The 57,671-nt window shown below is 62.5% G+C and carries 46 protein-coding genes (1 of these 46 cut by a window edge); 17 read left to right on the forward strand and 29 right to left on the reverse strand.

The window, feature by feature from the left end; genetic code table 11:
- The 3 genes in view from ACYVM5_RS03105 to ACYVM5_RS03115 are tightly spaced (each overlapping or abutting the next) and all read left to right on the forward strand, a layout consistent with a single transcriptional unit that may run on beyond the window.
- On the forward strand, positions 1–791 hold the 3' end of the coding sequence (locus ACYVM5_RS03105) for an urea transporter (protein WP_460616716.1). Its footprint begins 1,582 nt before the window's first position; only the last 791 of its 2,373 coding nucleotides appear in the window; its start codon lies beyond the left edge, outside the window; it ends in the stop codon at positions 789–791.
- The gene (locus tag ACYVM5_RS03110; protein ID WP_460616717.1) at positions 788–1,981 is read left to right on the forward strand and encodes a hypothetical protein; all 1,194 of its coding nucleotides are present in this window, start codon (positions 788–790) and stop codon (positions 1,979–1,981) included. The genes ACYVM5_RS03105 and ACYVM5_RS03110 overlap by 4 nt, the downstream gene beginning before the upstream one ends.
- Positions 1,969–2,577 (forward strand): tetratricopeptide repeat protein, encoded by a 609-nt coding sequence (locus ACYVM5_RS03115; protein WP_198067631.1) that lies wholly within the window; start codon positions 1,969–1,971, stop codon positions 2,575–2,577. Before ACYVM5_RS03110 ends, ACYVM5_RS03115 begins: the two co-directional genes overlap by 13 nt.
- Positions 2,578–2,593: 16 nt before the next feature.
- Here ACYVM5_RS03115 and ACYVM5_RS03120 read toward each other — a convergent pair whose 3' ends face one another.
- Positions 2,594–2,725 carry a hypothetical protein gene (locus ACYVM5_RS03120; protein ID WP_460616718.1) on the reverse strand — a complete coding sequence of 44 codons (132 nt, stop codon included), beginning with the start codon at positions 2,723–2,725 and terminating at the stop codon, positions 2,594–2,596.
- A 334-nt stretch (positions 2,726–3,059) separates the two neighbouring features.
- Between ACYVM5_RS03120 and ACYVM5_RS03125 the strand changes: the two genes are divergently transcribed.
- The 4 genes from ACYVM5_RS03125 to ACYVM5_RS03140 all read left to right on the forward strand — a co-directional run bounded on the left by ACYVM5_RS03125 (position 3,060) and on the right by ACYVM5_RS03140 (position 9,331).
- The gene (locus tag ACYVM5_RS03125; RefSeq protein ID WP_460616719.1) at positions 3,060–3,473 is read left to right on the forward strand and encodes a T9SS type A sorting domain-containing protein; all 414 of its coding nucleotides are present in this window, start codon (positions 3,060–3,062) and stop codon (positions 3,471–3,473) included.
- 224 nt (positions 3,474–3,697) lie between these two features.
- Entirely contained in the window at positions 3,698–4,783 is a 1,086-nt protein-coding gene (gene fbaA / locus ACYVM5_RS03130) for a class II fructose-bisphosphate aldolase (RefSeq protein WP_460616720.1), read from the forward strand.
- Positions 4,784–5,024: 241 nt separating this feature from the next.
- A complete protein-coding gene (gene mgrA / locus ACYVM5_RS03135) occupies positions 5,025–6,017 on the forward strand; it encodes an aldo-keto reductase family protein (RefSeq protein WP_460616721.1) in 993 nt (330 codons plus the stop codon).
- Positions 6,018–6,400: 383 nt separating this feature from the next.
- Positions 6,401–9,331 carry a beta strand repeat-containing protein gene (locus ACYVM5_RS03140; RefSeq protein WP_460616722.1) on the forward strand — a complete coding sequence of 977 codons (2,931 nt, stop codon included), beginning with the start codon at positions 6,401–6,403 and terminating at the stop codon, positions 9,329–9,331.
- Between the two features lie 11 nt (positions 9,332–9,342).
- Here the strand turns inward: ACYVM5_RS03140 and ACYVM5_RS03145 are convergent, their stop codons facing one another.
- The 7 genes from ACYVM5_RS03145 to ACYVM5_RS03175 all read right to left on the reverse strand — a co-directional run bounded on the left by ACYVM5_RS03145 (position 9,343) and on the right by ACYVM5_RS03175 (position 19,924).
- The gene (locus tag ACYVM5_RS03145; protein WP_460616723.1) at positions 9,343–10,002 is read right to left on the reverse strand and encodes a hypothetical protein; all 660 of its coding nucleotides are present in this window, start codon (positions 10,000–10,002) and stop codon (positions 9,343–9,345) included.
- Between the two features lie 147 nt (positions 10,003–10,149).
- Positions 10,150–11,643: a hypothetical protein gene (locus ACYVM5_RS03150; RefSeq protein WP_460616724.1), complete on the reverse strand. Its 1,494-nt coding sequence runs from the start codon at positions 11,641–11,643 to the stop codon at positions 10,150–10,152.
- Positions 11,644–11,829: 186 nt separating this feature from the next.
- On the reverse strand, positions 11,830–12,948 hold the full coding sequence (locus ACYVM5_RS03155; protein ID WP_460616725.1) for a hypothetical protein: 1,119 nt from the start codon (positions 12,946–12,948) through the stop codon (positions 11,830–11,832).
- Complete coding sequence (locus ACYVM5_RS03160) at positions 12,926–16,333, reverse strand: hypothetical protein (RefSeq protein WP_460616726.1); 3,408 nt, start codon at positions 16,331–16,333, stop codon at positions 12,926–12,928. The genes ACYVM5_RS03155 and ACYVM5_RS03160 overlap by 23 nt, the downstream gene beginning before the upstream one ends.
- 184 nt (positions 16,334–16,517) lie before the next feature.
- A complete protein-coding gene (locus ACYVM5_RS03165) occupies positions 16,518–17,996 on the reverse strand; it encodes a hypothetical protein (protein ID WP_460616727.1) in 1,479 nt (492 codons plus the stop codon).
- Positions 17,997–18,155: 159 nt separating this feature from the next.
- Positions 18,156–18,566, reverse strand: coding sequence for a hypothetical protein (locus tag ACYVM5_RS03170; protein ID WP_460616728.1), 411 nt, complete (start codon positions 18,564–18,566; stop codon positions 18,156–18,158).
- 20 nt (positions 18,567–18,586) lie between these two features.
- Positions 18,587–19,924: a hypothetical protein gene (locus ACYVM5_RS03175; protein WP_460616729.1), complete on the reverse strand. Its 1,338-nt coding sequence runs from the start codon at positions 19,922–19,924 to the stop codon at positions 18,587–18,589.
- A 235-nt stretch (positions 19,925–20,159) separates the two neighbouring features.
- Here ACYVM5_RS03175 and ACYVM5_RS03180 point away from each other — a divergent pair, with 235 nt between their 5' ends.
- From ACYVM5_RS03180 to ACYVM5_RS03190, 3 genes are all read left to right on the forward strand, one after another.
- Positions 20,160–20,558 (forward strand): hypothetical protein, encoded by a 399-nt coding sequence (locus ACYVM5_RS03180; RefSeq protein ID WP_460616730.1) that lies wholly within the window; start codon positions 20,160–20,162, stop codon positions 20,556–20,558.
- A gap of 158 nt (positions 20,559–20,716) precedes the next feature.
- Positions 20,717–21,733: an NAD(P)/FAD-dependent oxidoreductase gene (locus tag ACYVM5_RS03185; protein WP_460616731.1), complete on the forward strand. Its 1,017-nt coding sequence runs from the start codon at positions 20,717–20,719 to the stop codon at positions 21,731–21,733.
- Positions 21,734–21,876: 143 nt separating this feature from the next.
- Entirely contained in the window at positions 21,877–22,203 is a 327-nt protein-coding gene (locus ACYVM5_RS03190) for a 2Fe-2S iron-sulfur cluster-binding family protein (RefSeq protein ID WP_460616732.1), read from the forward strand.
- A 197-nt stretch (positions 22,204–22,400) separates the two neighbouring features.
- Here ACYVM5_RS03190 and ACYVM5_RS03195 read toward each other — a convergent pair whose 3' ends face one another.
- From ACYVM5_RS03195 to ACYVM5_RS03210, 4 genes are all read right to left on the reverse strand, one after another.
- Positions 22,401–22,655: an anti-sigma factor family protein gene (locus tag ACYVM5_RS03195; RefSeq protein WP_460616733.1), complete on the reverse strand. Its 255-nt coding sequence runs from the start codon at positions 22,653–22,655 to the stop codon at positions 22,401–22,403.
- A gap of 9 nt (positions 22,656–22,664) precedes the next feature.
- On the reverse strand, positions 22,665–23,243 hold the full coding sequence (locus ACYVM5_RS03200) for a sigma-70 family RNA polymerase sigma factor (protein ID WP_460616734.1): 579 nt from the start codon (positions 23,241–23,243) through the stop codon (positions 22,665–22,667).
- 90 nt (positions 23,244–23,333) lie between these two features.
- A complete protein-coding gene (locus tag ACYVM5_RS03205) occupies positions 23,334–24,101 on the reverse strand; it encodes a DUF1223 domain-containing protein (RefSeq protein WP_460616735.1) in 768 nt (255 codons plus the stop codon).
- A 192-nt stretch (positions 24,102–24,293) separates the two neighbouring features.
- On the reverse strand, positions 24,294–25,181 hold the full coding sequence (locus tag ACYVM5_RS03210) for a Cif family virulence factor (protein WP_460616736.1): 888 nt from the start codon (positions 25,179–25,181) through the stop codon (positions 24,294–24,296).
- Between the two features lie 220 nt (positions 25,182–25,401).
- Here ACYVM5_RS03210 and ACYVM5_RS03215 point away from each other — a divergent pair, with 220 nt between their 5' ends.
- Entirely contained in the window at positions 25,402–25,902 is a 501-nt protein-coding gene (locus tag ACYVM5_RS03215) for a KdsC family phosphatase (RefSeq protein ID WP_460616737.1), read from the forward strand.
- A gap of 87 nt (positions 25,903–25,989) precedes the next feature.
- Here ACYVM5_RS03215 and ACYVM5_RS03220 read toward each other — a convergent pair whose 3' ends face one another.
- On the reverse strand, positions 25,990–26,640 hold the full coding sequence (locus ACYVM5_RS03220) for a response regulator transcription factor (protein ID WP_460616738.1): 651 nt from the start codon (positions 26,638–26,640) through the stop codon (positions 25,990–25,992).
- Positions 26,641–26,905: 265 nt separating this feature from the next.
- On the opposite strand from ACYVM5_RS03220, the gene ACYVM5_RS03225 reads away from it, so the two are divergent.
- Positions 26,906–27,562: a response regulator transcription factor gene (locus ACYVM5_RS03225; RefSeq protein ID WP_460616739.1), complete on the forward strand. Its 657-nt coding sequence runs from the start codon at positions 26,906–26,908 to the stop codon at positions 27,560–27,562.
- A gap of 66 nt (positions 27,563–27,628) precedes the next feature.
- Here the strand turns inward: ACYVM5_RS03225 and ACYVM5_RS03230 are convergent, their stop codons facing one another.
- Positions 27,629–28,345: a DUF1345 domain-containing protein gene (locus ACYVM5_RS03230; protein WP_460616740.1), complete on the reverse strand. Its 717-nt coding sequence runs from the start codon at positions 28,343–28,345 to the stop codon at positions 27,629–27,631.
- 108 nt (positions 28,346–28,453) lie between these two features.
- On the opposite strand from ACYVM5_RS03230, the gene ACYVM5_RS03235 reads away from it, so the two are divergent.
- Both ACYVM5_RS03235 and ACYVM5_RS03240 read left to right on the forward strand, forming a co-directional pair.
- A complete protein-coding gene (locus ACYVM5_RS03235; protein WP_460616741.1) occupies positions 28,454–29,944 on the forward strand; it encodes a nicotinate phosphoribosyltransferase in 1,491 nt (496 codons plus the stop codon).
- Between the two features lie 274 nt (positions 29,945–30,218).
- Positions 30,219–33,443 (forward strand): fibronectin type III domain-containing protein, encoded by a 3,225-nt coding sequence (locus ACYVM5_RS03240; RefSeq protein WP_460616742.1) that lies wholly within the window; start codon positions 30,219–30,221, stop codon positions 33,441–33,443.
- Positions 33,444–33,541: 98 nt separating this feature from the next.
- On the opposite strand, the gene ACYVM5_RS03245 is transcribed toward ACYVM5_RS03240, so the two are convergent.
- The 15 genes from ACYVM5_RS03245 to ACYVM5_RS03315 all read right to left on the reverse strand — a co-directional run bounded on the left by ACYVM5_RS03245 (position 33,542) and on the right by ACYVM5_RS03315 (position 51,691).
- On the reverse strand, positions 33,542–34,309 hold the full coding sequence (locus ACYVM5_RS03245) for a DUF4262 domain-containing protein (RefSeq protein ID WP_460616743.1): 768 nt from the start codon (positions 34,307–34,309) through the stop codon (positions 33,542–33,544).
- 85 nt (positions 34,310–34,394) lie between these two features.
- Positions 34,395–35,486 carry an AIR synthase family protein gene (locus ACYVM5_RS03250; RefSeq protein WP_460616744.1) on the reverse strand — a complete coding sequence of 364 codons (1,092 nt, stop codon included), beginning with the start codon at positions 35,484–35,486 and terminating at the stop codon, positions 34,395–34,397.
- A 148-nt stretch (positions 35,487–35,634) separates the two neighbouring features.
- Positions 35,635–37,131 carry an amidophosphoribosyltransferase gene (gene purF, locus ACYVM5_RS03255; protein WP_460616745.1) on the reverse strand — a complete coding sequence of 499 codons (1,497 nt, stop codon included), beginning with the start codon at positions 37,129–37,131 and terminating at the stop codon, positions 35,635–35,637.
- Positions 37,132–37,170: 39 nt separating this feature from the next.
- Entirely contained in the window at positions 37,171–37,839 is a 669-nt protein-coding gene (purN, locus tag ACYVM5_RS03260; RefSeq protein ID WP_460616746.1) for a phosphoribosylglycinamide formyltransferase, read from the reverse strand.
- A gap of 23 nt (positions 37,840–37,862) precedes the next feature.
- Positions 37,863–39,152: a phosphoribosylamine--glycine ligase gene (purD, locus tag ACYVM5_RS03265; RefSeq protein ID WP_460616747.1), complete on the reverse strand. Its 1,290-nt coding sequence runs from the start codon at positions 39,150–39,152 to the stop codon at positions 37,863–37,865.
- Positions 39,153–39,182: 30 nt separating this feature from the next.
- Positions 39,183–39,566, reverse strand: coding sequence for a nuclear transport factor 2 family protein (locus ACYVM5_RS03270; RefSeq protein WP_460616748.1), 384 nt, complete (start codon positions 39,564–39,566; stop codon positions 39,183–39,185).
- 15 nt (positions 39,567–39,581) lie between these two features.
- Entirely contained in the window at positions 39,582–40,988 is a 1,407-nt protein-coding gene (locus ACYVM5_RS03275) for a phosphoribosylaminoimidazolesuccinocarboxamide synthase (protein WP_460616749.1), read from the reverse strand.
- A gap of 19 nt (positions 40,989–41,007) precedes the next feature.
- Positions 41,008–41,868 (reverse strand): phosphoribosylformylglycinamidine synthase subunit PurQ, encoded by an 861-nt coding sequence (locus tag ACYVM5_RS03280; protein ID WP_460616750.1) that lies wholly within the window; start codon positions 41,866–41,868, stop codon positions 41,008–41,010.
- Positions 41,869–41,872: 4 nt separating this feature from the next.
- Positions 41,873–44,923: a phosphoribosylformylglycinamidine synthase subunit PurL gene (locus ACYVM5_RS03285; RefSeq protein ID WP_460616751.1), complete on the reverse strand. Its 3,051-nt coding sequence runs from the start codon at positions 44,921–44,923 to the stop codon at positions 41,873–41,875.
- 158 nt (positions 44,924–45,081) lie between these two features.
- Complete coding sequence (gene pyrE, locus ACYVM5_RS03290) at positions 45,082–45,708, reverse strand: orotate phosphoribosyltransferase (protein WP_460616752.1); 627 nt, start codon at positions 45,706–45,708, stop codon at positions 45,082–45,084.
- Positions 45,709–45,760: 52 nt separating this feature from the next.
- The gene (gene pyrF, locus ACYVM5_RS03295; protein WP_460616753.1) at positions 45,761–46,540 is read right to left on the reverse strand and encodes a beta/alpha barrel domain-containing protein; all 780 of its coding nucleotides are present in this window, start codon (positions 46,538–46,540) and stop codon (positions 45,761–45,763) included.
- A 53-nt stretch (positions 46,541–46,593) separates the two neighbouring features.
- A complete protein-coding gene (locus tag ACYVM5_RS03300; RefSeq protein ID WP_460616754.1) occupies positions 46,594–47,442 on the reverse strand; it encodes a dihydroorotate dehydrogenase in 849 nt (282 codons plus the stop codon).
- Positions 47,443–47,675: 233 nt separating this feature from the next.
- Positions 47,676–47,885 (reverse strand): hypothetical protein, encoded by a 210-nt coding sequence (locus ACYVM5_RS03305; RefSeq protein WP_460616755.1) that lies wholly within the window; start codon positions 47,883–47,885, stop codon positions 47,676–47,678.
- A 345-nt stretch (positions 47,886–48,230) separates the two neighbouring features.
- Positions 48,231–49,118: a DNA/RNA non-specific endonuclease gene (locus ACYVM5_RS03310; protein WP_460616756.1), complete on the reverse strand. Its 888-nt coding sequence runs from the start codon at positions 49,116–49,118 to the stop codon at positions 48,231–48,233.
- 326 nt (positions 49,119–49,444) lie between these two features.
- Positions 49,445–51,691, reverse strand: coding sequence for a T9SS type A sorting domain-containing protein (locus tag ACYVM5_RS03315; RefSeq protein WP_460616757.1), 2,247 nt, complete (start codon positions 51,689–51,691; stop codon positions 49,445–49,447).
- A gap of 377 nt (positions 51,692–52,068) precedes the next feature.
- Between ACYVM5_RS03315 and ACYVM5_RS03320 the strand changes: the two genes are divergently transcribed.
- The 3 genes from ACYVM5_RS03320 to ACYVM5_RS03330 all read left to right on the forward strand — a co-directional run bounded on the left by ACYVM5_RS03320 (position 52,069) and on the right by ACYVM5_RS03330 (position 57,494).
- The gene (locus ACYVM5_RS03320) at positions 52,069–53,427 is read left to right on the forward strand and encodes a sigma-54-dependent transcriptional regulator (protein WP_460616758.1); all 1,359 of its coding nucleotides are present in this window, start codon (positions 52,069–52,071) and stop codon (positions 53,425–53,427) included.
- Positions 53,428–53,517: 90 nt separating this feature from the next.
- Positions 53,518–56,400, forward strand: coding sequence for an ATP-binding protein (locus ACYVM5_RS03325; protein ID WP_460616759.1), 2,883 nt, complete (start codon positions 53,518–53,520; stop codon positions 56,398–56,400).
- A 5-nt stretch (positions 56,401–56,405) separates the two neighbouring features.
- On the forward strand, positions 56,406–57,494 hold the full coding sequence (locus ACYVM5_RS03330) for a flavin-containing monooxygenase (RefSeq protein ID WP_460616760.1): 1,089 nt from the start codon (positions 56,406–56,408) through the stop codon (positions 57,492–57,494).
- Positions 57,495–57,671: the final 177 nt, after the last annotated feature.

A 57,671-nucleotide genomic window follows, 5' to 3' on the forward strand; every position in this document is an offset into this window, starting at 1 on the left:
CTTCCGGCGAAAGTATGCCTACCAGTGTTAGGGTGCCATTCGTCTCCGGCGAAAGCATGCCTAATACTGGTAGGGTACCTTTCTTCTCCGGCGAAAGCGTGCCTAACAACGGTAGGATAGCACCCGGGCTTGTCAGTACTGGCCCCACCTCCCAGCTCCGCCACTTCGCCGTGCCCATGGCGGGCGAAATCGTGAGCCCGCCCGCCATCAACCGCACCCTGAGCCAGGCCCTGCGCCTGCCCCCCGGCTACGCGCTGGACGTGCGCGATGCCGCCGTGCCCACCGCCCCGGTCCAGCGCTGGGAGGTGTTCACCGATGCTTATAATCTGGCCTACCTGCGCTGCCAGCGCACGGGAGCCGTGCTCTACTTCGCCGGCGATGAGTCGGTGTTCTACTGCACGGCCTTCTACGGCGATGAAAACTCGTGGCTCTACCTGCTCTACCAGGCCGCCTACCGGATTCCACTGGCCAGCCTGGCGGGCCAGACGGTGCACGACGAGTTTCCGCTGACCGTGGTGCGCAATCCCGTCCTGACGTGGGCGCAGGACGTGCTGGCCCCGTTCTACCGCTTCCTCCGCCCTACTTTCTGGGCCGAAGAGCTGCCCGCCACGGCCGGCCACTGGCCCGGCGGCCCGGTGCGGCTTCGCAGCCGGGTGGCCGTCGCCGGGTTCGGCCGCGCCCGCGAGGTGCAGGCGTCCGAGCTGCTTTTTGCCGAAGGGCGACTGGCCGAGCTGCGCGTGCGCCGGGCCACGGGCAACCTCACCCTCACCTGCACAGTGGCCGGCGCATGAGGAAATTATTCGTCTTACTGCTTCTGCTACTGGCCGGGGCCGGGGCCACCGCCGCCCGCGCCCAGGCCCCCGTGCCCGATTATCAGGCCACCGACAGCCTCATCCAGACCCTGGCCCGGCGATACCGCTGGGCCGCGCTCGACTCGGTGGGACGCGCCGTGCTGCGCCTGGGGCTCGACTACCCCGGGCTGCGCCGCCGACTAGGCCAGGCCGCCCTGGCCCGCGACCGGCCGGCGGTAGCAATCCGCCACTACGGCCACGCCCTGCGCGAAAACCCCGTCGATACCATCGCCCGCTACGGGCTGGCCCTCGCCTACCTCGGCCTGAACCAGCCCGGCCCCGCCGCCCTGGTGGCGCGCGGTCTGCCCGACTCGCTCCGCCGGCCGCTGCACCTCAACGGCTTCCAGCTCCTGAGCCGGGTAGAGGTGGAAGCCAGCGGGCAGTCGGTACGCCACGAGCACCGCGGTCCGGCCGGATTCCTGCGCCTGGGCTTGGGTACTCGCCTCAGCCCCCGCTTCAGCCTGAGCCAGAACTTCAGCTACTTCGGCCAGAACATTGAGCTGCCCGACCACCAGCGGCACGGCCACGGCGACGAATACCCCGTGCGCCAGCACGAGTACCACGCCCTGCTGGCCGGCCAGCTCAGCCCGCGCTGGCGGGCCCTGCTCGGCTACCACTACCTGAACAGCGACTTCGGCCGCCTCGAAGCGCCCGCCAGCCACCTTGGCTACGCCGCCCTGGCCTACGCCTGGCCCTACTTCGTAGTGCAGGCGGGCCAGTACCTGGGCACGCTCACCGACACGGCCCGTGCCCAAACCGACCTGCGCCTGACCGTGTACCCGCTCGGCAACCTGCGCCTCTACGGCTTCGGGCAGGCCAGCGTGGTGCGCTCCAACGGCCGCAGCTTTCCGCACGGGCTGCTGGGCGCGGGCGGGCGGTTGCACCGCCGCGTGTGGCTCGATGTGTACGGCGGCCTGGGCCAGGTGCCGGTGCTAGCCGAGCTCGACGGGCTTTACGTGTACAACCTTCTCGACCCCTTGCAGGCCCGCGCCGGGGCCGGCCTGCTTATTTTGCTGCCCGAGCGGCTCTCCCTGCGCCTGAGCTACGGCCTGGAGCGCCGCCGAGACGCCATCGACGCCTCCCGCTATAACTTGCAATCCCTTAGTACCGCCCTCGCATGGACCTGGTAAAGCTGACCTTCGCCACCGCTGCCCTCGTGTATGCTGTGCCGGCCGCCGCCCAGGCCCCGGACCAGTCTGCCGCCTTCGCCACCAGCTACGCCGCCGAGGCCAAGGCCGATTACGCCGAGGCCATCGCGCCCATCAAGGGCGTCTACACCGGCACCTACGAGCAGAACCTGCGTCTGGGCTGGCTCTATTTTCTGGCCAAAAACTACCCCGCCGCCGCCGCCCATTATCAGAAAGCCGTGGAGCAGCGCCCTTATGCCATCGAGCCCAAGCTCGGCCTCATCAAGCCCCTGAACGCGCTGGGCCAGATTGAGAAGATGCTGACCACCTACGAAGGCATCTTGAAAGTAGACCCCCAGAACACCCAGGCCAACTACTGGACCGGCGTCATCTACCTCAACCGCAAGGCCTACGGCCAAGCCGCACGCTACTTCGAGCACGTCGTAAACCTCTACCCGTTCGACTACGACTCCAACATCTCGCTGGCCTGGGCCTACCTCAACCTCGGCAAGAAAGCCGAGGCCCGCGCCCTCTACACCAAGGCCCTGCTCATCCGGCCCGGCGATGCCGCCGCCACCGCCGGCCTGCGCCGCCTTTAGCGCAGGCCGCCCCGCATCAGGCGCGAGGCCGGCGGCCGTGGCGGCGGGCCCGGCGCTGGGCGGCGCGCTGCGCTTGCAGCTTGGCGTATTCATCGGCTTTCAGGACCGACCGGAGCTGGGTGTCAAATTCGTCTTCGAAGCGCTGCATAGCAAAAGAAAATGGGTAAGGAAAAGCGCCGGCGGGCCGGGTTGCTGCGTCAAAGGTGCCGGGCCGTAGCCAGGGCTTCAAACCCAATCGGCCAGCCCCGCCCTCGCACCGACCACTGCCCGGTAGGAGCCATTCCGGGCCGCCACCAGGCAGCACTGGCTTGAAGCAAAACCATTGGGAGTGACGGAGCTAATGTTCATCGACTTTTTAAACTAAGCCGTCGATTATCAGTCATAATCACGCGCTTAGTCGCCCATCTTTGGTCTGTTGCTTGCTGCTACTCTATCCCCTACCATCATTATTGCCTATTTCTCACGCATTGCTTGTTTTTCCCATGACCGACGCCCCCGGCTACGTCACCCCTTATGACGTTGCCACTGCCCCCAGCAGCGGCTGCGCCATTTCGCCCGATGTCATGCCCTGGCACCACCGCACCGGCGATGGAACCGGTGCGCCGCGCGCCGCAGACAGCCCTTTTGTGCTGGGGCAGAATTACCCCAACCCCCACACCGGCGAAACCACCGTCCCCTTCACCCTGCCAACCCCGGCCGACGTTCATCTCGATTTGTTCGACCAGTTGGGCCGAAAAATGGCCGGGGTGGTGCGTAAAGGCCGTAGCGCCGGTGCCCAAAATATAAAGCTGAACCTGGAGGGCTTGGGATTGCCGGCTGGCGACTATATTTACAGACTACAGGTTAGCAACCGGTTCGGAATATTCCAACAGGCGAAGCAAATGACCCTTGTATAAAGACGACTGAAAGTGAGTGGGCTGATTTGTGCTGCCCGAGGCCGACCGCTGCAACGGTCGGCCTCTTTTTTTGGGCTACGGGGCCGGCGGTCGCATTCGTTTGGCCGAAACCTTTCAGGTTAGGCAGCGCCGCCCGTACTTTGCCGTTGGGCCGCCGCGGGCGACGGCTCGGTTGCTTACTTTGCTTCACCTCCCACCGCGGCCCCGCCGCATAGCTTTTTTTTATGGCTGACCAAACCCTTACCGGCCTGCGCGCCGGTGTGCTGCACAGCGACGAAGTGCAGGCCCTCTTCCAGCACGCCAAGGCCCACGGCTACGCTCTGCCCGCCGTGAACGTGACCGGCACCAACACCGTGAACGCCGTGCTCGAAACCGCCAAGGCGGTGAATTCGCCGGTTATCATCCAGTTCTCGAACGGCGGCGCGCAGTTCTTCGCCGGCAAGTCGGTGCCGAATGACAAGCAGCAGGCCAGCATCGCGGGCGGCATTTCGGGGGCCCAGCACGTGCACCTGATGGCCGAGCTCTACGATGTGCCCGTGATTTTGCACACCGACCACGCCGCCAAGAAGCTCCTGCCTTGGATTGACGGCCTGCTCACGGCCGGCGAAAAGCACTTCCAGCAGTATGGCCAGCCGCTCTACAGCTCGCACATGCTCGATTTGTCGGAAGAGCCGATTGAGGAGAACATCGAAATCTGCAAGCGCTACCTCGAGCGCATGGCCAAAATCGGCATGACGCTGGAGATTGAGCTCGGCGTGACCGGCGGCGAGGAAGACGGCGTGGACAACTCCGACGTGGATTCGAGCAAGCTCTACACCCAGCCCGAGGAAGTGGCCTACGCCTACGAGCAGCTGAGCGAAGTGAGCCCGCGCTTCACCATCGCGGCCGCGTTCGGCAACGTGCACGGCGTGTACAAGCCCGGCAACGTGAAGCTGCAGCCCAAGATTCTACACAACTCGCAGGAGTTCCTGCGCCAAAAGCACAACATCGCCGAGGCCCTGCCCATCGACTTCGTGTTCCACGGTGGCTCGGGCTCTTCGCAGGAAGAAATCCGCGAGGCCATCAGCTACGGCGCCATCAAAATGAACATTGACACCGACCTGCAGTGGGCGCTGTGGGAAGGCATCAAGGACTACTACGTGAAGAACGAAGGCTTCCTGCAGGGCCAGATTGGCAACCCCACCGGGGCCGACTCGCCCAACAAGAAGTACTACGACCCGCGCGTGTGGCTGCGCAAAGGCGAAGAGTCGTTCTCGGCCCGCCTGAAATCGGCGTTTGAGGATTTGAACGCCATCAACCGCCGCTACTAGTCTGATTGCCCGACCACTCCTCTGCTTACCAAGGAGGGGACGTTCAGCCGCCAGGCTGAACTGGGGTGGTTGAATCGTTGAACGACACCCGAACGAGGCCTTTGTGCTATGTTCGGGTGTCGTTTGCGTTTCGGGCCTTTCGCAAGTCGTTCAACGCCCTAACCACCCCCGTTTTCACTTCGTGAAAACATCCCCTGCTTGATAAGGAGGGGAGTTTATCGTTCACAACATCCCAACCGCCATGTCCTACCAGCCCAGCCCCACCCGCTACCAGGAAATGACCTACCGCCGCTGTGGCCGCAGCGGCCTGAAACTGCCGGCCCTCTCGCTGGGCCTGTGGCATAATTTCGGCGATGTGGACCTGCTGGCCAACTCCCGCGCCATCCTGCGCCGGGCGTTCGACCGGGGCATCACGCACTTCGACCTGGCCAACAACTACGGCCCGCCGCCTGGCTCGGCCGAGGAGAATTTTGGACGCATTCTGCGCGAAGATTTCCGGCCTTACCGCGACGAATTAATCATTTCGACCAAAGCCGGGTACCACATGTGGGAAGGCCCCTACGGCGAATGGGGCTCGAAGAAATACCTGGTTTCCAGCCTCGACCAAAGCCTGAAACGCATGGGCCTGGAGTACGTCGACATCTTCTACCACCACCGCCCCGACCCCGACACGCCCCTGGCCGAAACCATGGCCGCCCTCGACCTCATCGTGCGCCAGGGCAAGGCCCTGTACGTGGGCCTTTCGAATTATAAGCCCGCCGAGGCATCCGAAGCCTTCATGCTGCTGCGCGAAATGGGCACCCCCTGCCTCATCCACCAGCCCAAATATTCCATGTTTGAGCGCTGGGTCGAAGACGGCCTTCTCAACCTGCTGGGCGAAGAAGGCGTGGGCTGCATCCCGTTCTCGCCCCTTGCCCAGGGTTTATTGACGAACAAGTACCTGCACGGCATCCCTGACGATTCTCGCGTGGCCAAAGGCGTCGGCTTCCTCACCGAAACCAACCTCACGCCCGAGCGCCTCGACCAGGTCCGTCGCCTTAACGACCTCGCCCAAACCCGTAACCAAAGTCTCGCCCAAATGGCCCTCGCCTGGCTCCTGAAAGACGAGCGAATAACGTCCGTGCTCATCGGCGCCAGCAAGCCCGAGCAGCTCGATGACTCGTTGCGCTGCTTAGAGAATCTGACGTTCAGCACAGAGGAGCTGGCGACGATTGAGGCGGTTCTAAGGGACTAATCCGGTCTGCATACTTCCGGTCAGCTTGTGCTCCATTGGTTGCTATCGAGCATTCGGTGTGGTCCCGGCACCAAGCCCGGCTCATTGACCAGTGAGAGCACCAAAAAAGCCCCGGCACTGCGCAGTGCCGGGGCTTTTTTGGTGCTCAGAATTACTACTGGTTTTCCAACTGCCCGGGGCGAGCTAGCCCGTTGGCCAGTTGCCCATAATCATGCTCTATTGTTCAGAAACAAATGTTATTGCCACATAATGAGGATTTTTTACAAGGATTTTGCATAATTTTGTCTCATATATAGCTTATCCAAATAATAACAAAGCGCCTCTTTTGGGCGCTGTTTTTTTGGTACCCGAAGTTCATTTCTATGTACTGCAACTTTTATTCTTTGACTTCTTGTATTCCCGCCCGCCACCGCTGGGCGGCCCCGCTGGCGCTGGCACTTGTGGCCCTGGGCCAGCCCCAAATGGTCTGGGCCCAAAACGTGGGCATCGGTACTACCCAACCCACCCAAACCCTCGACGTGAACGGCTCGACCCGGGTGCGGGGCCTGAGCGGCACCGGGGTGCGGGTGGTCACGGCCGACGATAACGGCAACCTGAGCACGGCCCCCCTGGGTACGGGCGGCACCACCGGCAGCTACATCCAGAACCAGACCACCGTGCAGCCGGGCGCCAGCTTCAACATCGGCAACAACGGCGTCATCGGGGGGCGGCTGGGCATTGGGACCGATGCCCCTGCTACGGCGCTGGACCTGTACAATGGCGAGTTTCGCCTCACCCAAAACGGTGGAGCGCCCGCCCCGGCGCAGCTAAGCCAGCTTACCAGCAACGTGACCACCACCGCCACAGGCGTGGGGCCGGGCCAGACGTTTTCGCTGCCCCTCGGGGCGCGCATCACCCAGATTGACGTGTTTGTGGCGCCGGGTGCCACCACTTCCGGCACTTTTCGCCTGCAACAAGGCACGCCCTCGGCCGGAGCGCCCGCCATCTATTCGCAGACGGTGAACTACACGGCGGGCCCCATCACTACGGCTACGAGCATTGTGCTGCCCACCCCCACCGACCCGCTCATGAACCAGCAGTATTCCTTTAGTCTGGGAAGCAACGTGCTGGCGCACTACGCCAGTGGTGGCAACCCCTACGCGGGCGGCCAGGCCTTTGCCAACACGACGGCGCTGAACTCCGTTTCAGACCTCAAGTTCGTGGTGTACTACATCGACCCCGGCACGGCCGCGCTGTACGCCAACCCGGTCGGGCAGGTGGGCATCGGCACCTTGTTTCCCACCGCCAACCTGGATGTGGTGGGCACGGCGCGCTTCAGCAGCCTAGGTAGCAGCGGCACCCGCGCCGTATTTGCCGACAACTTTGGCCAGCTGAGTGCGCAGCCCGTGCCCGGCAGTCAGAACGAGTTCTGGAACACCACCGGTAACGTCGGCCTGCCGAATGGCCGCTTCCTGGGCACGACCGACAACGTGGAAGTGCCCTTCCGAGTCAACAACACCGAAGTTATGCGCCTGAAAGCCAACGGGGCCATCTGGGCCGGCCTGCGCACCAACGTGATGCTGGGCGTGAATGCCGGCGCGGCGCTCGACGTGGGTGCCACGGCCAACACCTTTGTGGGGCAGGGTGCGGGCGCGCAAGCCGTGGCCACGCCCGATAATACGCTGATTGGCAACCTGGCCGGAACCGATGCCGTGGGCAGCCGCAATACGGCGCTGGGCTCGCAGGCGGGTGCCGCGCTGGGCACCGGAACCGACAACACCCTGCTGGGCGCTTCGGCAGGCCGAAGCGCTACTGGCGCCCTGCACAACGTAGCGGTGGGCACCCAGGCCGGCGTGAATCTGGGCGCCGGCGTAAACAACGTCTGGGTGGGCTATCAGAGCGGCTTGGGCAGCGGCAGCAGCACGGGGGATGGAAACGTGGGGGTTGGCACGTTCTCGGGGCGGGGCATCAGCTCGGGCACGGGCAACACGTTTGTGGGACAAAGCGCGGGCGCGACCGTAGAAACCGGCTCCAATAACGTACTGCTGGGGGCTGGCGCTGATGTTGTTGCATCCACTTACGCCAACTTGCAGAACGCAGGCGCCATTGGCCACAATGCCAAGGTGGGCCGCAGCAATGCCCTTGTGCTTGGCGGTACCAATCTCGATGCCGTAAGCATTGGCATCAACAATCCGTATCCATTTTCGCGGGTGAGCCTGGGCGATAACGGCTTCCCGGCCTACAGCACGCCGGAAACCCGGCTTGCGTTACGCGAGGGGGTCAACGGCGAGAATTTTGTGGGTATCGGGATGGTGAAAGGCACCGTGGGCGTCAGCGTAGATGGCGGACTGGGCCTGTGGGGTGGCTCGGGCGGCAGCACGCCCCCCTACGATGGCAGCACCGGCCAGAAAGCCGCTCTGACCGTTTACAGCTCCACCACGCCCCGCGTGGGGGTGGGCACCTACGACCCCATCAGCCTGCTCTCAAACACCGACAACGCCCAGCTGCTGTTGCCTTCCGATAACGTGCTGCCCGGTAGCAGCGCCCTAGCTTGGCTGACCGAACAAAACAACAGCTACGCCGCCGTACTGGCCAACAACGGTACTGGCAACGGGGCCAATGGCTTGGCCGTGAAAGTAGACGGCACGCGCGGGGCCAGCACCACGGCCCTGCTGGTGAGCAAAGCGCCGTCTGGCGGTAGCACCGCGCCCCTGCTGGTGGTGAAGGCCAGCGGGAACGTGGGCGTGGGCGTGGCCGCGCCGCAAGCCGCGCTGGACGTAAATGGCAACGCCCAGTTCTCGGGTACGGTGCAAGCGACCGGTAGTGTGCAGACTGGCGGCAACTACAACTACTCCACCCTGCAAACCAGAGCGGTGGCCGTGGGCGCATCGGCTTTCCAGCCCACGGCCGCGGCCAGCTGGCAGCTCAATGCTTTCGGCCCTTCGGCGGTGCTCTCCGGGGCCATTGCCAACGGCACGGCCGGCACGACGCGCTCGGTGTATGCCGATGTCTACCTGCCCGACGGCGCCACCGTCAATGGGCTCTCCGCTTTGGTCTACGATGCCGATGCGACCAACAGCGTCCAAGTGTTTCTGGAAACCATTTCTCTAGCCGATGGCACTTTCGCTACGGCGGTTCCTCCCCTGATTGCCACCGACCAGTCTGCCGGAAGCGCCGCGTCGTACCAAACGCTGAACCTGGCTTCGGGAGCGCCGGTGATTACCACCAACACGGCCCAGTACCGGTACCGGCTGCGGTTCGACACCCGCGATAACAACGCCAACCTGCGTCTGGCGCATGTGAAAGTAACCTATACCGTAGTCAAAGCCGATTAAGTCATGCCCTGTTACTTCCCAATCGAGCCAATCTTAGGCTGAATCTGAATGATAAACCGCTTGTTCAGCGCCTCCTGGCTGCCGGTGTAGCGGCCGGCCCCGCGGAAACCGCTGCCCGCCGCCACCACCTCCAAGTTGCTGGGGAAGCGCAGCCCGGCCTGCTCCCAGAGCCGAATTACGCTCAGCGCCCGGCTGTAGCTGAGCTGGCGCACGGCCGGGCCGTCGAGGTTGTGTGGGTCGTTGGCGGGGTAGCGCAGGTCTTTGGCCGCGCGGCCCTCTACCACAATGAGGTACTGCACCTTGTCGTCGTTTTTTATCGACTGCATCTGGCTCAGCAGGAAGCGGCCGGCTTTCACCAGCGGGGCCTGGGCCTCGTAGGGCAGCACGTCGCTCTTGGGCGCGAAGGTGACCGGGAATTTCAGCTCGTAGCGCTTGTAGGTGGGGTTGTATTCGAAATAATTGCTTTCGAGACGCTTGAGGGCGGCTTTGATTTCGTCGAGCTTGCGCTTTTCCTGCACCTGCACTTTCAGGTCGTAGATGAGCTTGTCGTTGTCGCGCTGCTTGTCTTTGAAGAGCTTGTAGCTGAGCACGAACAGCACGAGCATGGTCAGGAACAAGGCCGTCATAAGGTCCACGTAGCTGGGCCAGAAGAAGTCCTTGCTCTCTTTCATAATATGGGTTGGATTTGTAGTAAAACGGTCATGCTGATCGGAGCCGAAGCGTCTCTACCGCTTTGTTGCTTCGATTAGATTACTGGCACGGTAAAGATGCTTCGGCTCCGCTCAGCATGACCATTCCTTATTTGCAGGTTTCTCACGCTACTTCTTGCCCAGCAGCGTGCGCTGGAACCAGTTCGGCCGGGTGATTTCCTCCAGCACCTTGTTGGTCCGGTCTACCTGCTGCAAGAGCTGCTGCTGCAGCTGGGCATCGGCCAAAAGCCGGGCTTCCATGCGCTGCATGGCCTGCGCTGCCAACGACGCCTGGCGCTCCTGCAATACGTTGAGGTCTTTTTGCTGGGCCGGAAGCTGGGTGAAGGGGTTGAGGTACTCAGTGATTTTCTGGTAGATGTTGTCCTGGTTCAGGCGGCGGAAATGCTGCTGCCACTGCTCATGCGCCTCGGAAGCTTCTTTCTGCAGCTCCTGCAGGCGGCCGTCCAGCTCGGCATCCATGCGGTGTACGCCCTCGCTCACGCCCTGGCGGATTTGCGCGCCGAGGTCGGCGAGGAGCTTGCCGTGCTGGCTGAAGAACGCGACTTGCTGACGCAGTGCATCGTCGTGCTGCTGCAGGTACTGCGGCACGCTGGCCAGGCCCTGCTCCAAGGCGGTGAGGCGGTTGAGCAGCGCGCCAATGGTTTGGGCGGCCTCGTTGCTGTGCGTTACGGTTGCGTTCAGGGCCTGTTGGTAGCCGAGGAATTTCTCGAAGGTTTGGGCGCTTTCGTCCACCCTGTCAAATACCTTGATGGTGGCATTGGCCAGCTCCGAGTAGCCGATTTTCTCCAGCTGCTCCAGGAAGCGTTTCTGCACGCTTACATTCTCCGTAATGCTGGCGATGAGCGGCGTGAATTCGTGAATCTTGCTAAAAAAGTCGTTCTGAATCTGGCTGAAAAACTCGGCGTTGAATGTATCGAGCACCGATTTCAGGTTGCTCATGCCGGCCTGCATATCGGAGTTCAGCTTGGGCAGCAGGGCCTTTTGCAGGAAGGTGTAATAGGCGTTTTTGTTGCGGTCGCGGGCGGCGCGGGCCTGCTTCAGCAGCTGGTTGCCGGCCAGCGTGAAGGCCAGGCCGAACAAGCTACCAATCATGGCAATGAGCACGCCGCCGAGGAAATGCTGTACGTCGCCGTTGCTGAACGAGGTGTCGGTATTCGGGTTGGCCGTCACATCGGCAAACGGGTTGCCGACCAGCGACACCAGCCCGATGATGGCCCCCGTGAACGTACCCAGCAGCCCCAGATATAGCGGCGTGGCAATCTGGGCCTGAATCTCCTCGTCCAGCGCTTCGGCATGGCGCTCGGAAATGTCTTTCAGAATGCCGAAATCGGCCGCCGCGCCCCGGTTGTTGAGCAAGTATTCGTTGGTATCGGTGATGATTTGGCCGAACTCCGGCGAGGCATCACGGGTGATGAGGGCATCGTACTGGATGGCGAAATTCTTGTCCGGCTCGGCCGCCGTGAAGGGAATGGGCTGCACGGCCACCGCGCCCGCCAGCGGGTACATGGCCTGCACCCGGGCCACGAGCTGGCGGTTGCGCAGGAACACCAGCGCCTGCCAGGCCACCAAGGCCAGGATGAGGAGGATTTCAATTAGGAGCATAGCTTGGATTTACAGCGAAGGTAGAGACGCTTATTTGCCTCTCATCCTTGAACGAACAAGAACGTCATGCCGAGCGTAGCCGAGGCATCTCGCGTGCAGCAGTAAACCAATCGATTGAGTTACTACCCCGCGCGAGATGCCTCGGCTACGCTCGGCATGACGTTCATTCAATTTTTAATTGGCTACCTAGCTCAGCGCGATTTCCGCCTTTTGCACCACGTGCCAGGCATCGTCGCGCTTTTCCAGCTTACCGGCTTTCAGGTTTTTGATGGTGGTGAACTGCTCCGTGGGCGGCAGCTCAAACTGAAAAAATTCCTTCAGTTCCCGCACCCCGTTGCCGATGATGCGCGATTGGTCGGCCTGCGGGCTGAAGGAAAACTGCGCTGTAACAGCTTCAGCCGAAGGCAGCGTAATGAGCAGGGGCATCTGGGGCAGCGGGTTGGGGCTGAGCTTGCGGTGCTCGATGCTGGGCACGTCGGGGGCCGGGGCGTAGTAGTGCAGCGGGCCGTTGGACGCGGCAGGCGTAGCGGTTTCGGGCGCCGCTTCAGCAGCAGCGGCTTCGTTGGCGCTGCTGTCAATCAATTCCTGAATGGCGGGTGGCGTAGACGTTGGCGCGGCCCATTCCATGGTTTGGCCGGGCTCCAAGGGCTGGTTATCGCCGGTGGGCGGCGGGGTGGGCGAAGTTGGGTTCATAGCGGAGGGACGGGGGGCAATCGGCGGCCAGCCTTTGGCAGAGTTAGCAGCGGGCGCGTTGCGGGAATTGAAGTTGGGCTGGTTTCTTTTGTCCTTGCCGGGGGGCTTGGGTGGCTGCTTCGGAATCGTGCCCTGCACCTCGCGCATCGACTGAAACGACACGCCTTTGCCCGTGCTTTCGGCAGCGGGTGGCTCGGCGGGCGGCGATTTCCGCACGTTCTCAGCCGGCTTTTTTCGCACCGGCTCGGGCGCAGGAGTGGGTGCGGGCGTGGGTTTAGGCGAAGGCGTTTCCGGCACAATAACTTGATTTTCAACTATCTGCGGTTTTCGCACAAATAGCCATACCCCCAGCGCGCCAATGGCCACGCCGCCCAGCACGGCCCACACCGTGGACCAGTGCGAAGCCGGCTGAACAGCTGGCGCGGAGGCCGAATCTGCGGCCACGCGGGGCGCGGGCGCATTGGCTGGCGGCTGCGCCCACGCTGCCGGGCTGCCACTCAGCAGCCCCAGCAGCAGGAGAAGCAGCAACGGCCGGCTGCCCTTGCGCGGGCAGCCGGCCGGCTGGAGCAGGCTCAGAGAGCCGACGCGGCTAGTTGAGCGGCTGCGCGTCATGAAGCACCTTGGATAGCTCATACAGGGCGTTTTTGAACGGCAGGAAGAACAGCGTTTCGGGCACGGTGTCGCCGTCGCGGAGCACGTCGGCGTACTGCTGCCGGTAAAGGTTGAAGGAGTCGCCGAGGCTGCGCTCCAACGTGCTCATCACCAGCCCTTGGTCATTTTTCACGCCCAGGTCGGCCTGCACGCGCTTCAGCTCGGGGTCTTCGAGCAGCAGCTTGAGGCAGGCGCGGGCGTTGCTGAGCACGGCCTGCTTGATTTCGTCGGTTACGGCCGTGGCTTCGAGGTGGTGCTCACCTTTGTCGGCTTGCGGGTTCTCGGGGTCGGGCAGCACGCCCACGGGGCGCACCATGGGCGGGTCCTGCGGAATCTGGCCGGTAGCAAGCACGCCGCCGTTGGCGGTGGTTTGCTTGGGGTCGTCGGCTAGCTTGATGCGGAAATCGGCCGGCACGGTCTGACCGGTGGCTTTTTCCATGATGAGGCGGGCCAGTTTCTCCACCGGCTGCAGGTTGGAGCCGGCCGCCAGCAGGCGCACGTAGAGGCTGCCGCGCCCGGTGAAGCACAAGTAGCGCGGCAGCTGCTGGCCGTTGGCCACCGTCACCTGCGCCACATGGTAAATCAGGGCACCAAAGTGCAGGTAAAACAGCACCCGCAGGTGCTCAGCCCGCAACAGCCGTTCGCTGAAACCCAGCAGCTGGTCGTAGTTGAACAGGAAGCTGGCCACGTCCTCGGAGCCGAAATTGTCGGTTCCTTCGGCCACCAGCACGTATTCGCGGGCCCGACGGGCGGCGGGGCTCAGCACCGCGCTCTGCACCCCAGCCACGCCGAAACGCACGAGGCCGTTGTCCTTCGAACCACGCACCTCAGCGCCGCCATCGCCCCACAAATCATTGCCGGCGAAGCGGAACGAGGTGCTCAGCACCGGCTTGCGGTCGGCGTAAAGCAGCACATCGGTGGTGCCGCCGCCAATGTCGATGAAGGCGGCGTTTTCGCCCGGCCCCAGCGTCACGATGTTGCGGCGCGTGAGGTAGTAGTACGGCGCCGTCGATTCCACCATGCAGGGCATGGAATTGGTGGTGTGGAAGACACTATGAAACAAGGTGTCCCATTCGCGCTGGTACAGGTTACGCTGGTAAGTCGAGAAGCTCAGCGGGGCAAACCAGGTGATTTGCGTGGCCGCGAGGCTGCCGCCGTTAAGAGCCACTTTGGCGCGGCACAGCAGCAGGATTTCTTTGAAGAAAGCCCGCACGCGGTTGGTATTGGCGATGTTCAGCGAATTATCCCACTTCAGATTGGTGTGGTAGTTCGGCCGGCGCTGCTCCTCGGTGATGATGCCGAAAGCCACGTTGATGTTGCCGAGCACGCTCAATTCCTGGGTGGCGTAATTAGCCGCCTCGTAGGTGGCAGTGCGGGCCGGGAAGGCGTAGGGCGAGCTGTCGGCCCCGATGATGGGCGGCACGAACTCACGCTCCTGGTACTGCTGCCAGCGCTTGATTTGCACGAAGTTGGCTGGGTCGTCGTCGATGCCCCGGTATAGGCGTTCGTAAGCAGTGCGGTCGGGTTCGGCGGTGCTCTTTTTGAGCAGGGCCACCGGCGTATCGGCCAGACCAAAGCTGAACGGCTTGGGCTCCTGGCCGGGGCTGTCCTGCATGGCCACGTGGGTGTTCGTGGTGCCGAAGTCGATGGCAAAACGGTATTCCTTGGTGCCCTGGCGTACTTCGGGCCAGCGCGGAATGACGAGCGCACGGCCCTCGGCCGGGGCTGGGTTCAGCACTTCGAGGTAGTCGAAATGGGTGCCGCGCACCTCGTAGTAGGTGCTGCCTTCGTCCTGGCTGGTTTTGGGGGTACGCTCGTAGCGGGTGGCGCTCTGGTCAGTGCCGGTTTCGCTGAGCTGGTGGCCATTAGCCCAGAATTTCAGGTCGACTTTTTTGGTCACCATGCTGGGGTCGATGTTGTTGGCGTCCACCAGCATGACTTTGTAGAAGTCGTTGTACTGCGGCGCGTCGGCCACCTTCACGAAGGGAAACACCGATAATGCTACGTTGGTCACGCGCAGGCGACCCACGCCCTCGCCCTGGGGGTTGTCATAATAAGCGCGCTCATAATCCACGTAGTCGCCGCCACTCACCGGCACCCGCAGCTTCACCCGAATGCAGGCCGATTCCAGTTCCAGCGTCAAATGCTCGGCCAAATCCGACTGCGTGAAATAGTCGAAATATAGCGGCTTGATGGGCAGCAGCGGCCAGCTGCTGGGCCGGAAGCCGGGCGCAATTTTCAGGTTGCCACTGAAGAATTTGGCTTCATCTACCTCGTACGGCACCGCCAGCAGGGTTTCCTCCAGCAAGTCGTTCACCGTGAGGTAGGGGTACGGCAGCTCCGGGCCGGGCAGCGTGCGCTCCTTCAGCGGGCGAGCATCGGCGGCCGGCACGGTGGCCCCACTGTCGGCAAACAGGGTTTCGTTGTAATACTTCTTGCCCACCGCTTTCAAACCGGGGCGCAGCACAATGGGCAACGGCCCCGCCACTCCCGCCCGCGTGGGCCGGATAAACAGGTCGGAGCCGCGCACGGTGCCTTCGTCGGGCCGCACCCGCAGCAGCACACCGGCCACGTCAATCTGGTTGTTCGAGGCATCGGTCAGCACCGGATAATTGGCGAGGCTGGCGGTGCCGTCCATGGCCCATTTTTGCAGCAGGCCGCGGTCGAGGGTGTCGCGCACCAACGGCGCGAGAGCCGTCAGGGCCGGGTCGCCCACGAACTCCTGGTACACGTAGTCGCGGAAGGCAGCTTCGCGATTGGCCAGCGGCACGTACTGGTTATCAAAATAATATCCCCCACCCTGCGGGCGCTGCACGGGCAGCGGCTTCACATTGGGCGCGGGGAAGAACAGCGTAAGCGGCGAAGTACCGCCGATAAGCTGCGGCACGCCATTGGCGCCGGGGAAGTAGATGAGGTGCATCTCGGTCAGCTTCGCGAAGCGGCCGTCGAGGTACAGGGCCAGCACTTCGGCCAGCGGGCGGGTGGCGGGGTTGGCGCGCAGTTTGGCCAGTTCCTCGTCCTTGCGCCAGGCCCGGATTTGCAGGCGCTGGCTGGCCAGCTTGCGCTGGTGGAAGTTGAACACCATTTCCCACACGTCCCAGAAGTGGCTCACCAACTGGTGATACACCGAATCCTGAGCCGCACCGCCCTGCGTCACGAAGCGCAAGGCCGTCTCCACCAGGTGCATACGGGCAAAGGGCGAAGGAATCGAAACCGCCACCTTGGCGGCGCGGCCGCCCTGCGGGTCGAGCAGGCGCTCCACTTCGTGGGGGCCAATTTTACCAGTCGGCCCCCAGCCCTCGTGGGTGCTGGAGCCGGTATCGTGCAAACGCAGGATTTTAGCCATGTTATGAGTTGCGAGAGGCGCGGCCGGCGGGAATCTCGCTTCTAGCTCTTCTTGAAGAGAGGGGCCACGGGCGAGATTCTGACTGACTGAAATTGGCCTCTACAGTTAATTCAAGTTTGTTTTTGGAAGAATATATCGGCGGGCTACCCTCCTCAAGGAGAGAAGGCCAGGGTGATGTGAATAACTACGAATACTGCAGCTTCTTATCCAGAATTTCCCCCGTAGCCTCCTCAAAGGCTTTTACCACCCAGCGCAGCGCCTCGTTCTCCGTCGGATTGCTCAGCGTGGCTTTGCCCACCGCCTTCGTCAGCTCATCCCGGAAAAAGCCGGGCGTGATGCCCTTGCTGAAAATACCGGTTTCCACCGTTTTATCGGTTACCATTTTGTTGAAGTCACCTTCATCGGCCCGGATGGCGGTGTAGCGGCGCTGGTTCACGCCCAGCTCGCGCAGCCATTCGTTGTAGTCACCGAAAAAGTCGGTCAGCTCGCGCAGGGCGCGGTTGTTGCGCAGCTGGGCCGTGAGGTCGCCGGCTTCGTAGTAGGGCGCTTTGGCGTCGTCGGGCGTGTGCTTGAGGAAGTAGCGGGCGAAGTAGTGCAGCTGTATGAGCGGGCGGGCTACTTCCTGCCGCATCTCGGTGGGCAGCTGGCCGAAGTCGATGTCGGTGGTGTCGGCTTTCAGGCCGTACTCGTGGTAGAGCGGCTGGTTGCCGTCGAGCTGGTTATCGGGCACTTCCATGAAGTGCGGCACGGCCAGCGCGCCCAGCAGCTCCAGCAGGTGGGCCTGGTTGCGTTGCTCGGCGCGGCCGGGGTGGTTGGCCAGCGGCTGGCCGGGCTGGTCGCCGAGGTAGTACATGGCCTCCAGACCCTTGAGATTGTCGGCGTAGTACGAAAGGGCCGTTTTGGTCTTCGTGACGAAGGTATTCGAGTCGATGAAATCCTGACCAGCCGATTTTTCATCGGCCGAGGGGTCCTGCAATTTGAAATACGGCAGCATCACCAGCGCGCCAGCTTTGAGGCGGCGGCGGATTTCGGGGTGGGCCAGCGGGGAGTTGGCATCGCGCAGGTTTTTCACCAGCAGCGGGAAGCCGGCCGCGCCCGTGCCGCCAAAAATCGAGCTGATGAAAAATGCCCGGTCGCCGTCCTGCAGGCTTTGGGCGAGGTAGCGCATTTCCTTGGATTGCACCACGGCATTCAGCACCACCGAGCCCACATTGGGCGAGCCCCGGAATCCCACGTCGAGGTTGGCCGCGAGGCTGTCCTGCGTGAACAGCAAATCGACCAGGCCCTGCGTTTCCACCGAGAGGTCGTTGTATTTGAGGTAGTCGCGGAAGGGCTGGCTGATGCCGCCGAAGTCGTACACGAATGAGTCGCGCAACTCTTCGGAGCCCCCGGTATTCAGATGGGCCAGCGTGTTCATGGGCTGGCTGAAGAAGCCGGTTTTTTCCTTCTGGCCGTCGCCGTACAGGGCTTCGTGAATGCGGGCGTAGCGCTTGAGCAGCGCCACGGTGCGGGTCACGTCGCCGTTCTGGGTGTCGGGGTCGATGAGGACGGGCACCACCTGGTCGCAGTTCGGAATGCGAACTCCGGCTGCCAGCAGCATGGTGAGGGAGCGCAATACGCGGGCTCCGGTGCCGCCCACGGCGAAGATGAATAGTTTGGACATTGTTTTCTAGCGAGTTGAAAGAACTGTCATTTTAACATCTGTCATCCTGAGCACAGCGAAGGACCTTATCAGGCCAGAACAGTTCGCAGTAAATCCAAAATATCCAGACGTGATAAGGTCCTTCGCTGTGCTCAGGATGACAGATATTGACAGAAGAAACTAAAACGGCCCCACGAACGGCGTAGTGCGCGCATACGTGCTCCAGCGTTTCAGCAGCACCGAAAACAGTAGGAACCACAGCGCCGCCACCAGCATATTCACGATCATAAAGTAGCCCAAATAGCTGCTCACCTCCGCGCCGTGGCTTTTGCTGAGGCTGTTGGCAAGGAATACGCCCAGGCCAGCGGCCAGCGCCAAGGTCAGTGCCCAGTGTGTGCTGCGGAACATGCCGGTGCGCATGGCCGAGTTGAAAACGTAGTAAAAGGCCAGTACCAGCAACAGGCTCACGCCCAGCGTGCTCCAACCGACCAGGGAAAAAAGGTCCGTTTTATACAAGCCATAATCGGCCGGGCGTTGGCTTTGGAAAATGGAAATCAGCGCCGAATACAGGCTGGTGAAGAAGGTTTGCATAGGTTGAAAAAAGGGCAGGGTTACTTATCGTTTTTGAGGGGAAGCTGGACCGTAAATACGGCCGGCAGCGTGGTTGGATACGATTGGCGGACGCCGGTCAGGATTTGGTCGAGGCCAAACGTGCGCGGGGCGGGCGTATTGTCGTTGGTCGTGCTCCAGGCCGCAACCCAGTCCGGCGTTTCCGGGGCGGGCAAACTCACGGTGAGCGTGGCGGTGGGGGCCGCCAGCTTGCTCACCCGCAGGCGCACCACGTGGGTGTAGGGCGCGAGCACCGGCTGGCCGCTTTGCTCCTCATCGGTGAGCGGGCGCACCGAGTTGGGCAGCAGGCTGGCCTGGCCGTTGGGCAGGCGCACCTGCAGATGTTGGGCCAAAAATGCCGAATTCTGCCACGCCGCGGGCAATTCCTTCAAATCCAGTCCGACGGAAAAATCTACCGGGTCGTCGGAAGGGTTCAGGGTCAGGCCGTTGTTTTCGGCGTAAACCGTGCCGCCGCTCGATTTTAATTTCGGGTCCGTGAGCTTGGTGAGCAGCGGGGCGAAGGCCGGCGTTTTGGTTTTCAAGCCGAAAAACGCCTGCTGGGCCGGCGCGTTGCGGAACACCTCGGCGGCGTAGCGGGCCACCTGCGCGGGCGGGCCGATAACCCACACATAGTAAGGCACCTTCTCACCATTGAGCGTGCGCTTCTGCACGGGCGTTTTCACGGCCGGGAAGTAGCTGCCGTAGAAATGCGAGGTTTCGCCGAACACGGCCACGGCCAGTTGCTGCTGGCTCACGGGCGCGATGGACGTGCGAATCAGGTTCGGCAGCTGCGAAAAATCAGACTTGCGGGCCGGGCCGTAGATGAAGTCCGAAATCACCACGCTCACCTCCTCCCCCGCTTTGGGGCGGTTGAGGATGCCCTCGAGCATCTGGGGCAGCTCGGTGCCGAGGGCGGCCTGGCTCACTTCGCCCTGCACCACATCGCGCAGCTGCTCAAACTTTACGGGGCGCGGCGCGGCATTTTCGCACAGGTAGTATTTGCGCTCGGCCACGGCCCCGCTCACCTGGGTTTCGGTGATGAGGGCGCCGATGCGCTGCTGGAATTCGGTGGCCGGCTTATCGGCCCCACCGCGCGGCACGAAGCCCTTCATCCCGCCCGAATATTCCAGAAAAACACTGACGTGCAGCGGCGCGGCTTCGGTAGCCGCCGGGGTTTCGGAAGCGGCTTTGGTACCTTTGGCGGGCTTGGTGGCGGTGGTTTCGGTGGGCTCCGAGCCGCAGGCAGTTAACAGTGAAAGTGACCCGAGAAGCATGCCGGCGAGCCGGAAACAGCGGAACAGACGCGGCGCGGGCACGCCCACAAAAACGGAAATCGGCATAGAAGAAACGCTAGGCTTGGTTTTGGGGCGAAGTATAGGCATTACGCAGCGAACTACCCGCCGGCCGAAAACCAGACCGTTAAACGCAGGCCATCGGCTGGTGGTACGTGTATTTTTGCGGCCGGCCAAAATTTGCTGCTTTCCGTAGGTGTTTTTTCCGGCCTCAGCCGCCCGGGCCGGCGGCAGACCAGTAGCATCACCGGCCCGCTTGCTCTTTATTTCCTCCTTGCCGCTCATGCGCCTCATTGCTTTTCGCCCCGAATACCAGATTACCGCCGAACCGAGCCGCAACCGCATCTTCTACAAGCACTTTGCCGAGCTGGCGCAGGCGCAGGAGCTGCCCGAATACCTCCACGACTGGCAGCAGGCGCTGGATGCCATGCGCCCCGGATTCACCATTCTGAGCGACATGACTGAGCTGCCGGAGGTATCGGGGCCGCTGGCCAGACTCTTTAAGGAAGTGCAGCAAATGCTCAACGGCCGGGGCCTGCGCATGATTGCCACTGTATATGCGCCCGACAGCGCGTCCGGCAATGGGCAGGAAGAGGAATCGACTCCGGAGCGGCCCCGGCGCAGTTTTACCGACCTCTGGGAAGCCGACAAGTTCCTGGACGAGCTGGCCGCCGAAGCCTAGATTCAACGGCTTTCGAACCAACGTTTTGGGGACCGGAGTTGTTATAAAACGGGCCGCTGATTGGCGGCCCCGACCCCGACCCGTACCTTTGCGCCAACGGCCTCCTACGTTGTGGCCGCTTCAAAGCCGACGCCCGGTTAAAGGCACTTAACACTTTTATGTCCAACACCATTTCCACCGATATCTGCATTATCGGCGCCGGCCCGGTCGGTCTGTTTGCAGTTTTTGAAGCGGGCTTGCTCAAGCTCCGCTGCCACGTTGTTGATGCCCTGCCGCAGCCCGGCGGGCAGCTCTCGGAGATTTATCCGAAGAAGCCGATTTACGACATTCCGGGTTTCCCCGAAATTCTGGCCGGCGACCTGGTCGACAATCTGATGAAGCAGATTGAGCCCTTCCACCCCACCTTCACGCTGGGCGAGCGGGTCGAAAAATTCGAGAAGCTGGACGATGGCTCCTTCCAGCTCTTCACCACCGACGGCACCGAAATCCACTGCAAAGCCGTGGCCATTGCCGGCGGCCTGGGTTCCTTCGAGCCGCGCAAGCCCGCCGTGGAAAACCTGGAGCATTTCGAAGGCGGCAAAGGCGTGCACTACATGGTGCGCGACCCCGAGCACTTCCGCGACAAGAAAATTGTGATTGCCGGCGGCGGCGACTCGGCCCTCGACTGGACCAATTTCCTCGCCAATGTGGCCTCCGACGTGACGCTCGTGCACCGCGGCACCACCTTCCGCGGCGCAGCCGACTCGGCCGAGAAAGTAAAAACCCTGGCCGAAGCCGGCAAAATCAAGCTCGTGCTCAGCTCCAACGTGACGCACCTGCACGGCAACGGCGAGCTGAAGGAAGTGACCATCACCGGCAATAACGGTGAGGCCGAGAAAGTCCCGCTCGACTGCTTCATTCCGCTGTTTGGCCTCACGCCCAAGCTCGGCCCTATCGGCGAGTGGGGGCTGGAAATTGAGAACGACGCCGTGAAAGTCGACACCCTCGACTACAGCACCTCCCTGCCCGGCGTGTTCGCCATCGGCGACATCAACACCTACCCCGGCAAGCTGAAACTCATCCTCTGCGGCTTCCACGAGGCCGCGCTGATGTGCCAGGGCGCGTTCAAATACATTTTCCCCGACAAGAAGTACACCTTGAAGTACACCACTGTCAACGGGGCACCCAGCATGTAATCTGGCATCGAAAAGGCCGTCATGCTGAACGCAGCCGAAGCAGCTCTACTGTGCAACTAATCCAACCGAAAGGAATAGTATCGTGGTAAAGATGTTTCGACTACGCTCAGCATGACGTTCTCTTGTGCTACCCAATAATCCTTATGGAAAACGACATCCGCATTTACGTCGAAGACGCCCCTGGCCAGCGCACGGAGCTCACCGGCCCCATCGACATGGGCCTGAGCCTGATGGAGCTGCTGAAAGCCAGCGGCTACGACATCATGGCTACCTGCGGCGGCATGGCCCTCTGCGCCACCTGCCACGTGGAGGTACTGGCCGGCCCCGCCCTGCCCGAGCCCGAAGATGCCGAGCTCGACATGCTCGAAACCCTGCCCGTGGTGCACGAAGGCTCCCGCCTGAGCTGCCAGATTCGCCTCACGCCCCGCACCGATGGGCTGGTGGTGCGCCTGGCCCCGACGGGCGCGTAAGCTGCGCCGCCCTGTCATTGCGAGGCCGGAGGCCGTGGCAAGCCGTCCTCGCAATGCGACCAACCTGATAATTGAAAAGCCCCAGCTCTGAGATAGAGTTGGGGCTTTTATATGTTGAAGAGGATTCGGCACATCCTAAGGCTAGTCGCACGGAGAGAACGGATTGCCGCGCTTCGCTCGTCATGACAGACGGCGCGTTACCCGGCCGCTACCAGCCGCTCCCGCATACGCTCCTTGGCCGCATCTGACAATGCCGGGCCGGCCGTAGCACGCGCACTGGCCGAGGCGCGCGCCCACTCGGCAATCAGCACGGTTTGCTTGGCGTAGCGGTTGCAATAGGGGCAGTAGCGCAGGTGCAGCCACAGGTTCAGGCGCTGCTCGCGGGCGAGGGCCTGGTCGGCTTGCTGCTCCAGGAGCATGGTGGCGTGTTGGCAGTTGATAAGTCGGAGCATAGCGGATAATTAATTTTTGCCGAGGCCGTGCTTTTCGAGGCAGCGGCGCAGCTGGAGCTTGGCCCGGTGCACGATAACCCAATAATTGGCCGAGCTCAAACCCAGCTCCTGACAAATTTCCTCGGCCGATAATTCCTCCACGAAACGCAGGGCAAACACTGCCTCCTGCTGCGGCGGCAGCCGGTCCTGGCAGCGCTGCAGAATGTCGTGCAGTTCCTGCTGTTCCAGGGCAGCATCGGCCCGGAGCCAGCTGGCGGGGGCCTGCGGGCCGGTCCAATGGCCGTTTTCGGGCACGAAAAAGTCGGCCTCGGTGGGGCCGCCGTCCCCTATTTCGTCCAGCCCGACGTGAGTGGCGCGGGCCTGCCGCCGGTAGTGGTCGATGATTTTGCGGCGCAGAATCACAAACAGCCAGGTGCGCTCGGAAGCCTCGGCCCGAAACGTCGCCAGGCCATCCAGCGCGCTGAGGAAGGTTTCCTGCACCAGCTCCTCGGCCGTTTCCGAATCGGAAACGCGGCTCAGGGCAAACCGATAAAGCTCGTCGCCGAAGCGGGCCGGCCAGGTGGCCGGAACAGGGATATCTGGGGTCATGCGGGGCGACGGCTGGTTGGGCGAAGGTCGCGTTGCAATAATACGCTCTGCGGGATGCTCAGTTTCGCCCTCGCCACGCACAGCGCCGGATTACTTGCCAACTGCTGCCGTGGCCGCGCCCACTATGCGGCGCGAGGCCAGTTCCTGCACCAGCACCACGGCCCGCAGATTGGGGCGCTTCCAGTCGGCCGCCAGCTTCAGGGCCGGGCTGGCGGCAAAAGTGCCATCGGCCCCTACCCGGCCCAGCGGCAGCAGCTGGCGCACCACGGCTGCGTGGTGCAGCAGCAGGCCCGAGTTTTCGCCCCGGCCAATCTGCGAAGCCAGGCCGCTTTCGGTAATGGCCAGCAGCACTTCGGCGGCGGGAGTACCGGGCGGGAGGCTGCTCACGCGCACCGTGGCCGTGCTGCCGGCCAGGGCCACGGCCACGGTGGCCTGCGGGGCTTTGGCGGCTTTGGCCACGGCGGCGGCCAAATCGGCGGCGCGGCTGCCCACCAGCTCGTAGCGCCCGTTCACCATGGCCTGGGGCGTGTAGGAGCCCGTGCCAAAGCCCGTGGCGTACTGGCGCTGCCGCTCGGTGTAGGCCGGGGCCGAGAAGGCATCTTTCCACCCCAGCCGGTTCCAGTAGTCGACGTGCTCCCCCAGCACAATAACCTCGGCGCCGGGCACCGATTGGGCTTTTTCCAGCTGGCGCAGCGCCGCATCGGCCGCCGGGCAGCTCGAGCAGCCTTCGGAGGTGAAAAGCTCGACAATGACCGGCACCCGGCTGACTCCTGATGCCGGGGCCGCTGGCGGGGTTGGCCCCAGCGTCGCACCGCCACTTACCAGCGGAACCGCGAACAACCAAATTAATGCTTTCATAACAACCGGAAATAAGCAGAAACGAAGGCTAACACATGCAGCTGCAGTCGGTGCCTCCTCCGCCCGGCCAGACGCGTCGCGGGGACCGGCCTTACAGCCCACTCCAAAAAAAAGCCCCCAACTCGCCGGGGCACGCTGGGGGCTTTTCGCATAAATCAGGGCAGCAAAAACTGCCGTCGGGCAAGGCCGGAACTACTGGCCGCGCTTGGCCGGAAGCTGGCCAGTGGTGCCCGCCGGCACAGGTGACGGCGCAGCTTTAGCGGCTTCGGCCGCGTTGGGGGTGAAGTTGAACATCTCCAGCACGATGCGCCAGCCGGCATCGGCCTCGCGGCGCCAGATGCGCAGGAAAGTGCCGTTTTCCTCGGGGTGGTTGGTGCTGGATGGGCGGTGAAGCGAGCCCACCACGTAGCCCAAATCGCCGGCGGCAGCCAGGTAGCCGGTATTGGCAATGAAGAGGTAGCCCCCGTCGATGGATTTCATATTGGCCGAGGCGGCCGCGCCCTGCATCATCGACAGGCCCGACCGGTAGAGGCGGGCTTCGGCGCTGAGGTACTGCTGATAGGTGGCCCCGGGCTTCATGAGCTCGGCGGCGGCAAACTTGCTGTCGACTTCGAGGACGATATTGGACGGCGCGGCGCTGGGCGTGGCGGCGGCGGCTATGAGATGAGGCCGGGCCACGGTGGCGGGCTGCGCGGGTGCGGCCCCGATGCGCTCGATGCCCATGTCCACGGCAAATTTCCACCGGCCATCCAGCTGCTTGCGCCAGATGGTCACGTACTCGCCGGACGCCACCGGGCGGTTGTTTTGCAGCATGGTCCAGGGGCCGGTGGTGTAGCCCATGTCGCCCGACTGTGCTGCGTCGGCCAGCACCGGGTACCAGGTGAGCTTGCTGCCGGGGCGCGAGGGGCGCGCGCGCCACACTTCCTGGGCGTTGGCCAGCTTGCCGTTTTCGGTCACCAGGGCCGTGGGGGCACTATTGGCCAGAAACGCAGCCTCTGTGCTGGTCTGCGTGGCCTGGGCGGCAAATGCCTGTTCGGCGGCTACTACTACGTCGTGGGGCGACTGGCCAAAAGCGGCCATTGGTAACAAGATGGCTACTGCAGCACCTATAGTCAACTTATTCTTCATAAGACACAAGTAAAAGTAATTTCTGACGCTAAGGTACGCGGTACGGTATAATTATACTTTGGGTACAATTTCCACTTCGCCTTTCTGTGCCGAACTTGCGGCCCTATTGGCCTCACTGGGCCGGTTTTGGCTTTTTGATGCTCTCCATTTATTCGTTTTTTTCCTTGCTTTCATGAAATTACCAGACCTCACCGCCCGGGCTCGCCGCATTCGCCTGGTTCTCACCGATTGCGACGGCGTGCTGACCGATGGCGGCGTGTATTACTCCGAACGGGGCGAGGAAATGAAGCGGTTCAATATCCGCGACGGCATGGGCGTGGAGCGCCTGCGCAACCACGGCATCCTGACGGGCATTATGACGGGCGAAATGTCGCCTTCCGTCCGCACCCGCGCCGCCAAGCTGCGCATCGAGGAGCTGCACCTGGGCATCAAGGACAAGCCCACCTGCCTGCACCAAATATTGGCCCGCACCGGCCTGACGGCCGAGGAAGTGGCCTTCATCGGCGATGACACCAACGACGTGGAGATTCTGGGCCTGGTCGGTTTATCGGCCTGCCCCGGCGATGCCACCTCCTTTGCCCGCGCCGTGGCCGACTTTCATTGCCAGACCGCCGGGGGCTACGGCTGCTTCCGCGAGCTGGCCGAGTTCATCATTGCCGCGCAGCAGGGTTAGTTTAAGAAGATAAGAGAGGGGGTGGGGGCAGGAGGAAAATATGTAAGACCTCCTGCCCCCACACCCTCTTACCCTCATACCCCATTATTATTCCGGCAGCAGGCCCTGGCGCGCGGCCAGCTTGATGAGCGCAGCGGTGTTGCGGGTCTGGGTTTTCTCCATGATGTTCTGGCGGTGGGTTTCGACGGTGCGCTTGCTGGTGAACAGGCGCAGGGCGATTTCGGCGTTCGTGAGGCCTTCGGCCACTAGGCTCAGCACCTCCATTTCGCGTTTGCTCAGGCCCAGGCTCAGGCGGGCGGCGGTGCCGTCCACGGGCTTGGCCAGGTAGAGCCGGCTTAGCAGGGCCAGGCCGAGGGCCGAGCACAGGAAAGGCCGACCGGCTGCGACCGTGCCCAGGCTGTGCAAAAGCTCCGACAGCAGCGAATTTTTCAGGATGTAGCCGTTGGCCCCCAGGTCGAAGGCCCGGGCCACGTAGTACTCGTTGGTGAGCTCGCCCCGGACCAGGATGCGCAGCTGGGGGTACTGCTCCCGCAGGGCCGCTAGGACGGCAAAGGCATCGGGACCGGGCAGGCTCAGGTCGAACAGCACGGCCGTGGGGTTCAGGGTGGACAGTTGGGCCAGTAGTTCCTCGCCGGTAGCGGCTTCGCCCACTATTTCAAGGCCTACGGCAGCTCCCAACCCAATACGCAGTGTTTCGCGGGTGAGGGTATCGCCATCGGTAAGTAGCAAACGAATCATGAACGAAAAAAAGGTCGAGTCGGCTGCTGAAATATATTAAATCCTCAAGATACTGATTAGCAAAATGAGAATAAACAACCCGAAACTACCGTTTTTGCTAAGCTCAACTATAATTGCCGCACTAAAAACAGTATAAATCCCTTCGAAAAGCCCGATTAGTCCTGACGATTTAGTAGAAATACGTAGCACCACATTACGTACAACAGAAAGCGCCCAACTTTGTCGCGTTGGGTTCGTTCTGCTTACTCCCAACTCTCCTGCTGCTATGACCAGACTTCTTCTTGCCGATGACCACACCATCCTGCGTGATGGCATTCGCGCCCTCCTCTCTGCCGAACCCGACCTCGATGTGGTGGGCGAAGCCAGCAATGGCGCCGAGGTGCTGGCCCTACTCGAAACCACGCCCGTGGATGTGGTGCTGATGGACGTGCAGATGCCCGTGCTCGACGGTTTTGCCACCGTGCCGGAGCTGCGCCAGCGCTTTCCCGACGTGCGGGTGCTGGTGCTCACCATGCTCGACCACGAAAACTACGTGGCCCGCATGCTGGAAGCCGGCGCGCTGGGCTATGTGCTCAAAAACGCGGCCATCAGCGAAATCACCCACGCCATTCGCACGGTGGCAGCCGGCAACCCGTTTTTGTGCACCGAAATTGGCCTGAACATGCTTTACAAGGCCGTGGCCCAGCGCGCCGGTGCCGAGGACTCGGCGGCCGACGGCCACTCCGGGGCCGACCTCACGGCCCGCGAGCTGGAAGTGCTCAAGCTCATTGCCGAAGGCCTGACCAACGGCGAAATCGCCGACAAGCTCTTCACCAGCAAGCGCACCATCGAAACCCATCGCCAGAACATCATCGCCAAAACCCAGGCCAAGAACACCGCCGCCCTCATCAAGCTGGCCGTGAGCCGGGGGCTGATTTCTTAACGGTTAGTTGTGAGTGGTTAGTGGTGAATTGTTAACGGTTAGAGATTAACCCATAACCACTCACCACTAATTCAGCATGCCGCCGATGGTGCCGATGGTGAGGGCCACGATGACGGTGTTGAAGATGAAGGCGATGAGGCCGTGCAGCAGCGCCGCGCCGCGCAAGCTGCGGTTGCCGATGCCGATGTCGGCGGTTTGGGCCGTCATGCCGATGATGAAGGAAAAGTAGGCGAAGTCCACGTAGTTGGGCGTGAGCTTGGGGCCCTTGTCCTGGCCCTGGTCGTCGGGGAATACGAGGCCGCCGATGTCCAGGCCGGTGTCTTCGTCGGCATCGTAGTAGCTGTGGGCGTAGCGGAGGGTGAAGACGAGGTGCACCAGCGTCCAGGCCAGCACCACGGCGGCCACGCTCAGGGCTACGTGCAGCATGCGCAGGTCTTTCGAAATGCCTTTGAGGGAGCCCATGAGGCCCACCACGGCGCCCAGGCTGGCAAACGCCGCACCCACTACCAGCACGAAAGCCTGGGTGCGGGGCAGGTCTTCGGAGGCGGCTACGCGACGGATGTCGTCGGTGTCGGCCTGCCACATGCCCAGGATTATCAGCGCTAGGTCGATGGCAGCGAAGCCTACCCAGCCCACCACCACGCGGGCCAGGGTGCCCAGCAGGTGCGGAGCCAGCAGCGCGGCCGCCACGCCAACTATCACCGCCAGCGCCAGCCGCCAGCGCACGTCCATTGCCCGGGCCCACACGCTTGGGCGCGGGCTTTTCGTTTTGTTTTTACTCATTTGGCCGCCAAGGTAGTATGGCCCCGCCGATGCCGGCGCGGCGGCTGCCCCGGCCGGAATAGCCGCCGCGCCGTAAGCGAATGCGTCGTTTCGCTGTTAATTCGTCCTATGAATGCTGCTCCTCTCTCCGGCCTCTACGCGCCGTCGCTCGCCCTCGTCACCGACTTATACCAGCTCACGATGGCCTACGGCTACTGGCAGCAGGGCTTGCAGGACCGGGAGGCGGTGTTCCATCTGTATTTCCGCAAGGCCCCGTTCCAAGGAGGCTACGCGGTAGCGGCCGGGCTGGCCCTGGCGGTGGACTGGGTGGAGAACCTGCAATTTTCGGACGATGACTTGGCCTACCTCGGCAGCCTGCGCGGCAGCAAGGGCGGGGCAATGTTTCCGCCCGAATTCCTGCGCTACCTGCGCGAAATGAAGTTTACCTGCGACATCGATGCCATGCCCGAGGGCACGGTGGTGTTCGGCAACGAACCCATTATGCGGGTGCGCGGGCCGCTGCTGCAAGCCCAGCTGCTGGAAACGGCGCTGCTCACGCTCATCAATTTCCAAACGCTGGTGGCCACCAAAGCTGCCCGCATCCGCGAAGCCGCCGGCCCGACGGACCAGATTCTGGAGTTTGGCCTGCGCCGTGCCCAGGGCTTCGATGGGGGCCTGGGGGCCAGCCGGGCGGCGTACCTGGGCGGCGGCGATGCCACCAGCAACGTGCTGGCCGGGCAGCGCTACGGCATTCCGGTGCGCGGCACGCACGCCCACAGCTGGGTCATGGCCTTTGAAAGCGAAGTGCAGGCCTTCTCAGCCTACGCCCAGGCTTTCCCCGACGACTCGGTGTTTCTGGTGGATACGTATGACACGCTGGAGGGCGTGCGCCAGGCCATTCATGTGGCGCGGGACATGCGGGCCCGGGGGCACGAGCTGGCCGGCATCCGGCTCGATTCGGGTGATTTGGCCTACCTCAGCCGAGAGGCGCGGGCGGTGCTGGACGAGGCCGGCTTCACAGAAACGCGCATTGTGGCCAGCAACGATTTGGAGGAAAACCTCATCACCAGCCTCAAGCAGCAGGGTGCCCGCATCGACACCTGGGGCGTGGGTACCCAGCTGGTGACGGCCTACAACCAGGCCGCGCTGGGCGGTGTGTACAAGCTGGCGGCCCTGCGCAAAGCCGATGATTCGGGCTGGGATTTCACCATCAAGCTCTCGGAGCAGGTGGCCAAAACCAGCATTCCGGGCATTTTGCAGGTGCGCCGCTTCCTGAATGAGCACGACAAGCCCCGCGCCGACATGCTCTACAACACGGCCGAGGACCTGCCCATTCACCTCATCCTGATTGACCCCGCCGACAGCACCCGCCGCCTGCCCATCCGGCCCGAAACGCAATACCGCGAGCTGCTGGAGCCGGTGTTCCGGCGCGGCCACCGCGTGCTCGACCTGCCCACCCTGGCCGAGAGCCGCGCCCTTGCCCAGCGTGAGGTGCAGGCCCTGGACCCCAGCGTGCGCCGTTTCCTCAACCCGCACACCTTCCCCGTGGGCTTGGAAATGGGCCTCTACGAGTACCGCACCCGCCTCATTCTGGAAAAGCGGCCGGTGCGCCCGGCGTAGGCCACGCACCCTGATTCGTGCTAAACATTACAAATTCAAAGCCCCGGCATCCTCACGGAATGCCGGGGCTTTGCGTTGGTGTCCCACCCAGATTGCCGCCAGCCGGAGCGCCCTAAAAATTAATTTCCTCTATAAGCCTCAATAGCTAGTGATATGCAGGCACTTGAGTTATAGATTTACGGGCCGTCCTGTGCGCCCAACAGGCGGTTCGTTCTTACCAATATTCCCACCCACCGCTCTTCATCCTTCACTTCACCCAATCCCTCTTTTTTACATGAAAAGAAGTTTTACGCGTTTGTTTAGGCCCCTGCTGTGCGCACTGGGGGTAGGAATGAGTTACCAGGCTCAGGCCGGGTTCACGCCGGTCACCGTCACCGGGTTTACGGCCGATATCGTGGCCAACGGCACGGGCACGGTGATGTCGTCGACCACGTCGGACATGGACGGCGGGGCGGTGAATTCGCGCTTCGCCTTCGTGGCGCCCAATTTTGTGAGCCCGACGGGGGCCACGCCCACCTCGTCGCTGCCTGCCACGGGGCTTATCAATAGCGTGGCTACTTCCGGGCTGTCGTTTCAGCTGGCGTCGTACTCGGCCAACAACTCGTTGCGCATTGCCGCTACGGGCTCGGGCACCCTCACGCTGGCCACGCCGCAGTCGGCCGGCGAAATCTACTTCCTGGCTTCCTCGGGCAACGGGGCCAGTACGGTGACCGTGACGGTGACTTTCACGGACCAGACCACGCAGGTATTCGCCGGGCAAACCGTGGCCGACTGGTTTGCGGGCAGCGGGTTTGCCATTCAGGGCATCAGCCGGGTCAATTACGACAACAATACCATCGAAAACAGCACTACCGACCCGCGCCTCTACCAAATCCGGCTGGCGCTGGCCGCCGGCAACTACACCAAGCAGATTCAGAGCATCGGCTTCGCCAAAACGTCGACCACCGGTGTGCTCAACGTGATGGCTATTAGCAGCAATGCCCTGTGCACGGCGGCTCCCACGGCAGGCACGGCGGTGGCCAGCGTAACCAGCGTGTGCGCCTCGACGCCAGTGGCCCTGTCCCTGACGGGCAGCAGCGCCGATGCCGGCATCACCTACCAATGGCAGGCCTCCACCAACGGCGGCACCACCTGGACCGACATTACCGGAGCCACTGGCAGCACCTACACGGCCACCGGCCAGACGGTGACTACGCAGTACCGCGCCCGCCTCACCTGCGTGAGCACCAGCCAGACGGCTAACTCTACGGCCGTGACCGTGACGGCCACGCCGCCCACCTACGCTACTCTGCCGGTGGTGCAGAGCTTTGAGACCACCTGGATTGATGTGTGCAACACCCGCGATGCGCCCTCGGCCAGCTGGCGCAACAGCCCGGCTACGGGCAACAACTCGTGGCGGCGCGAAGACGACCCCACTTCGGCCAACTGGACGCTGCCGAACAGCTACCTCTACTCGCCGGTGAGCAGCCAGGGGCTGCACTCGGCCCGCTTCCACAGCGGCTACAGCCTGGCGGGCACTATTGGCACGCTGGACCTGTATGTGAACCTGAGCGCGGCCGGGGCCAAGCGCCTGAGCTTCGACTTCGTGAACACTTCGGGCAGCGACTCGCTGATTGTGCAGATTTCGAATGATGGCGGGGCCACCTTCAGCCGCCTGGACGGCTACAAGCTCAGCGCCACGTTTGCGACGCAGGTGCTGCCCATCAGCAGCACGTCGGCCACGGCGGTTATCCGCTTCCGTGCCCGCGCCGACTATGGCTCGACCGATATCGGCCTTGATAACATCATCCTCGAATCGGCCACCGGCTGCCTCACCCCGGCCAGCCTGACGGGCACTACCACCACTACCACGGCCAGCCTCTCGTGGCTGACGGGCGGCACTGGCACCTACACCGTACTCTACGGCCCCACCGGCTTCGACCCTACCCAGGCCTCCTCCACGACCAACTCCTACACCACGGTAACGGGCCTCACGGCCCCGCCCTACGCCATTACAGGCCTTGTGCCGGGCACTACCTACCAGTTCTACGTGACGCAGAACTGCTCGTCGACCACTAATTCCGGCCTGGCCGGGCCGGGCGTGTTCACCACCCAGATTGTGAACGACGACCCCTGCGGCGCGACCACCCTGACGGTGAACAACACCTGCGTGGCCCTGGCCACTACCTCCCTCGGCGCTACCCAGACGGCCAGTACGGTGTACGGAACCGCCGGCCAGGGCACGGGCTGCGGCTCGATTACTGCGCCGCACGATGTGTGGTTTAAGTTCACCACGGCAGCTACCGGCCCCACCAGCACGGCCGTTCGCATCTCGGTAACGGGCGGCGCGGCCAGCGTGGTGCGCGGCTACTCGGGTACGGCCTGCGCAGGGCCACTCACCTACATCAGCTGCGCGGGCACGGCCAGCAACACGGCTGCGCCTAACCTCGACCTGACCGGCCTCACGCCCAGCACTACCTACTACGTGCGCGTAAACGAGTACAGCACCACCGGCACCCTTGGCAACTTCACCATCTGCGCCACGCCGGTACCCAACTGCCCGGCCCCGACGGGCCTCACGGCCGGCACCCTCACCAACAACACCGCTACCGTGAGCTGGGCCGCTTCTACGACCACAGGCAGCACCTACGCCGTGATTTACGGCCCCACGGGTTTCACACCGCCGGCTGGCGGCACCACTATCACGGGCATCACGGGCACCAGCACCACGCTTACGGGCCTCACTGCTTCCACCAACTACTGCTTCTATGTGCAACAGGTATGCGGCGGCTTCAATGGCAGCAGCGCGCTGGTGGGTCCCATCTGCTTCACCACGCCGCTCACGGCCCCGGCCAACGACGAGCCCTGCGGTGCGCTGGCACTGGGCGCCGCCACGGTTTCATCGTCGAACAGCGGCGCGACCACCAGCGTGCAGAACGGCATCAACACGCCGAGCTGCGCGGGCGGCGCCCTGCCCAAGGATGTGTGGTTCACCTTCACGCCCACCGGCACCAGCACCACGCTCACTTTCACGGGTACTTCGGCGGGTGCGCTGCGGGTGTTCACCAGCCCCAGCTGCTCGGCCGGGCCGTTCAACGAAGTATTCTGCCGGGGTTCGAACACGGCCAACACGGCCCTGGGCACCGTTAGTGTAACCGGCCTCACGGCGGGCACGCGCTACTACATGGCTGTGAGCGGCTTCACCGCCTCCGATACGCCGGGTAGCTTCACGCTGGGCGGCACCGGCCTGGTGACCAGCAACCGCGCGCAGGCCGATACCGATGCGCTGCTGGTGTACCCCAACCCGAGCAACACCGGCCAGCTCACCCTGCGCCTGAACGGTCTGAGCGGCACCGGCCAGGCTACGCTGCTCAATGCCCTGGGCCAAGTGGTCAGCACCAAAGCCCTGACTCCGGCCGCCGAGCAAACCCTCTCCACCCGCGCCCTGTCTGCCGGCCTATACACCCTGCGGGTGACCGTGGCGGGCCAGACCTACACGCGCAAAGTGGTGCTGGAATAGCCTGCATCAGGTTGATTTGAACGAAAAGGGCCGCCCACTTGGGCGGCCCTTTTTTGTGTGTCGTGAATAAGTGCGGGTCTGTGTGTCACTGCAGCGCCCTATGGGTTCCTTTCCTGCTCTTCTGCTTCAATTTCCTCTCTCACCCATTCTACGCCGACAAATTCGCGCGTTGCCATCTGTCCGGTTGGCAGATTAAACAGCTCGTTTACCGACTGGTCACGCTTCACGACTTCTTCTAGACAAACAACCATAATATCATCGGTGGTCACATCATCTTCGGTCAGAAATTGCCATGAACCGTCGTCATCTTCGTGGAACACGCGCAGAATTGGCTTGCCTTCTTTGAAAATTTGCCTCGCTACAAAAGCTGCAACATTTCGGTGCTCAAAAAACTTAAAATCAAGCTTTCGGTCAAGAAAAGGTTGGTCTAGGTTGTAGCTCTCATCAAATTCCAGCTCCCAGGGAAACTTGCCTCCTTTATCCGTCCAGAACAATTGCAACGCGGGAAAGCCCTCATACCCGTAAAACCATTGGGCATAGCCAAAATAATCAGCTATGTTATCCAAATCAACTTGGCGAAACTGAACCGGGTGCAGCTTCAGAAGCTCGAAGTTACTAATGCACGTTTCCAATGGATTCCCGGCCTTTACTATGTCACCAGCATCGTTCAGAATGATGTGCATTGTGTCAAGCGGAAGGCCGAAAACAATTATCTCGGGATGGTTGAAATTTTTCCAAAGGCCGATGGTGTAAGCAAAAGCAGGAGTAGCTGTGTCTGCTTCGAATAAGCAAACTGTCCATCCATGTTTTTCGACATCGTTTTTAATATTGATTTCGGCTTGGGTGTCATGTTCCTCATGCGACATAGCAGTAAAAGTAGCTTATGCTCTGCCACAAAAAAAGCCCTGTCGTCAATCAAGACGACAGGGCTTTTTATTGGGTTAATTGGCCTTATTCGTACCGCAATTCACCCGCAGCCACGCGCAGCGTCACGCCGGGCTCGGCGGTGAGGTGGCCTGCTACTTGGGCCAGGTAGCCGCTGGCACGCAGCGAAGCCACCACGGCTTCGGCCGACTCTTCTTCGGTCACGAGGAGCATGCCAGTGCCCATGTTCCAGTAGAGGTAGGCGGTTTCGGCATCAATGCCGCCGATTTCGCAGAGGCGCTGCATGGCGGGGAAGGGTTCGAAAAGATTGTCCAGCACCGCGCCGAGACTGTTTTTGAGCACGCGCTTGAAGTTATCGGCCACGCCGCCGCCCGTGATGTGGGCCACGCCGTGCAGCGGCAGGCCGGCATCGAGCAGGGCCGCCACGCCGGGCGAGTAGATGAGCGAGGGCTCCAGCATCGCCTCGCCCCAGCTGGCAAATTGGTCGGGGCCGTCGTAGGGCGCCTCGTGCCAGTTCTCGCCGAAAAGGCGGGTGAGGGTCTTGCGGGCCAGCGAGTAGCCATTGGAGCGGAACGAGGGCGAGCGCAGGGCCACCACCGCGTGGCCGGCCCGGGCGGTTTTGCCGCTCAGGGGCTGGGCCAGGCTGGGGTGCAGCACCCCAATGGCGGTGGAGCACCAGTTGAAGTTCATCTTCGCGCCCGGCCAGCCGCCGATGCGGTTGCCGAGCTCCGCGATTTCGCCGCCCGTGATGGCGATTTGGGCAAAATTGGCGGCGTCGTGCAGGCCGCGCATCAGTTGGTCCACCACGTCGTAGTCGAGGTGGTTCACGTCGATGATGTTGGAGAGGTTGGTGGGCACGAAACCGGCCGCGATGAGGTCATCGGCCGTCATGGCGATGAGGTCGTAGCCCAGCGAATCGTACTTATTCAGGCGCTCGGCCACCTCAATCTTGGTCCCGATGCCGTCGGAGCTGATGCCGAGGCGCTCGCTGCCGAAGCGGATTTCGTTGGAGAAGCCGCCGTCGAGGTCCTGGGCGGGCTCGCCGGGCTTGCCGCGGCGGTTAGCGAAGGTTTTCTTCGACCAGTTGTAGGCATTGCGCGAGGCGGCGTTGCCTTCTTCGATGGAGTAGCCGGCGGGGTTGTTTTTGGTGTCGTTCATGCGGGTAACGGTCGGAAAATATCAGGCTAAAAGAGGCCGTCATACAGAGCGCAGCAAAGCATCCTTACCACCCAACGCAATCAATTAGTATTGCGGTAAAGATGCTTCGCTGCGCTCTGCATGACGGGCGTGTTTGTTCGTTCGCGACTTAATGCTCCGTCGGCGCAGGCGCTTTCGCGCTCACCGATTTCTTCTCCTTTTTATCGCTCCGGTGGCTGGCGCGCTCCTCCTGAATGTGGCGCAGGTAGTGCGTTACGTCGCCGGTGGGGTACTTGCCCGAGAAGCAGGCGAAGCAGCTGCCGCCGTGGCCTTTTTCCTCGGCAAACAGCTCCTCTAAATCCGCCAAATCCTGGTAAATCACCTTATCGGCCTCGATGTAGCGGCAGATTTCGTCCTCCGTGTAGTTGGCCGCAATCAGCTCGGTGCTCATGGCCATATCGATGCCGTAGATGCAGGGCGACACGATGGGCGGCGCGCTGGAAATGAAGTAGACCTCCGCCGCACCCGCCTCGCGCAGCAGCCGCACGATGCGGCGCGAGGTAGTGCCGCGCACAATGCTGTCATCGACCACGGCCACCTTTTTGCCCTCCACAAACTCGCGGATGGGATTCAGCTTTTTCTTCACCACGTCCTCGCGCCCGGCTTGGGTGGGCACGATGAAGGAACGGCCCATGTGGTTGTTTTTCACCAGCGCCCGGCGGTACGGCACCCCAATGGCTTCGGCCAAGCCGGAGGCCGCGAAGTAGCCGGAGGAAGGCACATCAATCACCATATCCGGCTTCAACCCGGCATCCACGACCTTGCGGGCGAGAATTTTGCCCAACCGTACCCGCTCCCGCGCCACCAGCCGGCCGTGAATTACGGAGTCTTCGCGGGCAAAGTAAATCTGCTCGAAGGCGCAGAAGTTTTTCGGCAGCGCGAATTTGTTTTTGTAGTGAACCTGGTAGTTGTTGTCGATGAAAATGGCCTGGCCGGGGCCGACATTCTCCACGAATTCGAAGTCCAGGTAATCGAAACAGGTGCTTTCCGACACGAAGGCGTAAACCGGGCCGGCCGGCGTTTCACGCTTGCCCAGCGCCAGCGGCCGAATGCCGAGCGGGTCGGTGAAGGCCAGCAGGCCGTGGCCGGCAATCATGGTGATAGTGGCGTAGGCACCCTTCACCAGCTCCTGGGTGGTTTCCACGGCATCGAAAATATCCACCACCGAAATGCGGTCGAGGTCCTTCACGCGCAGCTCCGAGGCGAAGGTGTACATGATAAGCTCGAGGTCGTTGGTGGTTTTGGGCAGCACGTGGTACTTGTCGTGCAGGCGCTTGGCCACGTCGCGGAAGTTGATGACGTTGCCGTTGTGCACCATGGCCAGCCCGAAGGGGTAGCTGGTGGTGAAAGGCTGCGCCAGGTCGGAGTCGTTGGCGCCCTGCGTGGTGTAGCGCACGTGGCCGATGCCGAGGTTGCCCTTCAGCTTCTTCACGTGCTTGGGTTTGAACACGTCGTTGACCAGCCCTTGCCCTTTGCAGAGATGAAACGAGTCGTCGAAGGTGGCGATGCCGGCCGCATCCTGCCCCCGGTGCTGGAGGGCGGTGAGGCCAATTATCATGTCGCCTACGACGTTATCGGGACCGTGAAAACCTACTATTCCGCACATGGGATGGGGTGGTTAATTTGTAACTAAAGGGGGTAACTGTCACGCTTCGCTATCCTCTGCATGACGACCGTGGTTGATTAATTCGGCCAGTGTGCGGGCGTACAACTCATGCTCCACGGCCAGGCCGCGCCGCTCAACTTCCGCCAGGGTATCGGCTCCGCGCAAATCCACCGTTTGCTGGGCGAGAATGGGGCCGGTATCAAGCCCCTCGTCAACCAGATGCACAGTGATTTTGGTTTCGGGCAGCTTGTTCTCGAACGCCCACTCGTAAGCGTGCAGGCCCTGGTGCTGATGGGTGTCAGCGGGGTGAATGTTGATGATGCGGCCCGCAAACGGCTGAATGAAGGCCGGCGACAAAATCCGCATATACCCCGCCAGCACCACCAAATCGGGCTGGTACTGCCGGAGCAATGCTACCACGTCGGCATCGTAAGCTTCGCGCTTGCGGCCTTGGCTGGGCAGCGAGGCGATGGGGCATCCCAGGGCCGCGGCGGCTTCGAGGCCGAAGGCATCGGGCTTGTTGCTGAAGACCACCACGACTTCGGCCAAGCCGTGCAGCACGCCGGTTTTGGTGGCCTCCAGCAGCGCCAGCATATTGGAGCCCCGGCCCGAGAGCAGAATGGCCAGGCGGGCGGGCCTTCGCTCCTTCCCCTCGCCAAAGGAGAGGGAATTCTGCTTGAATTGCTCGAAGGAGGCGAGGAGCTTCATCAGTTTTAATTGGGCTTCTGGTCTCAATTTACAACGGGGACGGTGAGGACCGGCGCGGGGCGCTGGGCAATATCGGGGCGGAAATACACGTCCTGGAATGTGACGCGGGCACAGGCTTCGTAGGCGCGGGCGGTGGCTTCTTCCAGGTCCTGGCCGTGAGCGGTGAGGACGAGGACGCGGCCGCCGTTGGTCACGATTTGGCCGGTTTCATCGCGCCGGGTGGCGCCGTGGTAGGCGCGCACGCCGCTGGGCAGGTTATCCAGACCGGTGATGGGGAAGCCGGTGGGGAACTTCGGCGCCGGGTAGCCCCCCGAGGCCAGCACCACGCCCACGAATGCACCGGGCCGCTGCCGCACGCCCTGCTGGGCGAGGGTGCCATCGAGGGTGGCGTCAATCAGCGTGAGCAGGCTGCTATCCAAAGCGGGCAGCAGCACTTCGGCTTCGGGGTCGCCGAGGCGCACGTTGTATTCCAGCAGCTTGGGGCCGCTGGGCGTGAGCATGATGCCGAAATACAGAAAGCCGCGGAATTCAAATTGCTCGTTTTGCAGGCCGCGCAGGGTGGGGTCGATGATGTCGCGGCGGATGGCGGCCAGTACGTTGGCATCGGCGAAGGGCACGGGGCAGTAGGCGCCCATGCCGCCGGTGTTGGGGCCGAGGTCGTCGGCCAGTAGCTGCTTGTGGTCCTGCGAGGTGGCCAGCAGGCGAATAACGCGGCCATCGGTCAGGCCGATGATGCTGATTTCGGGGCCGCTCAGCTTTTCTTCCAGCAGAAAGGAAAACCAGCCCGAATAGCTCGTTTGCAAGTCATCAAAAGCCGCCTCCGCTTCTTCCGGCGACGAGCACACGTACACGCCCTTGCCAGCGGCTAGGCCGTCGTATTTCACCACCACGTGCCCGCCCAGCTCAGCCGCTTTGGCGCGGGCGGCGGCAATATTGTCGCTCCGGAACGGCCAAGCTTTGGCCGTAGCCACGCCATGGCGGCGCATGAATTCCTTGCTCCACACCTTCGAGCTTTCCAGCCGCGCCGCCGAGCGGGTCGGGCCGAACACTTTGATATCGGACCCAGCAAAAAAGTCGGTGATACCGGCCGCCAGCGGCGCTTCCGGCCCCACCACAATCAGTTTAGCATCGTGGGCTTGCGCGAAGGCGCGTACCGACTCAAAATCCAGCGGATTCACTTCGGGGTGGCTGTTGGGGATGCCGGCGTTGCCGGGCAGCACGTACACCGTGGCCCCGTCGCGGGTCAGCTTTTCGGCCAGGGCGTGCTCGCGCGCGCCGGAACCGAGGAGGAGAAGTGTTTTGGAATCAGTCAAGGGCATACGGAATTAGGCCGGCCTTGCGGCCTAGCTGATGTCTTCGATGGAAATAATCTGGCCGTTCTCAATCTCAAAAACGGACCGGCCTTGCAGTTGCAACGTGTCGCCCGGTTTCAGACCGTTGGGAAATTCAATGGCGGCAACCGCCGAGTAATCAATAGCGACTTCCACCCGCGAGCCGCTAGTTTGCCAATCGGTGACGCGTTGCTCCCGCTCGGAGAAATACCGCGTCGCCTGCTCAGCCTGCTGCCGAAAAGCCGCTTTGCAGGTCGTGGTCAGGTTCACTTCGCCGTTGGAAACGTTGCGAAATACCACGTCCTCATGCAAGGGTGCCAACATGCCGTCCACATCAAAGCGGTTATACGCTTCAATGTAGGCTTCAACAAGTTGCTTGGGCGCGGCAGTTTCCATGCAGTAGCTGGCTGGTTACAGAACTTTAAATTCCTCGTCGGCTGCCTGCAGCTTGGCTTTCGCAGCCAGAATGTCTTTGCTTAGCCGCTCGCGCAGGCGGGGCAGGTTCAGGGCGCGGCAGGCGCCCTGGGCGGCATTTTCGGGACGCAGCACCGTCAGACTGGGCGTGCCGCTGGGCATAATGGCCGATGAGTTCAGGGCCAGTTCGGCGTGGTCTTGGTAGGGCGGGCACGAAATCACGGGCACGTTCACGTTGGCGGCTAGCGCGGCGCCGAGGCCGTTGCCGGCCGCGGCGATGACGACGCCGGGCTCGATGCTGTTGTTCCAGGTTTCGGCCAGGCCGGCAATGGCTTCGCCGCATTGCTGGGCCGAGGCCACGCGCAGCTGCGTGAACACGTCGTAGCCCACCAGCTGCTGACGGATTTGCTCGCCGTGCGCCTTGTGGTCTGGCGCGTCCAGCACGATGCTCACCCAGGCGTCCTTCATCAGGCCGGCGGCCACGAGGTTGGCCAGCATGCGGGCGCGGGCGTCCTGGCGGCCGGTGTGGGGGGCATCGGCTGCGCCGGTTTCGGCGGTGGGCAGGGGCTCGCCCACGATGCGCTCGTAGATGTCGAGGTAGCGGCGGCTGGCTTCCTGGGCCACTTCCGGGGTGAGGGCGCGGGGGTACTGCCCGTCCTTCTTGTTGGCGATGAGCCACTGGCGGACGTATTCCTTATCCATCTGCTCGGCCGTTTCGGGATTCTTCGCATAATCCTCGGCGCTCCAGAAGCGCGACGAATCGGGCGTGTGCATCTCGTCTATAAGAATCAGCTTGCCATTCAGCAAACCAAACTCGTACTTGGTATCAACCAGAATGATGCCTTTTTCGGCCAGCAGCTTCGAGCCCACGGCAAACAGCATCAGCGACTTCACCGCCATCTGGTCGTACAGCTCTTTGGTCACCCAGCCTTCGCTCACGAGGTTTTCGGGGGTGATTTCGCGGTCCGATTCCTCCTTGGTCGTGGGCGTCACGATGGCCTGCGGGAAGGGCTGGTTTTTGGTGAGCCCGTCGGGCACCGTTACGCCCGAGAACGTGCGCTGGCCGGCCTGGTAGCCGCGCCACATCGAACCCGTCAGGTACTGGCGCACCACCATTTCCACTTTAATCGGCGCGGCTTCCTTCACCAACATGGCGTTGGCGTCAACGAGCTTGATAACGTGGTTCGGGATGATATGCGACGTCTTGTCAAACCAGAAGTTCGCCAGGCCGTTCAACACCGCGCCCTTGTGCGGGATGGCCGTTTCCAGCACGCTATCGAAGGCCGAAAGGCGGTCCGTCACGATGATGAGCCGGTCGCCGCTGGGCGCGCGGAGGCTGTCGCGCACTTTGCCACGGTGCAGCAACGGGATTTGGGGAGAAGCGAAGTGGGTGAGGGTGTTCATTAACTACGTTTCTGGGAGGCTAGTTTTGGTTGGCGAGTTGCACGGCCGGGGCCGGAACGGATTCCTTTTGGGCGATGTACGCCACGATATTTTTGAAGATTTGCAGCCCCTCCCCTTCCTCGCTCGCGCCGGGGTTTTGGCGGCGGCGGCGGGCCCAGTCGGGGTGGTTGTAAGCCGACAAAAACGCCTCAGGGTGCGGCATAAGGCCGAACACCTGGCCGGTGGGGTCCGTGAGGCCGGCGCAGTTCAGGGCCGCACCGTTGGGATTGAAGGGGTAAACATCTGTGGCACCGCCATCGAAATCGGCGTAGGTCAGGCAGTTCAACCCACCGGCTTCGATGGCGGCCTGGGTGGCTTCGTCGGGAATTACCAGCCGGCCTTCGCCGTGGCGCACGGGCACTTCCAATGTGTTAATTCCTTTCAGGAAAGGCGTGTGCGAGACGGGGTTCACGCGGAGCGTCACCCACCGGTCTTCGTAGCGGCCGCTGGCGTTGTGGGTCAGCGTCACTTCGGGCGTTACATCGCCGCTGATGTTGGGCAGCAGGCCGAGTTTCACCAGCACCTGAAAGCCGTTGCAGATGCCGAAGACGAATTTGCCTTCGGTGATAAACTGCCGGATGTCATCGAGCAGGGTGCGACCGTCGGGGCCGTTCTGGCGGTAGCGCAGCTTGTTGGCCAGCACCACACCCGAGCCCAAATCATCACCAAACGAGAAGCCGCCGGGGAAGTTCAGGATGTCGAAATCGTGGATGCTCACCTGCCCGTGCAGCACCTGGTTGAGGTGCACAATGGTGGCTTCGGCCCCAGCCAGGCGGTAGGCGGCGGCGAATTCTTCTTCGCAGTTGATGCCGAATCCGGTCAGAATTAGCGCGTGAACCATGAGATTAGTGCGAAAGAGTGGAGGAAGACACGCCGAGCAGCTTGTTCACGGGCCCGTTGGTCCAGGCGGCGCGCAGGGTGGCGGTGTTGGCCGAAATGACCGTTTGGCCGGCGTGGCGCACGGTCAGTTGGCCGTCCAGCGTCACGCGGCCGAGGCGGGTGGCGCGGTCACCGAGCAGTTGCTCGAAGGCCACTACATCTTCCGGCGCAACAGTTGCCAGGAAGCGGGAGTGCGACTCCGAGAACAATTGCGTGGCCAGCGGCAGGCCGGTGGCGGGCAGGTCAATTTCGGCCCCGTAGCCGTAGCCGAAGGTGGTTTCGGCCAGCGCTACGGCGAGGCCGCCGTCGCTCAGGTCGTGGCAGGACTGGATGAGGTTTTGGTCGTTGGCCTGGCCTACGAGGGTGTATAGCGCCTTGGCTTTCGCGAAGTCAACCTTCGGCACATTGGCGCCCAACTGGCCGTGCAGGGCATAGAACTCGGAGCCGCCCAGCTCATCGTAGGTTTCGCCGAGCAGATATACCACGTCGTCGGCCTGCTTGAAGTCCGACGTCACGGCGCGGCGCACGTCTTCCATTTTGGCCGTCATTGAGTAGAGCACGGTGGGGGGCACCGAAATCTTCACGCCGTCAGCCTTGAAGTCGTTTTTCATCGAGTCCTTGCCGCTCGTGAGCGGGATGCAGTAGGCGGCCGTGGCGTCGCGCAGGGCTTCGCACATGCGCACCAGCTTGGCCAGCTTCTGCTTGCCATCGGGGTTTGTGGCGGGGTCATACACCGAATCGGGCACGCAGAAGTTGTCGTTCACCGACCAGAAAATCCCGTCGCCGGGCGTCAGGTTCGGAAGCTTCCCTCCTACCGCGATAATCTGGCGCACCGCCTCGTCAAACGAGCCGGCCGACATGTCATACGCGTCCAAATCGCCGTAGCGCGGCAGAATGCCGTTGCTCACGGCCACGCCCTCCCAGCTCTCGAAATTGAAGCGCACCACGGCCGCGTCCTGCGGCGCCTGGCCCGTCGCGCCCATCAGCGGCTTCACAATGGTGCGGCCCTTCACCTCATGGTCGTACTGGCGAATCACCGATTCGCGCGAGCAGATATTGAGCGAACCCAGCAACTGCGTCAGCGTCTCAGTGTAGTCAGTTGCAGTGGGAATTTCCGGCTCAGCGGCGGCGGGTTTGGTCCACTCGGCTTCCAGGATTTTGCGCGGCACACCGTCGTGCAGGAAGTCCATATTTAGCCGGGCCACTGGCGCGCCATCGAAGCGCACGTCCAGGAAACCATCGGCGGTGAAGTAGCCGATATCGGTCAGCTCCACTTCCATTTCCTGGCCCAGCGCCGTGATTTCGGCCATTTTGCCGGGCTCAACCACCAGCGTAAACCGTTCCTGCGACTCGCTTACGAAAATCTCCCAGGGCCGCAGGCCGGGGTACTTCAGCGGCACGCGCTCCAGCTCCACCACCGCACCGCCCGAGATGCCAGCCAGCTCGCCTACGGATGACGACAGGCCGCCCGCGCCGTTGTCGGTGCTGCATTTCATCAGGCCGCGCCGGGCCGCCAGCAGCAGGAAATCCATCGCCAGCTTCTGGGTGATGGGCGAACCGATTTGCACGGCCGTGGCGGGTGCGGTTTCGTCCAGTTCGATGCTCGAAAACGTCGCGCCGTGGATGCCATCCTTGCCCACCCGGCCGCCGGCCATGATGATGCGGTCGCCGGCATCAATCTTCTTCTCCCACGAGTCGAGCCCGGCGAATTGCATGGGCATCACCGCGCCGGTACCGCAGTACACCAGCGGCTTGCCGGCGTACCGGTCGTCGAACACGATGGCGCCGTTCACCGTCGGCACCCCCGACTTGTTGCCGCCGTCCTCAATGCCCTTGCGCACGCCTTCCAGAATGCGGCGCGGGTGCAGTTGCCCGGTCAGCAACTGCCCGTCAAATTCGGGATTGCCAAAGCACAGCACGTTGGTGTTGAACAGCAGTCGCGCGCCTCCGATGCCGGTGGCCAACGGGTCGCGGTTGTTGCCCAAAATGCCCGTTATGGCCCCGCCGTAGGGGTCGATGGCCGAGGGCGAATTGTGCGTTTCCACCTTCCACACGAACAGCGAATCGGGGTTGATGCGCACCGCGCCGGCGTTGTCCGAAAACACCTTAATCAGCCAGTCGTTGCCATTGGCGCGGAGCTGGCGGTCCACTTCCGACGTAGCGTCTTTGATGTAGGTTTTGAACAGCGAATCAATCTGCTTTTCCTCGCCCGTCTCGGTGTCTTTGTAATTGATAACCGCTGCAAACTCCTTATGCTTGCAGTGCTCCGACCACGTCTGAGCAATGATTTCCAGCTCGCAATCTGTGGGGTCGACAGGCAACCCGGCGGCCTTCCGCTCCGCCTGCGTCTCAGCGGCGGCGAAGTAGTCGCGCACGGCCTGCATTTCCGCCAGGTTCAGCGCGTAGATGTTCTTCTTCGAGAGTTGCAGCAGTTCCGCGTCGCTCAACCCAGTCAGCGAAACGATTTCCGTAATGGCTTCCGCGCCGCCGCCGGGGCGCGGCGTGTAGTCGCGAATGCCATCGGCCACGCGGCCCACTTCCAGCCAGTTGATGAGCTTGTTGCCGAGCAGTTCCTCCGCGATGCGGCGCAGGTCCGTTTCCGGCAGGTCGTTTTCGAGCAGGTAGAGCTTCTTGCTGAAAATGTGCTGGGTGTGCACGTCCAACGGCTCGTTCAGGATATCGGCCAAGGCGTTTTGAGCGGAGGTGCCTTCGTCGTCGGTCACGCCGGGGCGGCGGGCGACGAGGATATAAGTGGCGAAGCCTTCGGCGGCCGTCAGCTCGTTCAGGCGCACGTCGTGCAGCACCGGGTCGGCGAGGCAGCGGGTAGCGAAGTCGTTCAGCTGGGTTGCGGTGAGCGGGTAACGCACCGTGTAGAGGGCGGCGCTGCGCACGCGGCCGGTGGCCAGGCCCAGGTGGCGGGCGGCGGCTTCGGCCACGCGCTGGCCGTCACCGTCGTGCTGGCCGGGTTTCAGCGTGAGCTGGATGGTGTGGGTGGTGCTGGGGGTGTTATCGGACATCAATAATATTGAAACGTCATGCTGAGCTTGCCGAAGCATCTCTACTGCACAACTAATTATTTACTATCACAACGAAGCGGTGGATACGCTTGGCTTACGCCTTCTTCCGGTTCGACTTCGCTCAGCATGACGTTTAAGCTGAGCATACATTCAACAACTCAAAACGCTTTCTCCGGCCGGCTGCCGGGCTTCACCACCGGCACACCGGCTGCACATAGCGGACAATCCTCCGGGGCAAAAGTTGCGGCCTGCACCGAAAGGAGCGCAAAATGCGGGAAATCCAAACCAGCCTTTCCGCCGGTGCGGTCAATCAGCGAAGCCACGGCCAGCACTTCGGCGCCCATGGCGCGCAGCACTTCAGCCACTTCCAGTGTGCTCTTACCCGTCGTCACCACGTCTTCGGCAATGACAACTCTTTCGCCGGGCTCAATGGTGAAACCGCGCCGCAGGGTCATCTGCCCGTCGGCGTCGCGCTCGGTGAAGATGCCGGGCACACCCAGCTGGCGGGCCAACTCGTAGCCAATCACCACGCCGCCCATGGCGGGTCCCACTACCACGTCGGGCTGCAGGCCGGCAGCCTGCACCTGGCCCGCCAGCGCGGCGGCGGCCGGCGCGGCCAGCTCCGGGCGGCGCAGGAAACGGGCACACTGCACGTAGGTATCGGAGTGCAGGCCCGACGACAGCCGGAAGTGCCCGCGCAACAGGGCATCTTCCTGCCGCAGCTGCTGCTCCAGCAGCTCGGCATCGAGGGCAATGGGCGAATGGAATTCGGTGATTTCAGTCATCTGATTCAGAAAGTCTAACATGCAAAAAGCCGCGGTGAAGCGGCTTTTTGGTTCAGGCGTGGGCCGGGCTCGTCACGGCCCGGAATTCGTTGATTTGGTCTTTCAGCTCCCGGGCGGCGGCTCCGGCATCCTTGGCCTGCCAGATTCCCCGCGAGGAGTTTATCAGCAGGCCGCTGCCATCTGCCCGGAGGCCGGCGCGCAGCGTGGCGGCGAGGTCGCCGCCCTGCGCGCCGATGCCCGGCACCAGAAACCACTGGTCCGGGCAGGCGGCGCGGACTTTGGCCACGGCCGCCGGCTCGGTGGCACCCACCACCAGCCCGATGGTGGACTCGGTCAGCTCCTCGTCCATGAGCTTGGCCAGGCGGGCCGCCCAGTCGCTGATGGAGCCGCCGCGCGTCATGGCCGCGTCCTGCAGGCCGTGCAGGGGTTTGTTGGAGGTTTTAGCGAGCGAAAAAACCATTTTGCCCGGCCGCGCAAACGGCCGGATGGTGTCGTCGCCCATGTAGGGGTTCACCGTCACGGCATCGGCCCCGATAATGTCATAAGCGAAGCGGGCGTACTGCTCGGCCGTGTTGGCAATGTCGCCGAATTTGCCATCCAGAATTACCGGAATGTCCTTCGGAATGCTGCGCACGGTCTCCTTTAGCATCGCTACGCCGTTTTCGCGGCTCAGAAAAAAAGCGAGGTTGGGTTTGAAAGCCGCCGCGTAAGGCGCGGTTTCGGTGATGACTTCGCGCAGCCGCTGGGCCGCCTGGGCGTCGTCGCCCGTGGGGTCCAGCCCCACGCAAAGCAGGGAATTGATAGTTTCGACGCGGGTGAGGAGCTTTTGCATGGCGGTACGCGAAGGGAGGGTTTGGGTGGGATTTTTAAGAGAAGGGCAAGCAGTTATCGAGTGGCGGAAACGGTGTGGGCTACCTCGGCCGCCAGCCGCGCCGTGAGGCCCGGCGACAGCCATTCGCCGCTGGCTACCTGCACGGACTGGGCTCCCACGCGCAAGTAGTCCTGCACGTCGCGCAGCGTGAAAATGCCCCCCGTTCCAAAGATGGGAAGCTGCAGTTTTTCGTCATTCGCCAGCTCCCACACGCAGCGCAGGGCCAGCGGCCGGAGCGCTTCGCCCGAGAGCCCACCCACGAGCGGCGCATCGCTGGGATTAGCGGGTAGGTGCAGCACTTTCAAGGTATTGGTAGCCGCCAACGCCGTGGCACCGCCCTCCTGCGCGCCCAGGGCCAGGCCCCGGATGTGGTCGGGCCACGGCGGCAGCTTCACAATCACGGCCGCATCATCGCGCAGTTCGTTGCGCACGGCCTCGGTGGCTTCGCGCACGAAGCGGGCCGTTACGTCGGCCCCGGAGCCGCCGGGCGGCACCGTGATGTACACTTCCAGCCCGGCCAACTGCTCGCCAGCCTCGCGCTGCAGGTAGCGCGCAATCTTGCGGAAACCCGGCACGCCCGGCGCCGTCACGCTCACAAACACCGGCACGCCGAAGCGGCGCAGGCGCGGCAGGTGCTCCTGCACCAGCAGCTCGGCCCCCTCGGTGCGCAGGTCGGTGCGGTTGAGCAGGGTTTGGTCGGCCACTTGCAGGATGCCTTCGTCGCCGGGCAGGCCGGCGCGGGGCTCCATGGTCACGGTTTTCGTGAAAATGGCGCCCAACTGCTCGTAGCCCTCACCGGCGAGGTCCCAGGGTGCCGCCGCTAGGCACACTGCATTCTGTAACGTAATGCCCCCGAGTTTCATAAGTAATGCATAAGTAATGAAAACGAATATTCACCCGCACTTAGGCCGGGCCAGGTGCGGGTGACGCTCGGCCGGCGAACCGGCAAAAGGATTCCTTAAATTACGTTGTCGCGGTTAATCAGGAACGGAACGCACTCGCGGATGCCTGGCCGAAAAGAAACGAGGGCAGCGGCAGCCACTTTGGGGATGAGGGTATTGGTGTGCATGACATATTAGCTAATAAGGCGGGCTAACTAGAAAGCTGGAGAGAAAACCGAACCAACCGCGCATAAAAAAACCGTTTCGGAATCCGAAACGGTGGCGGGGCAACAACCCGAAAAAACAGCGGAAATACCGGAGGCAAAATCGGAAAAACTGACGGCGGCGCAGACCTTCCGGTCCTCTCGCGGGTCGCCGCTGAGCAGGGTCCCGCGCTTCATCAACGGGTGTTTGGGTTGAAGCACGATGCAAAATTACGGAATCATTTCGCCGCGCAAACTTTGGTAATGTTACGTTTTTATTGCGCCGTTTATTTTCAATTTTTATTTCTGCCCTAACTGCCTAATCGACGCACTTTTCACTGGCTTTTTTCGCTTCAAAAAAAAATCAGGCATTCGTAACCAATTGCTTTGCAAGCACAACCCGCCGTAACTTTGGCTCTTTAGTCCTGGAATGTAGACCACAATCGCATTTATCAGGCAGCAAAAAGCCCATGAAATACACGGTATTTCATGGGCTTTTTAATTTCCGGTCGGCTTCTTTATTACAACTGTAACTAATCAGCCAAAAGCCGGGCGGCAAGCACAATATCAGCTGGTGGGGCCGGTGTCAACTTTCGACTCGATGGTGCTCTGCACAGTGGTGCTCACAGCCGAGAGAATGTCGTAGCCCGTGGCGGCCTCAATGGCGTTCACCGTGGTGCGGTAAGCGCCCCAGGACGTGCCGATGGAGTTGGTGTTGGGCATATCCACGGCGATGACGCGAGTGCTGGTGGTCACGCGGCTGGCGTCGGAGCTGCCTTCGGGCAGCACCACCATCACCTTCCAGCAGTTGCTGGGCACGGTGATGTGGCCGCTGTTGATGGTGGTGGCGTAACCGGACGAGCCAGTGCCACCGCTGCCGTAGCTGCCCGCAATGATGTAGCACTCGTAGCCCTGGCCCACAAGCGTGCGGGCATAGTTCTCAAGGCCGGCCCAGGTCTGCTGGTTGTTGGTGGGTGCCTGCGGCATCATGTTCGTCATCAGGAACGTGGCCGTGTTATCGGCCACCGAGCCGGTACGGTCGGCGCTGGGGCAGTTGTGGCCGCGGTCGAAGCCCGAGCCACTGTAGCTGGTGCTGCCCACGTGGTACCACGAAGAAGGAAGGGTAGCATCGGCGGCGAAATTGTCCTGACGGGCGGTGCTGCCCAGCCAGGCGTTGCTCAGGTGCCAGCTCACCCAGTTCGGCTTGCCCTTGTCGCGGCTATACGACATGGTGTACTGGGTTTTGGTCATCAGGTAGTTGTTGGGCGAATTGGTGGCGTCGGTCACGGCACCGCTGGGGTTGCCCATGGCCAGGTTGTTGTCGCGGGTGGCGTCCTGGTTTACGGTGGCGGCGGTGGGCTGCTGGCTCGGGGCCACTTGCTCGGTGCGCGAACACGACGCGGCCAGGGCCAGAAGCAGCGCGGCGCTGCTGATGCGGGTAATCGTTTGCTTCATAAAACAGGTTGGAAAATGGGAATTGGTTAACGGTGACCGCAAAATTCCTTCGTTGGAATTGCCTCACTGCCACCGTAATGTTACCGATACATTACCAATCGCCTAAATATTAGACCATCAAGATTTTGGCATTCCGCCCCTATCTACATACAATCATATTTATCCCTGCTATTATTCAGCAAAAATCCTTAAATCAGCCTGTATGCATTGTCATTATTGCATAAAAATTACCACTTGCTTATTAATTATATCAGGTTTAGCGTGCTTACGCACAAAAAAGTCCCGTCGGCAGTGCCAACGGGACTTCCTAAACAAAGGCATCAGTGCTATCGGCCGCTTACCACCAGCCGTTGCGTGGCCAGGCGCTGCCCGGCAGCATCGCGCAGCACTACGTGGTAGAGGCCGGGGGCCAGCCCGGGCAAGGCCAGGCCGGTGGTGGCCGAGCCCACGGGCTGCTGGCTCACCAGTTGGCCCATTTCCGAATACGTCTGAACCAGGCCACCGTCGGCGGGCATATTAATGAAGCGAACCTGCACGGCCTGGGCATTAGAGGCGGGGTTGGGGTAAGCTTCGAGCTGCGGCACGGCCACGGCTTTGCCCACCGTCACCACCACCACGGGCGAGAACGACTGCGTGCCGTCGTTGTCCACCTGCCGCAGGCGGTAGTAGAGGGTGGTAACGCCCAGGGTGCCGGCTTCGGCATCGCGGAGCTTGTAGCTCAGGGGGCTGGTGCTGCTGCCGGCCGCCGCTACCTGCCCCACAGCTTTGAAGGCGGCTTCGCTGCTTACGGAACGTTCCACGGCGAAGTAGCGGCTGTTCTTTTCGGTGGCGGTGGTCCAGTTTAGCTCGGCCGCGCCGTTGGCCCACTTGCCCACAAAGGCCGTGAGTTCTACGGGCAACGGTATAATGGTGCTGATGATGCCGCCGGCCAAGTTGTCGGCAAAGGCCTGATACACGTTGATGTTCACCCCAAGGGCGGCCGTGGAGGCAGCGCTGATTTGGATGGAAGCGAAGTTTTTGGTGGTCAGGAAGGATACTTCCTGCCGGCCATCGGGCAACAGGTTCAGCGATAGGAGCGACGAACCCGCGGCGCTTTCCAGCAGGTTGCCGGCCGCATCGTACGTGCTCAGGGTGAGGCGGCTGAGCACGCCGGCATCGAGCAGGCCGCTGTTGTTGCTGATAATCATGCCGGCGCGGTAACCCGCTTGGCCCACATCGGTTTTCACGGTGCTGCCCGGGGCGCGTAGGTCCAGCTTGAGCTCGGCCGTGGAGGCGATGCCGCCGCCGATGTTGATGACGGCTTTGGTGGCGGGGTCGTTATCGGCCGCGCCGGCGGGGTTGCTCACGCCGCAGCCAACGCACACCACCGCCGAGGTGTTGGTGGCATAGTTGGTGTTCGATACCGGCTGCCCAAAATCCGACAGGTAGCGCGTGGTGCCCGTGAACGCAGCAGGCTCCACGCCAAAACCGTAGTAAATATCCAGGTTATCGAGGGCCGACAGGGCGCTAATCTGCTCAATCTTCACCTCATCAAACGCGTACTTGGTGGGGAAGCTCACCTGGTATTTGCCATCGGGCAGCAGCTTCACATCCAGCAGATTGGCCCCGGTGGCCGATTCCTGCTTCACCGACACCCCGTTGATAGTCTTATAAGTAGTAATGCGCAGGGCCGACAGCGCCGCCAAATCAATGATGCCGGAGCTGCCCAGCACGAAGCCCGCGTAGTAACCAGCCGGAGCCGTTTTCGAGCTTTCGAGCTTGACGCTGAGCGACGAAGGGCAATTGACCGAAACGAACGTGCCGAACGTGGCGTGGTTGGTCAGGCTGTTATCAACGGTATACTCGGGGTTATAAATGTTGGTATTGCCGCACACGCTCACCACATCGCCGGGCGTGATGGCTGTATTGTAATAGGAGGAAAGGTCGCTGGCCGGAAAGTGCGACGTGAGCCCGCGCACCGGTTGCTGCACCAGCGACTGTATGGCGTAGGCATAGTAAATATTCAGGCGATAGAGCACGTCCACCGTGCCGCCAATTTCCAGCTCAATATCATCGAATGCCTGCTTAGCCGTAAACTCTATCTGCATTGGCCGGTCGGTACCCGCCACCAGGCGCAGGCTTTGCACCACGGCCAGCGACACTACCTGCGTTTCGACGGCAGTGTTGCTCCCACGCAGGTAGGTGCGCAGCGTGTAAGTGCCCAGCGCACTCACGCCCGCTAGGCTGGCCGGCGGGGCTACCAGCATGCCAACACGGTCGCCGGCGCTGGCCTGGCGGTCGAGCCCCAGCCGCAGGCTCACGCTTTTACCAACGGTGACAAACTTTGTCATAGTAGCGTAATCGGTAGTATTAGAGCCATTGGCGGCCTGGCCCGGGTTGGTCACTCCCCCGCCCAGCAAGCTGCAAAGCGCAGGCACCAGGCAGCTGCTGCTGGCCGAGGCTACCCCACTCGTGGAATAAATTGGATTGCCGGCGGCGCTTGCAGTGCCCATTGCTAGCACCACGAGCAGGCCGGCAAGCAGCCACGCCCGATACCGGACCAGTGAAGCGGAAGTTGGAGTAAAGGATTCCATGATGATTCGCAAAAAATATTTAACTCTTTGGCACTGTGCCTACCATCTTCTTGCAATTCCGTGGCCAAGTCGGCCCAACCCCATTCCTGAGCTTATAGCCAATTAGATATAATTCTCACGATATTTAATTCATTTCCCAATATGGGAAACGTGTCCTTAAATGGGAATTTATCAATAAATGCACCGCAATCCGATTGCATTCCGAGTTCGTATGTGCCTTATTAAGGGCCTTTTTTAGCCTTGTAAGTTTTTTGTTACGTATTTTTGTAATATAATTTTTCCAATGAAACCCTTGTCGTATTTGCCTTAATTCAGCGTTTCAACCGATAGTTTTCGACTAACGGGGCGTTATTTCGGGCATCCACCCCCCTTTCTGCATGAACTCAGCTCTACCTTTCAAAATTTTTGTCGTCGAGGACAATGAGTGGTATGGCGAGTTGCTTCTGCACCGCCTGAGCCAGAACCCCAACCATAGCGTAACACGCTTCACCACGGCCCGGGCATGCCTGGAACAGCTGGGCGAGAAGCCGGATTTTATTACGCTCGACTACTCGCTGCCCGATGCCAAGGGCGAACAGGTGCTGCGCCAGATTCGGGAGCGGCTGCGGGGCACCGAGGTGGTGGTGATTTCGGGCCAGGAAGACGTGAGCACGGCCGTCAACATGCTTCAGCAGGGCGCCTACGACTACCTGGTGAAGGACGAGAATACCCTCGACCGCCTCTGGAACCTGGTGGGCAAGGTGGAGCAGCAGGTGAACCTGCGCCGCGAAAACACCCAGCTTCGCCAGCAGATTGGGGCCCGCCACGGGGCCGGCCAGGCCATTCTGGGCGAGCACGCGTCGATGCAGGCCGTGCAGAACCTCATCACCAAAGCGGCCCGCACCACCATCACGGTGAGCGTGAGCGGCGAAACCGGCACCGGCAAGGAGCTGGTAGCCAAGGCAATCCATTTCCAGTCGAGCCGCGCCAGCCAGCCCTTTGTGGCGGTGAACATGGCCGCCATTCCGCGCGAGCTGGTGGAGAGCGAGCTGTTTGGGCACGAGAAAGGCGCGTTTACCGGGGCGGTGGCGCGCCGCGTGGGCCGGCTGGAAGAAGCCAACAGCGGCACCCTGTTTCTGGACGAAATTGCCGACCTCGACCTGAGCCTGCAGGCCAAGCTGCTGCGCGTGCTGCAGGAGCGGGAAGTGACCCGCGTGGGCGGCAGCCAAGCTATTCCGTTCGATGTGCGCCTGATAGTGGCCACGCACCGCGACCTGCTGACCGAAGTGCAGGCCGGCCGCTTCCGCGAAGACCTGTACTACCGCCTGTTGGGCCTGCCCATTGCCCTGCCCCCGCTGCGCCAGCGCGGGACCGATGTGCTGATGCTGGCCGAGGTGTTCGTGCGCGATTTCTGTCAGCTCAACAACCTGCCGCCGCGCCAGCTCACCGACTCGGCCCGCGAGCAGCTCAAGGCGCACTCGTTTCCGGGCAACGTGCGCGAACTGAAAGCCGTGGTGGAGTTGGCCACCGTGCTGGCCGACGGCGAGTTTATTCAGGGCGAAGACCTGCCCCTGCGCCCCGGCAAGGCCACCATCGGCCCCGGCAGCCAGCTTTCGCTGCGCGAGCAAACCACGGCCATCGTTCAGAACTGCCTCGATGAGATGAATGGCGACGTACTGGCGGTGGCGGCCCGGCTGGGCATCGGCAAGTCCACTATTTATCGTATGTTACAGCAACGGGAGCTGCACATTGCCTAAGCACCGCATGGCGGGCCGGCGAGTCTTCGCCGGGTTTATTGGTCCGCATTTTATTTGCTTGCGACATTATTTACGCTTAGTCCTTTTTTGATGCGTCGCTCCCGTTATCCTCGTCTGGCTCGCCGGACAGCTGTGCCGGCTGCCCGGCGGGTAGCCGAGCGCACGATGCAGCCGCCCCCACCCGCTAGCAGCACCGCCCGCCAGAACGCGGGCCTGCCGGCGCAGGTGCTGGCCGACCGGGTTCCGCTTATCCTGTTCAGCTACGATTTGCGGCACCGCAGGCTGGTGCACTGCAACCGGCATTGCCACACCGTGCTGAGCTATTCGGCCCAGGCGCTGCTGGACCTGGGTTCGGGCCTGACGCAGGAGGTGGTGCACCCTGATTCCCTGGCGCAGCTCTTAAAATCGGATATCAAGCAGCTGCTGGCGCGCAACAAAACGGCCATCTGGGACTGTCGCGTGCGCCACCACGATGGCAGCTGGCGCTTGTTGCGCCTGCGGGTGCGGGCCAGCGTGCTGGGCCCCGAAGGCCAGGTTTGGGAGATTATGGGCAGCGCCGAGGACGTGACCCGTCACCGCGCCGCCGTGGATGAGCTGCGCCAAAGCCGCCACCTGCTGCGGCAGGTGCTGGACGTGGTGCCCAACCTGGTGGCAGTGTTCGACCTGCACCAGCAACGCCCGACCTACACCAATCGCCGCATCGAAACCCTGCTGGGCTATACCAGCGGTGAGATTATGGCTTTCTCACCCGGCCGCCTGCTCCCGTACCTGCTGCCGCCCGAGTCGCTGGCGTGTTGCACGGCCACCATGGAAGCCGTGGCCCAGCTGCCCGAGGGCCAGGTGAAAACCATCGAGTTTGCGGCCCGCCACCGCGACGGCTCTATTCGCTGGCTGCACAGCACCCTGGCGGCTTTTGGCCGCGATGTCAACGGCCTAACCAGCAGCATTCTCAGCGTAACCGAAGACATTACCGAGCAGCGGGCCGCCGATGAGCAGCACCGCCTCGCCACCATCCGCCTCACCGAGCAGCACCGCCTGTTCCGGCAGGTGATTGACGCTCTGCCGCATCCCATTTACCTGAAGGATGTTGACGGTAACTATCTGCTGGCCAACCAGGCGCTGGCGGCGTTGTATGACCTCACCCCCGAGGAGCTGGTGCGCGTCGGCAAGCCCGATATTCCGGTTACAGCAGACACCGCCCGCTACCGGCAGCAGGACCTGCACGTGCTCACCACCGGCCAGGACCTGACGCTGGAGGAATCGTTCACGAACCCTGATGGCCGCATCGACTGGTTCAGCAGCGTGAAGCGGCTCTTTGTGCAGGACGACGGCACGGCCCAGGTGCTGGGCGTGGATAGCAACATCACCGAGCTCAAAAGCACGCAGCAGGCCCTGGAAAGCGCCATTGCCACGGCCCAGGTAGATGCTCAGGCCAAAGAGGATTTTTTGGCCAACATGAGCCACGAAATTCGCACACCGCTGCACGGCATTCTGGGCCTGACGGGGGTGCTGGTGAAAACCACCCTCAGCCGCAGCCAGCACGACTACCTACGGTTGCTGGGCGAATCGGCCGAGCACCTGCTCAATGTGCTGAACGACGTGCTGACCACCGCTCGCCTCGGCGCGGGCAAGCTCCAGCCCGAGGCCATGCCCTTCGCCCCCGGCGAGCTGCTGCGCGGCTGCGCGGCCCTGCTGCGCCCCCGCGCTCGGGAAAAAGGCCTGAGCTTGCGCATTGAGAAACCCACGCTGGCCGTGCAAGTACTGGGCGATGCCCACCGCCTGCGCCAGGTGCTGCTCAACCTGGTCAGCAACGCCATTAAGTTTACCGAAACCGGCTCCATCCGCCTGCGCTGCCGGGTAGTGCCCGCCCCCCGCCAACACACCGAGCCGGCGGGCACCGTGTGGCTGCAGTTTATGGTGAGCGATACCGGCCTGGGTATTGCCCCCGACACGCTGGACAAAATCTTCGAGCCCTTCACCCAGGCCACCGCCAGCACCGACCGCGAATACGGCGGCACGGGCCTGGGCCTGAGCATTTCGGAAGGCCTTGTGAAGCTCATGGGCGGTGCGCTGCGCGTGTGCAGCGAGGTAAACCAGGGCAGCACGTTTGCCTTCATCCTGGCCTTCCAGCCGGTGGCTACGGCCAGCCCCGCAGCCCCCGAAACCCCGGCCGAAACCGAACCCCTGACTAATGCCGGCCGCGTCCTGCTGGTCGAAGACAACCTGGTGAACAGCCTGCTGGCCGAAACCGTGCTGCGCAATTGGGGCTGGCAGGTGACCACCGCCGCCAGCGGCCCGGCCGCCATCAAGCTGTTTGAACACCGCACCTTCGACCTGGTGCTGATGGATATCCAGATGCCGGGCATGGACGGCGAAACGGCCGCCCGTGCCCTGCGCGAGCACCCCGACCCCAGCCGGGCGGCTACCCCGGTCATTGCCCTCACGGCCCGCGCCCAGGTGGGCGAGGCCGAACGCCTGCAGGCATCCGGGTTTGCCGGCTACCTTGCCAAGCCCTACCGCGAAGAGCAGCTGCTCGAAACCATGCACGCCGTGCTGGCGCGCCACAATCAGGTCGGCGAACCCGCCCCTACTTACCTTACCACCCCTTCTATGGCTTCTGCTCCACCTCTCTACAACCTAAGCAACGTGCGCCAGCTGGTGCGCAACGACGAAACCATTGTGCGCCGCCTAGCCTGGGCGTTCATCGAAACCACGCCCGCCATCCTCACCGCCCTCGACGAGGCCCTGACCAAAGGCGACTGGGAAGCCCTCGGCGACGCCGCCCATCACCTCAAAAGCTCCCTCGACGGCCTGGGCGTGGAAAGCCTGCGCCACGTCATCCGGGAGGCGGAAGCCTACGGCGAAACGCCTCCCGCCCCGGCGCATGCCGCTCAGCAGGTCACCCTCATCCGCACCGTTACGGAGCAGGTGATGGCCAGCCTGCGCACAGAGTTTCCGGAGCAGCAGGCTTAGCATTCATGCCATTCCCCGTGCCCCCGGCCACGCCGGCCCCGCTCATTCATACCGATACCCTGGTGATTGGGGCCGGCCAGGCCGGGCTGGCAGCGGCTTACTATCTGCAACAGCACGGCGTCGATTTCAGGGTGCTGGACGCGGCCCCCACCGCCGGCCATGCCTGGGATACGCGCTACGATTCGCTGCGGCTGTTCTCACCGGCCTGGGCCAGCGGCTTGCCCGGCCGGCCTTGGCCCGGTAACCGGCTGCGCTACCCCACCCGCGCCGAAACCAGCACCTACCTGCGCGATTACGCTGCCCATTTCAAGTTTCCAATTGATACCAACCAGCGCGTGACCCGGCTGATGGCCGCCCCCGGCCAGCCCGGCTACCACGCGCACACCGCCGCGGGCCGCACCTACGCCGCCCGGCGCGTGATTGTGGCCACCGGCCCCTACACCGCCCCCAAAATCCCGGCCTGGGCCGCCCAGCTGCCTGCCGCTGTAGCCCAGCTGCCCAGCCGCGACTACCGCCGCCCCGGCCAGCTGCCCGGCACCGGCCCGGTGGCCGTGGTGGGCAGCGGCAACTCCGCCCTGCAAATCGCGGCCGACATTGCGGCCACCGGACGGCCGGTTTTCGTGGCCTTTGATGAGAAAACTCCGGCCATGCCCAACAACCAGCTCATGTGGGCCGCGATGGCCCTCACGGGCACCATGCGCTACTCGCGCCACACCGCCCTCGGCCGCTGGATGATGGCCCAGACCGAGCCCGTGGTGAGCGGCGACCTGGCCCGCCTGCGCCGGCTGCCGGCGGCCACGTTTATCGGCCGGGGCGTGGCGGCGCTGGCCACCGGGGCCATTCAGGGCCAGCGGGCAGCTTCGCCCCCGCTCGATGCCGTGGTGTGGGCCACCGGCTACCGCCCGGATTACGGCTGGATAGAACTGCCCATTCTTGAGCCCGATGGCCAACCCCGGCACCAACGGGGAATCACGGCCGCGTCCGGCGTGGCTTTTCTGGGATTGGGCTGGCTCGATAGCCGCAACTCGGCCCTGCTCAACGGCATTGGGGCCGATGCCCGGCGCGTGGTGCGGGCGCTAGTGCAAATGCCCTAATCTTATTGAAACCCGGCCGGGTCTTTCGGGGTTGAACACATCAGATGCAGCTTGCTGATTCAGGCTGCTTTTTATCCACCCGATTTTTCTGTAGCATTATGTTTATTTTCATGCTTGGCCTCTTGCTGGTCACCGCCATTCTCGCGCTCAAAACAGTGTCCAACGTCGAGGAAATGC

The organism is Hymenobacter ruber (assembly GCF_054783255.1).

Bases quoted from the DNA above. Each gene is read 5' to 3' on its own strand.
- mgrA (WP_460616721.1), top strand. From the start codon at position 5,025: ATGTCCTACCAGCCCAGCCCCACCCGCTACCAGGAAATGACCTACCGC.
- purF (WP_460616745.1), bottom strand. From the start codon at position 37,131: ATGTGCGGAATAGTAGGTTTTCACGGTCCCGATAACGTCGTAGGCGAC.
- ACYVM5_RS03280 (WP_460616750.1), bottom strand. From the start codon at position 41,868: ATGGTTCACGCGCTAATTCTGACCGGATTCGGCATCAACTGCGAAGAA.
- ACYVM5_RS03205 (WP_460616735.1), bottom strand. From the start codon at position 24,101: ATGAAAGCATTAATTTGGTTGTTCGCGGTTCCGCTGGTAAGTGGCGGT.
- ACYVM5_RS03250 (WP_460616744.1), bottom strand. From the start codon at position 35,486: ATGAACGACACCAAAAACAACCCCGCCGGCTACTCCATCGAAGAAGGC.
- ACYVM5_RS03285 (WP_460616751.1), bottom strand. From the start codon at position 44,923: ATGTCCGATAACACCCCCAGCACCACCCACACCATCCAGCTCACGCTG.
- ACYVM5_RS03190 (WP_460616732.1), top strand. From the start codon at position 21,877: ATGGAAAACGACATCCGCATTTACGTCGAAGACGCCCCTGGCCAGCGC.
- ACYVM5_RS03145 (WP_460616723.1), bottom strand. From the start codon at position 10,002: ATGAAAGAGAGCAAGGACTTCTTCTGGCCCAGCTACGTGGACCTTATG.
- ACYVM5_RS03195 (WP_460616733.1), bottom strand. From the start codon at position 22,655: ATGCTCCGACTTATCAACTGCCAACACGCCACCATGCTCCTGGAGCAG.
- ACYVM5_RS03320 (WP_460616758.1), top strand. From the start codon at position 52,069: ATGAACTCAGCTCTACCTTTCAAAATTTTTGTCGTCGAGGACAATGAG.
- ACYVM5_RS03185 (WP_460616731.1), top strand. From the start codon at position 20,717: ATGTCCAACACCATTTCCACCGATATCTGCATTATCGGCGCCGGCCCG.
- ACYVM5_RS03310 (WP_460616756.1), bottom strand. From the start codon at position 49,118: ATGAAGCAAACGATTACCCGCATCAGCAGCGCCGCGCTGCTTCTGGCC.
- ACYVM5_RS03200 (WP_460616734.1), bottom strand. From the start codon at position 23,243: ATGACCCCAGATATCCCTGTTCCGGCCACCTGGCCGGCCCGCTTCGGC.
- ACYVM5_RS03240 (WP_460616742.1), top strand. From the start codon at position 30,219: ATGAAAAGAAGTTTTACGCGTTTGTTTAGGCCCCTGCTGTGCGCACTG.
- ACYVM5_RS03215 (WP_460616737.1), top strand. From the start codon at position 25,402: ATGAAATTACCAGACCTCACCGCCCGGGCTCGCCGCATTCGCCTGGTT.
- ACYVM5_RS03150 (WP_460616724.1), bottom strand. From the start codon at position 11,643: ATGCTCCTAATTGAAATCCTCCTCATCCTGGCCTTGGTGGCCTGGCAG.
- ACYVM5_RS03210 (WP_460616736.1), bottom strand. From the start codon at position 25,181: ATGGCCGCTTTTGGCCAGTCGCCCCACGACGTAGTAGTAGCCGCCGAA.
- ACYVM5_RS03325 (WP_460616759.1), top strand. From the start codon at position 53,518: ATGCGTCGCTCCCGTTATCCTCGTCTGGCTCGCCGGACAGCTGTGCCG.
- ACYVM5_RS03155 (WP_460616725.1), bottom strand. From the start codon at position 12,948: ATGACGCGCAGCCGCTCAACTAGCCGCGTCGGCTCTCTGAGCCTGCTC.
- ACYVM5_RS03315 (WP_460616757.1), bottom strand. From the start codon at position 51,691: ATGGAATCCTTTACTCCAACTTCCGCTTCACTGGTCCGGTATCGGGCG.
- ACYVM5_RS03175 (WP_460616729.1), bottom strand. From the start codon at position 19,924: ATGCCGATTTCCGTTTTTGTGGGCGTGCCCGCGCCGCGTCTGTTCCGC.
- ACYVM5_RS03120 (WP_460616718.1), bottom strand. From the start codon at position 2,725: ATGCAGCGCTTCGAAGACGAATTTGACACCCAGCTCCGGTCGGTCCTG.
- ACYVM5_RS03275 (WP_460616749.1), bottom strand. From the start codon at position 40,988: ATGAACACCCTCACCCACTTCGCTTCTCCCCAAATCCCGTTGCTGCAC.
- fbaA (WP_460616720.1), top strand. From the start codon at position 3,698: ATGGCTGACCAAACCCTTACCGGCCTGCGCGCCGGTGTGCTGCACAGC.
- ACYVM5_RS03110 (WP_460616717.1), top strand. From the start codon at position 788: ATGAGGAAATTATTCGTCTTACTGCTTCTGCTACTGGCCGGGGCCGGG.
- ACYVM5_RS03330 (WP_460616760.1), top strand. From the start codon at position 56,406: ATGCCATTCCCCGTGCCCCCGGCCACGCCGGCCCCGCTCATTCATACC.
- ACYVM5_RS03160 (WP_460616726.1), bottom strand. From the start codon at position 16,333: ATGGCTAAAATCCTGCGTTTGCACGATACCGGCTCCAGCACCCACGAG.
- ACYVM5_RS03165 (WP_460616727.1), bottom strand. From the start codon at position 17,996: ATGTCCAAACTATTCATCTTCGCCGTGGGCGGCACCGGAGCCCGCGTA.
- ACYVM5_RS03245 (WP_460616743.1), bottom strand. From the start codon at position 34,309: ATGTCGCATGAGGAACATGACACCCAAGCCGAAATCAATATTAAAAAC.
- pyrE (WP_460616752.1), bottom strand. From the start codon at position 45,708: ATGACTGAAATCACCGAATTCCATTCGCCCATTGCCCTCGATGCCGAG.
- ACYVM5_RS03115 (WP_198067631.1), top strand. From the start codon at position 1,969: ATGGACCTGGTAAAGCTGACCTTCGCCACCGCTGCCCTCGTGTATGCT.
- ACYVM5_RS03270 (WP_460616748.1), bottom strand. From the start codon at position 39,566: ATGGAAACTGCCGCGCCCAAGCAACTTGTTGAAGCCTACATTGAAGCG.
- ACYVM5_RS03170 (WP_460616728.1), bottom strand. From the start codon at position 18,566: ATGCAAACCTTCTTCACCAGCCTGTATTCGGCGCTGATTTCCATTTTC.
- ACYVM5_RS03230 (WP_460616740.1), bottom strand. From the start codon at position 28,345: ATGAGTAAAAACAAAACGAAAAGCCCGCGCCCAAGCGTGTGGGCCCGG.
- ACYVM5_RS03125 (WP_460616719.1), top strand. From the start codon at position 3,060: ATGACCGACGCCCCCGGCTACGTCACCCCTTATGACGTTGCCACTGCC.
- pyrF (WP_460616753.1), bottom strand. From the start codon at position 46,540: ATGCAAAAGCTCCTCACCCGCGTCGAAACTATCAATTCCCTGCTTTGC.
- ACYVM5_RS03300 (WP_460616754.1), bottom strand. From the start codon at position 47,442: ATGAAACTCGGGGGCATTACGTTACAGAATGCAGTGTGCCTAGCGGCG.
- ACYVM5_RS03180 (WP_460616730.1), top strand. From the start codon at position 20,160: ATGCGCCTCATTGCTTTTCGCCCCGAATACCAGATTACCGCCGAACCG.
- purN (WP_460616746.1), bottom strand. From the start codon at position 37,839: ATGAAGCTCCTCGCCTCCTTCGAGCAATTCAAGCAGAATTCCCTCTCC.
- ACYVM5_RS03225 (WP_460616739.1), top strand. From the start codon at position 26,906: ATGACCAGACTTCTTCTTGCCGATGACCACACCATCCTGCGTGATGGC.
- ACYVM5_RS03220 (WP_460616738.1), bottom strand. From the start codon at position 26,640: ATGATTCGTTTGCTACTTACCGATGGCGATACCCTCACCCGCGAAACA.
- ACYVM5_RS03235 (WP_460616741.1), top strand. From the start codon at position 28,454: ATGAATGCTGCTCCTCTCTCCGGCCTCTACGCGCCGTCGCTCGCCCTC.